The sequence below is a fragment of the Nesterenkonia sp. Act20 genome (assembly GCF_019173455.1).
In the GTDB taxonomy this organism is placed as follows: domain Bacteria; phylum Actinomycetota; class Actinomycetes; order Actinomycetales; family Micrococcaceae; genus Nesterenkonia.
Genome location: NZ_JADPQH010000001.1, coordinates 171,345 through 229,015, shown reverse-complemented (window position 1 = coordinate 229,015; position 57,671 = coordinate 171,345). Strand labels below are relative to the sequence as shown.

At 65.8% G+C, this 57,671-nt stretch carries 52 protein-coding genes (2 of these 52 cut by a window edge); 17 read left to right on the top strand and 35 right to left on the bottom strand.

All coding sequences use genetic code 11. The features are described from left to right. Together IY716_RS01040 and fabG are read right to left on the bottom strand one after the other, a co-directional pair. On the bottom strand, positions 1-323 hold the beginning of the coding sequence (locus tag IY716_RS01040) for an SDR family oxidoreductase (protein WP_218219814.1). Its footprint begins 439 nt before the window's first position; the window shows 323 of its 762 coding nt (coding positions 1-323); its start codon is at positions 321-323; its stop codon lies beyond the left edge, outside the window. A 67-nt stretch (positions 324-390) separates the two neighbouring features. Next, positions 391-1,098: a 3-oxoacyl-ACP reductase FabG gene (fabG, locus tag IY716_RS01035; protein ID WP_255316381.1), complete on the bottom strand. Its 708-nt coding sequence runs from the start codon at positions 1,096-1,098 to the stop codon at positions 391-393. A 154-nt stretch (positions 1,099-1,252) separates the two neighbouring features. Here fabG and IY716_RS01030 point away from each other — a divergent pair, with 154 nt between their 5' ends. From IY716_RS01030 to IY716_RS01020, 3 genes are read left to right on the top strand one after another with little or no spacing between them, the layout of a single operon-like run. Beyond that, the gene (locus IY716_RS01030) at positions 1,253-1,696 is read left to right on the top strand and encodes a DUF3099 domain-containing protein (protein ID WP_218219812.1); all 444 of its coding nucleotides are present in this window, start codon (positions 1,253-1,255) and stop codon (positions 1,694-1,696) included. Further along, positions 1,696-1,986: an acetone carboxylase gene (locus IY716_RS01025; protein WP_218219811.1), complete on the top strand. Its 291-nt coding sequence runs from the start codon at positions 1,696-1,698 to the stop codon at positions 1,984-1,986. The genes IY716_RS01030 and IY716_RS01025 overlap by 1 nt, the downstream gene beginning before the upstream one ends. After that, positions 1,983-2,915 (top strand): SURF1 family protein, encoded by a 933-nt coding sequence (locus IY716_RS01020; RefSeq protein WP_218219810.1) that lies wholly within the window; start codon positions 1,983-1,985, stop codon positions 2,913-2,915. Before IY716_RS01025 ends, IY716_RS01020 begins: the two co-directional genes overlap by 4 nt. 3 nt (positions 2,916-2,918) lie before the next feature. On the opposite strand, the gene IY716_RS01015 is transcribed toward IY716_RS01020, so the two are convergent. Next, entirely contained in the window at positions 2,919-4,058 is a 1,140-nt protein-coding gene (locus IY716_RS01015) for a hypothetical protein (RefSeq protein ID WP_218219809.1), read from the bottom strand. Between the two features lie 138 nt (positions 4,059-4,196). Next, positions 4,197-5,795 carry an ABC-F family ATP-binding cassette domain-containing protein gene (locus IY716_RS01010; protein ID WP_218219808.1) on the bottom strand — a complete coding sequence of 533 codons (1,599 nt, stop codon included), beginning with the start codon at positions 5,793-5,795 and terminating at the stop codon, positions 4,197-4,199. Between the two features lie 65 nt (positions 5,796-5,860). Between IY716_RS01010 and IY716_RS01005 the strand changes: the two genes are divergently transcribed. Next, positions 5,861-6,586: an ABC transporter ATP-binding protein gene (locus IY716_RS01005; protein ID WP_218219807.1), complete on the top strand. Its 726-nt coding sequence runs from the start codon at positions 5,861-5,863 to the stop codon at positions 6,584-6,586. Here the strand turns inward: IY716_RS01005 and IY716_RS01000 are convergent. The 14 genes from IY716_RS01000 to IY716_RS00935 form a co-directional block, all read right to left on the bottom strand. Next, a complete protein-coding gene (locus IY716_RS01000; RefSeq protein ID WP_218219806.1) occupies positions 6,580-8,043 on the bottom strand; it encodes a sugar transferase in 1,464 nt (487 codons plus the stop codon). The two genes, IY716_RS01005 and IY716_RS01000, sit on opposite strands and share 7 nt — an antisense overlap. Positions 8,044-8,097: 54 nt before the next feature. After that, positions 8,098-9,543: a hypothetical protein gene (locus tag IY716_RS00995; RefSeq protein WP_218219805.1), complete on the bottom strand. Its 1,446-nt coding sequence runs from the start codon at positions 9,541-9,543 to the stop codon at positions 8,098-8,100. 64 nt (positions 9,544-9,607) lie between these two features. Next, positions 9,608-10,570 carry a glycosyltransferase family 2 protein gene (locus tag IY716_RS00990; protein WP_218219804.1) on the bottom strand — a complete coding sequence of 321 codons (963 nt, stop codon included), beginning with the start codon at positions 10,568-10,570 and terminating at the stop codon, positions 9,608-9,610. Then, entirely contained in the window at positions 10,567-11,394 is an 828-nt protein-coding gene (locus IY716_RS00985; RefSeq protein ID WP_218219803.1) for a WecB/TagA/CpsF family glycosyltransferase, read from the bottom strand. Before IY716_RS00985 ends, IY716_RS00990 begins: the two co-directional genes overlap by 4 nt. Continuing rightward, entirely contained in the window at positions 11,391-12,647 is a 1,257-nt protein-coding gene (locus tag IY716_RS00980; RefSeq protein ID WP_218219802.1) for a hypothetical protein, read from the bottom strand. Before IY716_RS00980 ends, IY716_RS00985 begins: the two co-directional genes overlap by 4 nt. 9 nt (positions 12,648-12,656) lie before the next feature. After that, positions 12,657-14,186: a polysaccharide biosynthesis tyrosine autokinase gene (locus IY716_RS00975; RefSeq protein WP_218219801.1), complete on the bottom strand. Its 1,530-nt coding sequence runs from the start codon at positions 14,184-14,186 to the stop codon at positions 12,657-12,659. 212 nt (positions 14,187-14,398) lie between these two features. Next, the gene (locus IY716_RS00970; RefSeq protein WP_218219800.1) at positions 14,399-17,332 is read right to left on the bottom strand and encodes a LuxR family transcriptional regulator; all 2,934 of its coding nucleotides are present in this window, start codon (positions 17,330-17,332) and stop codon (positions 14,399-14,401) included. Between the two features lie 129 nt (positions 17,333-17,461). Next, a complete protein-coding gene (locus IY716_RS00965; protein WP_192590342.1) occupies positions 17,462-17,794 on the bottom strand; it encodes a metal-sulfur cluster assembly factor in 333 nt (110 codons plus the stop codon). 81 nt (positions 17,795-17,875) lie between these two features. Beyond that, positions 17,876-18,334, bottom strand: a complete 459-nt coding sequence (gene sufU / locus IY716_RS00960; protein WP_218219799.1) for a Fe-S cluster assembly sulfur transfer protein SufU — start codon at positions 18,332-18,334, stop codon at positions 17,876-17,878. Next, entirely contained in the window at positions 18,334-19,665 is a 1,332-nt protein-coding gene (locus tag IY716_RS00955) for a SufS family cysteine desulfurase (protein WP_369699541.1), read from the bottom strand. The genes sufU and IY716_RS00955 overlap by 1 nt, the downstream gene beginning before the upstream one ends. 5 nt (positions 19,666-19,670) lie before the next feature. Next, positions 19,671-20,432 (bottom strand): Fe-S cluster assembly ATPase SufC, encoded by a 762-nt coding sequence (sufC, locus tag IY716_RS00950; RefSeq protein ID WP_218219798.1) that lies wholly within the window; start codon positions 20,430-20,432, stop codon positions 19,671-19,673. 83 nt (positions 20,433-20,515) lie between these two features. Further along, entirely contained in the window at positions 20,516-21,805 is a 1,290-nt protein-coding gene (gene sufD, locus IY716_RS00945; RefSeq protein WP_218219797.1) for a Fe-S cluster assembly protein SufD, read from the bottom strand. 120 nt (positions 21,806-21,925) lie between these two features. Then, positions 21,926-23,383 carry a Fe-S cluster assembly protein SufB gene (gene sufB, locus IY716_RS00940; RefSeq protein ID WP_255316380.1) on the bottom strand — a complete coding sequence of 486 codons (1,458 nt, stop codon included), beginning with the start codon at positions 23,381-23,383 and terminating at the stop codon, positions 21,926-21,928. Next, positions 23,380-24,351, bottom strand: coding sequence for a metalloregulator ArsR/SmtB family transcription factor (locus IY716_RS00935; protein ID WP_218219796.1), 972 nt, complete (start codon positions 24,349-24,351; stop codon positions 23,380-23,382). Before IY716_RS00935 ends, sufB begins: the two co-directional genes overlap by 4 nt. Positions 24,352-24,489: 138 nt before the next feature. Here IY716_RS00935 and IY716_RS00930 point away from each other — a divergent pair, with 138 nt between their 5' ends. The 3 genes from IY716_RS00930 to IY716_RS00920 are packed head-to-tail and all read left to right on the top strand — an operon-like array spanning position 24,490 to position 27,337. Beyond that, positions 24,490-25,464, top strand: coding sequence for an ABC transporter ATP-binding protein (locus IY716_RS00930; protein ID WP_369699540.1), 975 nt, complete (start codon positions 24,490-24,492; stop codon positions 25,462-25,464). Further along, the gene (locus IY716_RS00925; RefSeq protein WP_218219795.1) at positions 25,461-26,222 is read left to right on the top strand and encodes an ABC transporter permease; all 762 of its coding nucleotides are present in this window, start codon (positions 25,461-25,463) and stop codon (positions 26,220-26,222) included. The genes IY716_RS00930 and IY716_RS00925 overlap by 4 nt, the downstream gene beginning before the upstream one ends. Next, entirely contained in the window at positions 26,219-27,337 is a 1,119-nt protein-coding gene (locus IY716_RS00920) for a heme A synthase (protein ID WP_218219794.1), read from the top strand. The genes IY716_RS00925 and IY716_RS00920 overlap by 4 nt, the downstream gene beginning before the upstream one ends. On the opposite strand, the gene IY716_RS00915 is transcribed toward IY716_RS00920, so the two are convergent. Continuing rightward, the gene (locus IY716_RS00915) at positions 27,290-27,784 is read right to left on the bottom strand and encodes a redoxin domain-containing protein (protein ID WP_218219793.1); all 495 of its coding nucleotides are present in this window, start codon (positions 27,782-27,784) and stop codon (positions 27,290-27,292) included. The two genes, IY716_RS00920 and IY716_RS00915, sit on opposite strands and share 48 nt — an antisense overlap. Positions 27,785-27,831: 47 nt before the next feature. After that, positions 27,832-28,308 carry a DUF3052 domain-containing protein gene (locus IY716_RS13620; RefSeq protein ID WP_369699539.1) on the bottom strand — a complete coding sequence of 159 codons (477 nt, stop codon included), beginning with the start codon at positions 28,306-28,308 and terminating at the stop codon, positions 27,832-27,834. A 244-nt stretch (positions 28,309-28,552) separates the two neighbouring features. Here IY716_RS13620 and aceE point away from each other — a divergent pair, with 244 nt between their 5' ends. The 6 genes from aceE to fabF all read left to right on the top strand — a co-directional run bounded on the left by aceE (position 28,553) and on the right by fabF (position 36,500). Further along, entirely contained in the window at positions 28,553-31,291 is a 2,739-nt protein-coding gene (aceE, locus tag IY716_RS00905) for a pyruvate dehydrogenase (acetyl-transferring), homodimeric type (RefSeq protein WP_218219791.1), read from the top strand. Positions 31,292-31,483: 192 nt separating this feature from the next. Further along, complete coding sequence (locus tag IY716_RS00900) at positions 31,484-32,656, top strand: CdaR family transcriptional regulator (RefSeq protein WP_218219790.1); 1,173 nt, start codon at positions 31,484-31,486, stop codon at positions 32,654-32,656. A 91-nt stretch (positions 32,657-32,747) separates the two neighbouring features. Next, entirely contained in the window at positions 32,748-33,671 is a 924-nt protein-coding gene (locus tag IY716_RS00895; RefSeq protein ID WP_218219789.1) for an ACP S-malonyltransferase, read from the top strand. Positions 33,672-33,790: 119 nt separating this feature from the next. Further along, complete coding sequence (locus IY716_RS00890; protein WP_218221322.1) at positions 33,791-34,795, top strand: beta-ketoacyl-ACP synthase III; 1,005 nt, start codon at positions 33,791-33,793, stop codon at positions 34,793-34,795. A gap of 88 nt (positions 34,796-34,883) precedes the next feature. Next, positions 34,884-35,129, top strand: a complete 246-nt coding sequence (locus IY716_RS00885; protein ID WP_192590328.1) for an acyl carrier protein — start codon at positions 34,884-34,886, stop codon at positions 35,127-35,129. Between the two features lie 111 nt (positions 35,130-35,240). Beyond that, positions 35,241-36,500, top strand: a complete 1,260-nt coding sequence (gene fabF, locus IY716_RS00880; protein WP_218219788.1) for a beta-ketoacyl-ACP synthase II — start codon at positions 35,241-35,243, stop codon at positions 36,498-36,500. A 252-nt stretch (positions 36,501-36,752) separates the two neighbouring features. Here the strand turns inward: fabF and IY716_RS00875 are convergent, their stop codons facing one another. From IY716_RS00875 to ffh, 14 genes are all read right to left on the bottom strand, one after another. Continuing rightward, positions 36,753-37,259: a DUF3145 domain-containing protein gene (locus IY716_RS00875; RefSeq protein ID WP_218219787.1), complete on the bottom strand. Its 507-nt coding sequence runs from the start codon at positions 37,257-37,259 to the stop codon at positions 36,753-36,755. Positions 37,260-37,405: 146 nt separating this feature from the next. Then, positions 37,406-38,401: a tyrosine recombinase XerC gene (locus IY716_RS00870; protein ID WP_218219786.1), complete on the bottom strand. Its 996-nt coding sequence runs from the start codon at positions 38,399-38,401 to the stop codon at positions 37,406-37,408. A 26-nt stretch (positions 38,402-38,427) separates the two neighbouring features. Further along, positions 38,428-39,201: a DNA-processing protein DprA gene (locus tag IY716_RS00865; RefSeq protein WP_369699538.1), complete on the bottom strand. Its 774-nt coding sequence runs from the start codon at positions 39,199-39,201 to the stop codon at positions 38,428-38,430. 632 nt (positions 39,202-39,833) lie between these two features. Then, on the bottom strand, positions 39,834-41,435 hold the full coding sequence (locus tag IY716_RS00860; RefSeq protein WP_218219785.1) for a YifB family Mg chelatase-like AAA ATPase: 1,602 nt from the start codon (positions 41,433-41,435) through the stop codon (positions 39,834-39,836). Further along, positions 41,435-41,815 (bottom strand): YraN family protein, encoded by a 381-nt coding sequence (locus IY716_RS00855; RefSeq protein ID WP_218219784.1) that lies wholly within the window; start codon positions 41,813-41,815, stop codon positions 41,435-41,437. Before IY716_RS00855 ends, IY716_RS00860 begins: the two co-directional genes overlap by 1 nt. A gap of 146 nt (positions 41,816-41,961) precedes the next feature. Next, positions 41,962-42,630, bottom strand: a complete 669-nt coding sequence (locus IY716_RS00850; RefSeq protein WP_218219783.1) for a ribonuclease HII — start codon at positions 42,628-42,630, stop codon at positions 41,962-41,964. A 3-nt stretch (positions 42,631-42,633) separates the two neighbouring features. After that, positions 42,634-43,413, bottom strand: a complete 780-nt coding sequence (lepB, locus tag IY716_RS00845; protein WP_218219782.1) for a signal peptidase I — start codon at positions 43,411-43,413, stop codon at positions 42,634-42,636. Beyond that, positions 43,352-44,059, bottom strand: coding sequence for a signal peptidase I (lepB, locus tag IY716_RS00840; RefSeq protein ID WP_218219781.1), 708 nt, complete (start codon positions 44,057-44,059; stop codon positions 43,352-43,354). Before lepB (IY716_RS00840) ends, lepB (IY716_RS00845) begins: the two co-directional genes overlap by 62 nt. 47 nt (positions 44,060-44,106) lie before the next feature. After that, on the bottom strand, positions 44,107-44,502 hold the full coding sequence (rplS, locus tag IY716_RS00835) for a 50S ribosomal protein L19 (RefSeq protein ID WP_218219780.1): 396 nt from the start codon (positions 44,500-44,502) through the stop codon (positions 44,107-44,109). 207 nt (positions 44,503-44,709) lie between these two features. Then, the gene (gene trmD, locus IY716_RS00830) at positions 44,710-45,462 is read right to left on the bottom strand and encodes a tRNA (guanosine(37)-N1)-methyltransferase TrmD (RefSeq protein ID WP_218219779.1); all 753 of its coding nucleotides are present in this window, start codon (positions 45,460-45,462) and stop codon (positions 44,710-44,712) included. Between the two features lie 12 nt (positions 45,463-45,474). Next, complete coding sequence (gene rimM / locus IY716_RS00825; RefSeq protein WP_218219778.1) at positions 45,475-46,059, bottom strand: ribosome maturation factor RimM; 585 nt, start codon at positions 46,057-46,059, stop codon at positions 45,475-45,477. Between the two features lie 19 nt (positions 46,060-46,078). Beyond that, the gene (locus IY716_RS00820; protein WP_036476533.1) at positions 46,079-46,321 is read right to left on the bottom strand and encodes an RNA-binding protein; all 243 of its coding nucleotides are present in this window, start codon (positions 46,319-46,321) and stop codon (positions 46,079-46,081) included. A gap of 14 nt (positions 46,322-46,335) precedes the next feature. After that, positions 46,336-46,758, bottom strand: a complete 423-nt coding sequence (rpsP, locus tag IY716_RS00815; protein WP_218219777.1) for a 30S ribosomal protein S16 — start codon at positions 46,756-46,758, stop codon at positions 46,336-46,338. A gap of 214 nt (positions 46,759-46,972) precedes the next feature. Then, entirely contained in the window at positions 46,973-48,577 is a 1,605-nt protein-coding gene (ffh, locus tag IY716_RS00810) for a signal recognition particle protein (protein WP_218219776.1), read from the bottom strand. Positions 48,578-48,674: 97 nt separating this feature from the next. Between ffh and IY716_RS13925 the strand changes: the two genes are divergently transcribed. Beyond that, positions 48,675-51,578 (top strand): glycosyltransferase, encoded by a 2,904-nt coding sequence (locus IY716_RS13925; RefSeq protein ID WP_218219775.1) that lies wholly within the window; start codon positions 48,675-48,677, stop codon positions 51,576-51,578. On the opposite strand, the gene IY716_RS00800 is transcribed toward IY716_RS13925, so the two are convergent. Next, positions 51,571-53,760 (bottom strand): acyltransferase family protein, encoded by a 2,190-nt coding sequence (locus IY716_RS00800; RefSeq protein ID WP_218219774.1) that lies wholly within the window; start codon positions 53,758-53,760, stop codon positions 51,571-51,573. The genes IY716_RS13925 and IY716_RS00800 overlap by 8 nt on opposite strands. A 247-nt stretch (positions 53,761-54,007) precedes the next feature. On the opposite strand from IY716_RS00800, the gene wecC reads away from it, so the two are divergent. The 3 genes from wecC to IY716_RS13920 form a co-directional block, all read left to right on the top strand. Next, positions 54,008-55,240 (top strand): UDP-N-acetyl-D-mannosamine dehydrogenase, encoded by a 1,233-nt coding sequence (gene wecC, locus IY716_RS00795; RefSeq protein WP_218221321.1) that lies wholly within the window; start codon positions 54,008-54,010, stop codon positions 55,238-55,240. A gap of 107 nt (positions 55,241-55,347) precedes the next feature. After that, the gene (locus IY716_RS00790; protein ID WP_218219773.1) at positions 55,348-55,761 is read left to right on the top strand and encodes a hypothetical protein; all 414 of its coding nucleotides are present in this window, start codon (positions 55,348-55,350) and stop codon (positions 55,759-55,761) included. Beyond that, positions 55,758-57,671 carry the 5' portion of a glycosyltransferase family 2 protein gene (locus IY716_RS13920; protein WP_218219772.1) on the top strand. 744 nt of this gene lie beyond the right edge of the window, so 1,914 of the gene's 2,658 nt are visible here — the first part of the coding sequence; it begins with the start codon at positions 55,758-55,760; its stop codon lies beyond the right edge, outside the window. Before IY716_RS00790 ends, IY716_RS13920 begins: the two co-directional genes overlap by 4 nt.

Below are 57,671 nucleotides of genomic sequence, written 5' to 3'. Positions count from 1 at the left end.
AGGGCGTAGTCCTCGCCGCGGCCGGACTCCATTCCGCCCGAGGCGTTGAGCACGAGCAGGTCCAGCGATCCGAAGTTCCCCACGGCGGCGTCCACCAGGGCCTGCGCGCCGGCCTCCTCGGTAAGGTCCGCGCCGACGGCGACCGCGCGACCGCCGGACTGCTCGATGCCGGCCACCACCTTCTTCGCCCGAGGCGCCTTCTGCCGATAGTTGATCACCACGCCCGCACCTCGGGCGCCGAGCAGCGCTGCGGTGGCGGCCCCGATGCCGCGGGAGGATCCGGTGATGATGGCGCCGGTTCCGGCCAGGTCCTGCTGTGTCATGAGTGCTTCCTCAGTTCTGCGTCGTGGTGTGCTGTCTCGCGTGCGGCGGTCGCCGCAGCCGGGAAGGTCAGTGGCCCATCCCGAGGCCACCATCTACCGGGATCACCGCTCCGGAGATGTAGGAGGCCTCGGCGGACGCGAGCCAGCGCACCACCGAGGCGACCTCTCCAGCCTCGGCGAACCGTCCGGCGGGGATGTTCTGCAGGTATTTGGCCTGCGTGGCCTCGTCCAGCGCATCGGTCATGTCCGAGCGGACGAAGCCGGGAGCCACCACGTTGGCGGTGATGCCGCGGCCGCCGAGCTCGCGGGTCAGTGAGCGGGCCATCCCGATGAGGCCCGATTTGGAAGAGGCGTAGTTGATCTGGCCAGGGGACCCGTAGAGACCCACCACCGAGGAGATCAGCACCACGCGGCCCTTCTTCATCCGAATCATGCCCTTGGAGGCCCGCTTGAGCACACGGAAGGCGCCGGTGAGATTGGTGTCGAGGACATCGGTGAAATCATCTTCGCTCATCCGCATCAGGAGGGTGTCTCGGGTGATCCCGGCGTTGGCCACAAGAATCTCGACCGGACCGTGGGCCTCTTCAACCTGAGTGAACGCGGCGTCCACGGAGGCGGAATCAGTGACGTCGGCCGCCACTCCCAAGGCGCCCTCAGGGGCCTCCCCATTGCGGGTGGTGACGGCGACCTTGTCACCGTTGGCGATGAAGGCCTCCGCGATGGCCCGTCCGATCCCGCGGTTCCCGCCGGTGATCAATACGCTGCGTGCGTTCATAAGTCTCCTCATTACGAGCCTCGTTCCCAGCGGCTCGGTGGGCTTGGCCACCATTGGCGCGGGAAATGTTCTCTGCCCAGCCTATGCCAGCGGCTATGTGACCGTCGCGTCACATCGCCGTCCCACCTCCAGGTTCGACGCCTAGACTGTCCGGGTGAGCGATCAGGTCCACTCGATCACTGATGCACCGCAGAAGCACAGTGACGAGCAGCACGGGAGAATGGTCCGCTATGCGGTGTCAATGGGCATCCGCATGGTGTGCTTCATCCTGGCGGTGATCCTGCAGAACTGGATGACGTGGGTTCTGCTCGCCCTCGCAGTGGTTCTGCCCTATGTCGCCGTGACCACGGCGAACGTCGGCGGTGATCGATATATGCGCCGCAGCGAGTCTGAGGATCTCCAGTCCCCCTCCCTGCTGGGCACCTCCCATGAAGAGGCCCCACCAGCGATGGACCGTCAGTGGTGGGAGGACGAGGAGGACGCGCAGGAGGACGCCGATGCCGAAGGCTATGCCGCGCAGCCCGAGGTCATCGCTGGAGAACTCGAGGACCCCGACGCCCCCGAAGACACCGACGAGGAACAGGACGAACGCCGCTGATGGATCTGCTCAACAGCCTCGGCAGCGACAGCGCGCAGCCAGGCCCGCAGACCCCGGAATGCTCCCGCAAGGGCTGCCGGAACACCGCAGACTGGCAGGTGCTGTGGAACAACCCCAAGATTCATGACTCTGCTCGTCGCAAGGTATGGCTCGCCTGCGAGGAACACCGCGCGTGGTTGGAGAACTTCCTCGCCCAGCGACTGTTCTGGCGCAGCACTGAGCCCCTGACCAGCGCAGACGAGGATTCCGGCACGGTCGCCCCAGACGACGAGCGTCGGATCGACCCATGACTCGCTATCGCTTTCTGCTCACACCCACCTGGCTCGGCTGGCTCGCCATCTGCACGCTCTTCGCCGTGGCCTGCGTGTTCCTGGGCCAGTGGCAGATCGACCGCCGCGAAGCTTCGCTGGAGGAGATCAACCGCATCGTCTCCAACTACGACGCCGACCCGGTGCCCTACTCCGAGGCCCGAGACCTCTTCGACGCGGCCCAGGCCGACGACGAATGGACCGTGGTCGCGCTGACCGGCGAGTACCTCGAGGACGACTCTCGGCTCGTCCGGAACCGGGCACACCGCGGGTCCGTGGGCTATGAATCACTGGTCCCCTTCGCCGTCGCCGGCACCGATGACGTGGTGATCATCGACCGCGGGTGGCTGCCCACCGACAGTTCCGATGGTTCCCGCCCGGAGTACTCACCAGCGCCGCCCGAGGGCGAGGTCGATCTTGTGGCTCGCATCCGACCCGCCGAGCCGGCGATCAATCGCGGGGCCCCCGAAGGTCAGCTCGCCTCGATCGATCTCCAGGAGTACCAGGATGAGCTCGACTACAGCCTCCTCACAGGCGGCTACGGGCTCATGGCCGAGGAGTCGCCCGACCCGGAGACGGCCCCGCGACAGCTGACCCGTCCCTCAATGGAGGAGGGACCCCATCTGTCCTATTCCATGCAGTGGCTCACCTTCGGCCTGCTGGGCTTCATCGGCTGGGGCTACGCCGCGCGAATCCACGCCCGGAATCGTGACTTCGATGAGGCCGAGGCCGCGGCGACTGGGGCGACTCCGCATGCAATCTCAGAGGATGGCGGGCCGGTGCATGCTGCCTCCTCCGTGCCCGCGCAGGATCGAGTGCGTGAGGCCAATCGACGTCGCCGGATCACGACCGGACGGCTCTCGGACGAGGACCTCGAGGACGCCTGGGTCGACCAGCGACTGGGCCGCTGAGCCTCACCCGGCGGGCGGCAGTTCATCTCCGGCGCACGAGGCGACCTCCCGCCAGTGCAGAGACTCCTCGTCGAGCTGCCAGTGCGTCACCTCGGGGCCGAGGCTGGTCTCCGCGGTGAACCACCAGGTCTCCCCCGGGTTCCATCCCGCGATCACACTGGCAGTGTCTGCCGCCACCGGGATCGCCCGGCCGGCACTTCTCAGATAGCCCGCGATGCTGAGGTGGACGCCGTCGTACACCTTTGACACAGCCTCCCAATCGGGAATCACCCACTTCCCGGCTCTGCCAGTGGTGCGGAACCAGTCGTGGCGCTTCTCGGCGGTGACCTCCAGCGGGAACCGCTCGCAGAGTACAGCCCAGTCCTGGGCGGTGCGGATCTCATAGACGCTGGGCACACCGGAGACCCAGAGCCGACGCGTGTGTGCGGTCTCCCAGCCGAAGCTGTCCTCGAAGAAGTACAGGACCGCCGGTGCGTGATCGGAGAATCGAGCGGTGCTGCGCCGCAGGTTCTCCGGCGGCCGGGACCACCAGAATCCGCCGTAGCTCGCCCTCGGATCTTCCGGACGGTCACGCCGTGCCCGGAGTTCCAGGGCCTGCTGTTCCGCACGCCAGTCCGAGAGCACCCGCGCGGGTTCGCTCGACTGGTCGTATCCCGGAATATCTGGCCACTGCACGCAGGCCTGATCCATCAGGCGCACGTCTTGGTTCCACCACGTGGTCTGCGGAGACTCAAGAAGGTGGTGGGCCACACGCAACGCAGCGCCGCGCAGCTCCGCGGAGGCGGCAAGATGGTCCTCACCCTCTGGTTCCTGCCAATAGCGCGCGAACGCCGCGACGTCGCCGAGGACGAACCGCAGCAGATCCTCCGTGGGCTCCGCAAGGTTCGTGGCGTCCAGAACCCGCGAGACCTCCTTGGGCCCGACAGCTGACGACAGTACGCGGACCGAGGAGCCGAAGACCGGCCACCGGGACACGAGCCGTCCACGGTGCTCACCCTCGGGCTCGAGCGCCGTCGCTGCCTGATGCACCGCTCCGGAGAGCACAGTTGAGCTCGGGTCCGCACGCCGCTCGGAGGCCATCGCGAACTCCAGCAGCCGGCGTCCCCGCGGGCCGTCAAGCAGAGCGTCGGGGGTCAGATCCATGGGCAGAGCCTAGCGACCACGGACCTGGACTCACCAGCGCCATTCGGAGCTGCGTCGGGCCGGCACTGTCGGGCGGGCGCCGCCGGGCGGTCACTGCCGGGCCGGCACCGCCGGGCCTGCACAGTCTGTCCCGCATGATCAGGCCAGGGTGATGAGGTCCTCGTAGTCCTTGGTGTAGATGTCTTCCTCGCCATCGGGCAGCAGCAGCACCCGGTCGGGGCTCAGCGCCTCCACCGCACCCGGGTCGTGGCTGACCAGGACCACGGCACCCTCGTAGGTGCGCAGCGCGGCGAGGATCTCCTCGCGACTTGCGGGGTCCAGGTTGTTCGTCGGCTCGTCCAGCAGCAGCACATTGGCGCTCGAGGCCACCAGCGAAGCCAGGGCCAGGCGAGTCTTCTCGCCGCCGGAGAGCACCGCCGCGGGCTTGCTCACGTCATCGCCGGAGAACAGGAAGGACCCGAGGATCTTCCGCTGGTCGGTGTCGTTGAGGAACGGTGCCGCGGTCTTCATGTTCTCCAGCACGGAGCTCTCGGTGTCCAGAGTGTCGTGCTCCTGGGCGAAGTAGCCGAGCTTGAGCCCGTGTCCGGGGATCACCCGGCCGGAGTCCGCCTCCGCGGCGCCGGCCAGCAGGCGCAACAACGTCGTCTTGCCTGCACCGTTATAGCCCAGGATGACCACACGAGAGCCTCGGTCGATCGCGAGGTCCAGTCCGGTGAAGATCTCCAGGGAGCCGTAGGACTTCGAGAGTCCCTCCGCCATGAGCGGGGTCTTGCCGCAGGAGGCCGGCGCGGGGAAGCGGATGTTCGCCACGCGTTCGGCCTGGCGCTCGCCCTCGAGCCCGGCCATCATGCGGTCGGCTCGCTTGAGCATGGATTGGGCAGCGACGGCCTTCGTGGCCTTCGCGCGCATCTTCTCCGCCTGGAAGCGCAGCTGGCTGGCCTTCTTCTCCGCGTTGGCGTACTCGCGCTTGCGCCGGGCGGCGTCCTGATCACGCTGGACCAGGTACTTCTTCCAGCCCATGTTGTAGACATCGAGCGTCATGCGGTTGCCATCGAGGTAGAACACCTTGTTGACGGTGGATTCGATGAGGTCCACGTCGTGGGAGATCATCAGGACTCCCCCGGCGTAGCTCTGCAGGTGATCTCGCAGCCAGACGATGGAATCCGCGTCCAGGTGGTTCGTGGGCTCATCGAGAAGCAGGGTGTCCGCGTCGGAGAACAGGATCCGGGCGAGCTCGACGCGGCGGCGCTGACCACCGGAGAGCGTCTTCAGCGGCTGGGTCAGGATGCGCTCGGGCAGATCCAGGTTGTTGCAGATCATCGCGGCCTCGGCCTCGGCGGAGTAGCCTCCGGCGGCGTCGAACCGGGTCTGCACCTTCGCGTACTGGGTCATCGCCTTGTCGCGGACCGCGTCGTCGGTGCTGGCCATGTCCTGCTCCGCCTGGCGGAGCTTGGCGGAGATGACATCGAGCTCGCGGGCCGCGAGGATCCGGTCGCGGGAGAGCTGCTCCATGTCATCGATCTTGGGGTCCTGCGGCAGATAACCGATGCTCCCCCGGCGCTCCACATGTCCGGCGGCAGGCTGGGTCAGCCCCGCAAGGACCTTGGTCAGCGTGGTCTTGCCGGCGCCGTTGCGCCCGACGAGGCCGACTTTGTCTCCCGAATCGATGCGGAACGCGACCTCGTCCATCAGCAGACGCGCTCCGGCGCGGAGTTCAAGATTGGATACGCTGATCAACGGTGCAGTTTCCCTTCGGGCCGCGCAGAGCGCGCTGGCCTGACAACTTTGAATAGGTGGGTTCGGTGGACAACCCTTCCAGTGTAACGACGACCCTCGATGCAGCCGCATTCGATGTCGACACCTCCGACGGCGGTCGGCGGCGCATCCTGCATCCGGTGACCCTGAATCTGCCCGAACACCGCATCGCAGTGATCGGCGCCAATGGGTCAGGAAAGTCCACGCTGCTCCGGCTCATCGCCGGACTCGTGGCGCCCAGCTCGGGATCGGTCCAGCTCAGCCCCACCGGCCTGCGGACCGGATTCATCTTCGCCAACCCACAGGCGCAGCTGATCATGCCGGTGGTCGGCGAGGACATCGCCTTCTCACTGCGCAGCAGCATCTCCTCGGCAGCGCAGCGACGTCAGCGCAGCCGTGAGATCTTGGACACCATGGGCCTCGGTGACCGAGAGGAGTCCAGCATCTACGACCTCTCCTCCGGAGAGCGGCAGAAGGTCGCACTTGCCGGTGTCCTCGCCGCGGAGCCGGAGCTGGTGCTCGCCGATGAGCCCACCACGCTGCTGGATCTGCGCAGCACGGTGGAGTTCACCGAGATGCTGATGAACCTGACACCACCGATGATCGTGGCCACCCACGACCTCGACCTGGCCGCACGGGCGCAGCGGGTGCTGGTCTTCGACGACGGCCACCTGGTCGCCGACGGCCCGCCGTCCGTGGCCATCCCGCATTATCGCGAGCTCGCCGGAGGCGGTGGCGGCGATCTGTCTACCCCGCAGAAGCCGGATCAGTAGGCGCCGGACCCCCCGACGACGGCCTGAACCGTGCGCAGCACGATCACGATGTCTCCCATCAAGGACCAGTTCTCCACGTAGTACAGATCCAGACGCACGCTCTCCTCCCAGCTGAGATCGGAGCGACCGGCGACCTGCCACAGCCCAGTGATCCCTGGCTTGACGAGCATCCGCCGGTGGGTGGTGTCATCGTAGGCCTCCACCTCCTGGGGCAGGGGCGGACGGGGTCCCACGACCGACATCTCACCGCGCAGCACGTTGTAGAACTGCGGCAGCTCATCGAAGCTGAGCCTGCGCAATACCGCACCGACCCGGGTGACGCGAGGATCTTTGCGCATCTTGAAGAGCACACCGTTTCCCTCCGAGAGGGTCTGCAGCATCGACAGGTGCTTCTCTGCGTCCACCACCATCGAGCGGAACTTAAGCATTGAGAAACGTGAGTGGTCGATCCCGACGCGTTCCTGGCGGAAGAGCACCGGACCCGTGCTGTCCAGCTTGACCCAGACGGCGATCACCAGCAGCAGCGGCGCGAGCATGAGCAGCGCCGTGGCGGAGACGACGATGTCGAAGGCACGTTTGGTGACCCGGCCCATGGTCGACATCCGCGGGTAGGCCACGTAGAGCATCGGGACGCCCCCGACGATATGCGCTTCGATCCGTGAACCGGCCACCTCAGAGAGCGAGGGAACCACGACCAGGTTCACGTCCAGGGCTTCCAGCGCCCAGCCCAGTTCACGGACCGACTCCGGAGGAAGGAGATCGGTCTCGGTGAGCATCACCAGATCTGCGGCGCTGCGCGTCACCACGTCGATGATTCTCGCGACGGTGCGTCCCGGGTCCGCGACTGCGCCGTCTGCATGAGCCGGGCCCTCGGTATAGGTCGCCGTGACGGTGGTCCCGGTGGAGGTCTTGGAGCTTTCCACTGCAGAGACCACATGGCGGACCTTTCGAGCATCACCCACGACGACGACACGATGAGTCCACTCACCGTGACGCCACCGGTCCAGGAGATATCGACGCCAGGCGTGCCTGCCGATCAGGAGGCCGGCGGCTCCCAGGGGAAGCGAGACGATGATGTGCTCTCGGGGCACGTCCAGGGCGAGGACGACCACGGCCACGAAGAAGACTCCGAAGGTCACGAAGGTCCCGACGAGGACGCGTCGATACTCAGTGAGTCCCGATCCGATCTGCTTCCAATCCCGGGACCTGCCGAGACTGAGCACGAGCACCCACAGCGCGCCCAGCCCCAGAGTCACACCCACCGGGTGCTGACCCTGCAGAAGGAGTCCCTGAACTGCCCCAAGGATTCCCGCGATGACGGCGAGATCAGTCGCGAGCAGTCGCATGCCATAGCTGGTGTGCCACTCCCGCGCGGAGGCGGGACCAGAGGGCGCAGTCATCCAGTCGGCTGCCGCGACGAGCCGGGTGGTGTTCGCCGAAGCGGTCTGGGCCGTCATGACGAGGCCTTCGGGCTGTGCGCGGGGACCAGCTGATAAGACGAGCAGACGGGGTCAGGAGCGCGGCCTGACAGGCTGGAGAACGGAGGGTTCACGGCGGTTGCCTTTCGTTTGAACGGGGTTGCGCTGAGCCGGTGCAGACTCAGCGTCGGAAGGGAGTGTGTCGTGAGGCGGCCTGTTGACTTTTCGGTGGGCCATGATCAGTCCCGGGATGACTTCGGCGACGATCACGCCGATGGCCATCGAGATGCCGGGGGCCGCCGCACCCAGTCCGAGTCGGACTCCGAGAACCGTCCCGGGGATGACCAGCGCCAGCAGCGTCAAGGACATGGCCGCCTGTCGCCAGAATCCACGCCGATCGGTGAGCAGGTTGGCCTGGGTCAGATACATGGATTGCGCGACCAGCGCCGTCGCCATGCCCAGGACGACGCCCCAGGACGGGACGAGATCGCCTCCGGTGACGAGATTCGACACAGGGCGGGTCAGCAGCGCGAAGCCGAGTGCAGCGGCCAGCCCGAGTCCGAGGAACATCACATTGGCCCGCCGCCACAGCGCAATGTCCGGGTCGACGGCGAACCGAGGCCAGAGCACCATGGCAGACATGAAGAGCACAGAGTAGACCGGCATGTACAGCTGCAGGGCCATGGCGTACTCACTGACGTCTGCGGCAGTCGCCACCCGTGCCAGCACGAGTCTTCCGTGCTGCTCCGACAGCGCCCGTCCGGCCATCGCCAGGAGCACCGGAAGGCCCCCGAGCAGAATCAGGCGCACCGCGACCAGGAACCTCTCCTCTGTCCCGGAACTGCCTGCCTGCTGGTCATCGGCTCTCTCGGCATAGAGACCCTTGAGTCCGATCCGTGGGTGCAGGAACGCCAGCGAAGCACAGATCGCCACATACGTCACGGTGCTCACCGGAAGCCCCACCGCGAGCCAGATCGGGGGCGCCTCGGCTCCGATGAGGAGCAGCACCAGCAGGAGGTTGCCGATGGGAGGGATCAGACCGAGCAGCACGAGCAGGTCTGTGCGGTCCCGGCCCATCAGCACTCGGGCCGCCAGCCCCATGGGGAGACCCAGGAAGAAGATGCAGAGCACGAGGCTCATCACGAGATCCACCTGCGGCCCCAGCCCGTCCGGCACCTGGAAGAATGAGGACCAGAGCCCGTACACGCCTGCCACTGTCGCCGCAGTCGTGCCGCCGAGCCCCACCGCCGCCAGCACCAGAGCGGTCCGCCGGACCAGGATCCGGACTTCGGCCACGGATTCACGGCCCTTGCTGGCCCGGGCCACGGCCCGTGCGACGGCCGCTCCCAGCCCAAGGTCGGCGAAGGGCAGTGCAATCTGCAGCTGGGCGATCATGATGATGAATCCAAAGGCGAGGACGCCTGCGTACTGAACGGTGAGCCCCGCCGAGGTCAGCGCACAGGCACCGCTGATGGGGAGCACGGCGGCGCGCATTCCGGCCGTGCGCAGGAGCATCGTGGTCCAGCTTCGCTGCTTCACAGACTCCCCCGGTTCGAGGGCTTCAGCCCGCCCTGTGTCGGGAGACGCGCTGGCGAGAGGTGTCTCAGCTTCCACGACTGACCGCCCGCACCACACCTGAAAGACCCACAAGGACGGCCGCCGGGTGAGGTTTCGCTCGGAGCCCCTGTGTGAGGTGACGAGCACCTGCGAGCCAGGCACGCGAGGCGAAGGCATCGCGGGCCACCACAGATGTCAGGAAGTCGGCCCGCGCGCGGTCGTCGATCTCCGCGCCGAACGAGTGGACCCATGCCGAGCTGGCCCGCCAGTCAGGGGTCCGCGAAATCGACCCGTGGGTCCCCTGATGAACTCGAACCAGAACCTCCGGGAGCATCTGCAACGGGTGGCCCGCGCGCTCCACTCGTCCTACCCAGTCCCAGTCCTGATGCCGGGTGAGTTGCTCGTCCCATGCCACCTGCAGCGCCATCTCGCGGCTGCACAACAGCGAGGAGGTCTGCATGAAGTGCCGTCGCAGGCGCAGGGTGGAGCGGTCAAACACGTAATCCACCACTGAGGGCCTCGAGCGGCCGGCAGGCTGGTAGAGCTGTTCCGGAACGACTCGGCTCGTGGCTCCGATCAGCAGCGAGCGTGAACTGACCAGTTTGTCGTCGCCTGCCACGGCGAGCTGCATGGCGGACTTTTCGGCGACCCACTCGTCGTCGTCATCGAGGAATGCAACGTGGGTGGTCTCAGCGGACTGGACCCCCAGATTTCGGGCTGCTGCCGCGCCCAGACCCCCTGGGGTGAGCACCAGCACATGTGGGAGACCAGCCAGGAGCCTCTTCACCTGTTCTTCTCTGTCAGGACGATCAAGGACGACCAGCGCCGTGGTCGGAAGAGTCTGTCGCAGTACCGAGCGCACCGCGCGCTTGAGGGATATCCTTCCCACGGTCGGAATGACGGCAGTCAGCGCGTCTCGACGCCGCGGAGAACTGCGGTGCAGCGCCCTGTAGTCCAGGGTCGGAGCGTCCGTGGCCGAACTCATCAGGGGAAGTGGTGCCGCGTTCATCGGGTCCTCCTCACCAGCAGCGCTGCCAGTTTGATCGGCTCCAGCAGATAGCGGCCGCTGAGTCGCCGAGGATCAGAGGCGAGGCGCCAGAGCCATTCGAAACCCCAGGCGCCGACCTGTCGAGGAGCAAGCGACTGGACGCCGCCCAGCTGGTCCAGCGCGCCACCCACGGTGGCGATCACAGGAACATCGAGCAGATGCGACAGCTCGTCTGCTATCCGTTCCTGAAGCGGCATGCCCATCCCGATCAGCAGGACCTGAGGGTCATGAGCACGAATCTGTTCGATCACAAGGGCCAGATCCTTGTCGCACCATGGGTCTGCGGGAATCGACTGCCATGAGACATCACCGTTGAGGGACTCGAAATACTTCTGCGCGGCAGCGGCCGCCTCGGTCGTCCCCCCCAGTGCGGTCACTCGCGTGATCCCGGCCAGTGTGGTCAGCCCATCCAGCCAGTCGGTCGAACCGAGGCGATGCTGGGCGCTCCACAGCGCCGGTGGGTCCAGCTTCGCGACTGCATGGGGCGGCGCCCCGTCCGCCATTTCAGGCTGCGCCGCTGCCCGCCGGTGACTCCTCGCGGGCCAGAACCGCAACAGCGCGAGCAGCGGCATGCCATCGATGATCACAGCACCGGCATGGGCGTAGAAGTCCCGAACCTCCGCGAGGTGGTGCCAGAGGTAGACCGAGTGGAGGTTATGGCCGGCTACGACCAGGCGGCGGCGCTCGAGGACGGCGCGATGGATGTGACGCAGCAGCTCCTGACGACGCAGCGGTGAGACGCGCACGCCCAGCAGCGGCACCTTCACGGTGGGAATCACGGTCATCGAAAGGCTCCTTCGAGCGGGACAAATGGTTGTTGCGGCGTTCTCGGCGGCGCTTCCGACCGGAGCGGACTCGTCTTCAGATTCGGCGCGGTGAGCACCGCCAGGAGGATCGGGAGTGCCACATACGGATTGTTCAGCCCACTGACCGAGAGGCTGTTGATGGTCGCGATGGACATCAGCACGATGATCAGCGTCCATGACACGCGCGACATGTGCATGACGACGACCGGGACGAGCAGCGCAAGCAGCAGGGCAAGGACACCGCCGTCGTAGTAGAGACGCATGGCGAAGGAGTGCAGGATCACCGAGTAGCACTGACCGTCCCCGGCGGAGGAGAACAGCCTCTCGTAGTAAGAGAGATCCTCACAGGCACCGGCCGAGAGCGGGGTGATCGGCGGGGTTCCGAAGAGCCGCTGCATCCACCCCCAGTTCGCGGTCTCCTTCTGCAGGACCTCGAAGAACTGGACCCGATCGATGACCCGAGACTCAGCGGCCCGAGCTTGGAAGACGAACCACGGCAGGGCAGCCGCGGCCAGCGGAATCAGGCTGGCGAGGTACTTCATGAACACATCGGAGCTGCGACTGCTCCACAGCGCATAGACCACCAGCACGAGATAGGTCAGCGCCCCGCTGCGGGAACCGGAGAGCACTGTCAGGACGCCGAGCAGGACGACCAGCCAGAATCGGTATGGAGCGTTCTGCCGGTGCACCACGGCTGCCAATGCGGTGAAGAGTGCGAGTTCGAAATTGTTCTCCAGAAACAGCCCCGGGCGCTCGTCGGGGCCGAGCAGCGCGGTGGTGAGGATCGACTTGATGGTCGCCAGCGCGATCAACCACCAGGCCAACCGGTGCAGAAGATCAGTGCGACTCCATCGGTGGCCGCGCGCCATGGCGAACACCACCAGGTAGACCAACCACCGATGCGCCTGGAGCAGATCCTCCAGCGGCGGCTGCTCGAGGAGCGCCCCGATGATGCGAGTGGCGACATACGCCGCCAGGACAACCAGCATCAGGTGCGCCCTGATCCGTCCTCGGACGAAGATCCAGGCGGCGAGGAGCAGCACCCAGGCGTCGAGGATCGCGGTCATCGGCAGCGGCGAGAACTCGCCGACATAGATGACGCTGACCAATGCGCTCCCGACGAGTGCCAGATACAGCAGCCGCTGGAGCCAGACCGGGATGTCGACCATCCGCGCGCGTGGGTCTCGGGCCACCGCTGGGCGCACCGGAGCGGTCTGCCACACCCTCGACATCACCGCGAATCACCCCCTCTCCCGAGGGAGCACCACGACTCGGTTCTTCCGGGACTCGGCGGTCGATGCACTCGACTCTGATTCGGAGAGCCGACGCGGGCCGGCGGGCACATTCTGCCCGACCGTGAGCCGGGGGCTGCCCGCGGGATCCAGCTCCCCGCGGGTGCGTCGTGACGGACGCTGACGACGTTCCTGCAGGCTGTCCGGGCCGCGCATGGGCACCCCGACGAGAACCAAGCCCACGACCCGAGCCCGAGCGCGGGCAAGCAGCTCGAAGCTGGTGGCAAGCTGAGCTCGAGTCGCGGTGCCATAGCGGGTCACCACGATCACCCCTGTGGTGATCTGCGCCAGCAGCGCGGCGTCAGAGACCGAAAGAAGGGCTGGTGTGTCGATGATGGTCACGTCATAGTTCTCGGCACAGGCCTCCAGAAGGGCCTGTACCTTCTCCACACTCGCAGGCTCCATGCTCTGGTCTTCGCGGGCGCCGGGCAGGATCACGTCAAGTCCATCCTCCACTCCGGGGATGATGACGTCCTCGAGGTAGACGGTGCCTCCCAACACGTCCCGCAGACCGCCGGTCTCCCCGTGCTCCATGTCCATGTCGAGCCACTCCGACAGATCTGGGTTCTCAAAGTCGGCCCCGATGAGCAGGGTCTTTCGACCGCCCTCGGCGAGGGAACGGGCCAGGTTGACCGCAACTGTCGTCCTGCCCTCGCGCTCCACCGAGCTGGTGATGACATAGGAGCTGGGTGAACTGAAGGACTCACCGAAGCGCAGTCGCATTCGCATCTCACGGAATGCCGCAGCGGTATCGGCCGTTCCTCGGCCTTTGCGCCGGCGGGCTTCTCGGCCGCCGCCTTCTCGCCGTGTCACACCCAGCAGGGGTGCCACGGTGAGCGGGGCGAAGTCTTCGGGACGCCGGACCGTGGTGTCCAGCGCCTCGCGCAGGAAGGCCAGTCCGATGCCCAGGATGAGCCCGATGGCCACTCCTGCTCCCAGAGTGAGATCGAGTCGCGGGCTTTCCGGGGTGGTCGGCACTTGTGCGGCCTGGACGACCGCAAGGTCCATGATTCCCGAGTCCCCCACAGGGCTGCCTTCGAGCGAGGTCTCGATCTCATCGACCACGTTCTGCAGACTCGTGACGACGGCATCGGCGATGTCCGCCGCCTGCTGCGCCGAGCCGGCTGTTGCGGTGATCTCCAGCAGCGTGGTGTCGGCGAGGGCCTGGGCTTCGACATCGTCTGCCAGTGCAGTGGCCGATGTCGACAATCCGAGCGACTGCACCACGGGGCCCAGGACGGCGGGCGTGCTGACGAGATCGGCGTAGGTGGCAGCGCGCTGTTCCGCGAATGAACTGCCCTGCTGCAGCTGCGCCAGATCCGCGCCGCTGGAGGCCGAGACGAAGACCTTGGTCGTGGAGGCGTAGGTGATCGCCTGAAACGGGTAGGTGGCCGCTGCGCCGATCACGGCGAGGGCCAATGTGAGGAGGATGGTGGCCCATCGCCGACGGCAGATGCGCAGGTAATCTTGCATATTCATGTGTGACAACTTTCCCGGTGCGTGGTCAGAAGTCACCGGGTAGGACGCCCCTGGAACGGTGGGGCATCCATCACGGTGCGAGCCTCACGCTAGGTGCTGATCCATGCTTCGCATCACGGGGGTGAACGAACCCCCGCAGGGACTACGGGGGAACCCCCGTGTTTCCCCGTGGTCGAGAATCAATGAATGTGACTCAGGCCACCCATAAGCAGTTATGCACTGCGCAGGTCGTCTTCTTCCTCGACCTGGAGCATCCGACGAAGCGCATGACGGGAATCCAGACCGAGCTTTCCCAAGGCATTGGCCACGTGATATTCGACGGTACGCACGGAGAGCACCAGTTCCTCGGCCACGTCCTTATTCGTCAGACTCTGGCCGACCATCAGCGCAATCTCCCGCTCTCTGGTCGTGAGTGCGGTGAGCGCAAACCGCGCTTTGGAGCTGAGCCCCTCGGGGAGGTCGACCAGGCGCGGTCGTTCCCGGGCACCCTGTCCCGTCGTCGACTTGCGCAAGGTGCGGAAGAGCTCATCGGCCTGATGGAAGAGCCCCTCTGCGCCGCAACCCTGGAACATCGACGCCGCCCACAGCACCCATTCCGCCGTCTCTTCCGCCTTGTCCTGCAGCGTGTCCAGCCCCTGGATCACACAGTGACCGAGGTCCAGGGCCAGAAGACCCCGGTAGATGCTCAGCGCTCCCCCATCCCCCGGAATATGTGCTGATTTGAGGCCGGGCACCGCTGTGATCGCTGACATTGCCGCGATCAGGTGCTCGTGGGCGGCAGCGTGCTTGCCGGCCCCTAAGGCGGCCAGACCGCGCAGGTGGCGCAGGACGTAGTCACGGTGCGCGGCGGAGGTATGTTCATCAGCGCGAACTTTGGTGATCAGTCCCGGCAGCGCCTGGGACCGCCCACTGTGCAGCAGGGCGCGGCCCAGCAACACCGCCGAGGTGGCCGCACGGGACCAGATGCTGAACTCGACCTGCATGCCCAGGATGCTGCTGATGACCTTCTCATGATCCTGGTCCGCAGTGGCGGCCCAGGCGTCCACGTATCCGCGTCCTGCGCGACCCAGGCTCGTATCGGACACTCGGCCCACATGGGCGCGCAAGTCGAAGGACCAGCTCTGCGTCTCGCGGTGCCCTCGTGCGGCGGGCACAAGGTGCACCGCATTGAAAGCCAGGGGTGCCAGGTTGTCCTCGCTGACGTCGAGAACCTCCGATGCGGCGGCCTCGGCGATGATCTGGGCCTCGGTCCAGAGCCCCGCCTCGAACAACAGATACGTCATATGCACCTCGGCCTGCGCCAATGAGCGCCGGTTTCGCCCGGGCCAGTTCTCGATGGCGGTGGTCAGGTCGGCATAGGCCTCCGATGGGTGGCCTGCGGTGCGCAGCACGGCCCCGCGGGCCACCAGCAGCGCCATCTGCGCGGACTCCGTTCCCGGAACCATCCGCACCTCGTCCAGGAGCTTCTGGACATCTCGGGAGAAGGACTGAGGCTGGACATCCTCGATGCCTTCCAGCGACTGCCAGAGCTGCAGACTCACGCGCAGGCCGCGGGTCTCCGCCAAGAGCTGTTCGGGTGTGGCAATTCGGGTGCGCACACTGGGGTCTTCGGCCTGGATCTGATCTTCCAGCTGCAGAAGGGCTTGCACTGTCCGGGCGGCGATATGGAGCAGATGCCAGTAGGAGCCGCGCAGACCCGAGGTGCGTGAGGCCTGCAGCACGGTGTCGGCGTAGCAGAGCAGAGCCTTGGGCGTCGCGGCCTCGATGTCCACGCCGCCGGCGAGAAAGCCCAGTGTGGCCTCGAGATCTCCGCGGATCAGGCTCTCGCGCCCCAAGAGGCCCCGGCGCAGCACGGGGTGCACCTCGTGACTCTGCGCCCAGCTGACGGTCGCGTCCACGTCGATCTTGGTCCCGGCTCGCATCGCCGCAAAGGTCAGGCATTCAAGCGTGCTGCCGGAGCGATCCACCTCGAAGGCGAGCCGACTCAGCTCAAGCGCCTGGGCAGTGTCACCGCTTCGGCTGGCGGTGCGGGCGGCATCGACAAGAGCCTCGACCGTGTCCGCCGGCATCTCCACGCCTGGGTCCATGAGCAGAGCCTCGGCTCGGTGACGCGCGGAGGCTGATCCAGCCTCGACCCGGGAGAGTCGCATCTGCAGATCAACGCGCAGGTCACGGCCGAGATCCGCGACCAGGCAGCGTTCAAAGACCTTGTACTTGAGCGAGAAGCGCCCTGAGATCATCTCTTCCTGGACCAGGTTGGAGTTCCTGAGCGCCTCGACGTCGAGTGACTCGACCCCGAGCAGAGTGCTCATCTCATGGACGGAGAGGGGATAGCGCGCCAACGCCAGGAGGGCGAGCATCTGCTGCACGCTCTCGGAGGCTTCTTCGAAGACCTGCCGGATCAGCAGGCGCTGCGCCTCCGCTGGTCCTTCTCCGCGCTCCAACTCGCGCAGCGCCGCCTGCAGGGCCTCTGCCGTGACCATATCGTCGAGCCTGGTGAGCCTGTCGATGACGTGGTCGAGGAAGGCGGGAAAGCCCCCTGTGACATCGTGGACGCGCGCCGCCACGTTGCTGCTGATCGGCAGCCCCGTATGCTCCTGGAGCAGCTCACGGACCTCGGACCGGGTGAACGGCTCCAGAACTATGCGCAGCGCCTCACCGGCGGTCTCGGTGAAGCGGATGAGCCGATGCATCTCGGGGTGCTGCGTGGCGCGCGCAGTCACCATCGAGAGCATCGGGATGTCCTCAATCTCGCGGATCGTCTGGTAGATCACATCCGAGGAGAGCGGATCCACCCACTGCATGTCCTCGATCACAAGGACCACGGGCTCGGTGATGGCATCGGCCTGCTCCTGGACAAGCGCAGCGAGCTCTTCCACATCGCAGGGCGCACGGTAGCGCTGGGGCTTCCGCAAGAGGTGGGTGGCCGCGTATCCGGGAATCTCGCGGTCCGAAGGATCGAGGTACACGTTCGAACGTGACCATCCGGGCAGACGGGAGACTGCCTCGTTGAGCAACGAGGTCTTCCCCACTCCCGGTGGGCCTTCGATGAGGACGAAGCGCGGGGCGACGGAGGTGTGAACGGCCTCCGCCGCCGCCGCGATCACTTCGAGCTCCGACCGCCGACCCAGAAAACGTGTTGACATTGACATGGCTGCTCCTGGCGCAGGCCACCTTTTGTCTGGTTCAGGGTCCAGACATGAAAGGCACCTGATCGCCATAGCCTATGTCAATGTTTTTTCCAGGAGAATAGCAATCGGAGAATTTGTTCAAATTTAAATATTGAACCCCAGCGCGCGCATCTGCTCGCGGCCGTCGTCGGTGATCTTCTCCGGACCCCACGGCGGCATCCAGACCCAGTTGAGCCGCCACTCGTCGACCATGGTGCCGACGTGCTGACCCACCTGCTCTTCGAGCACATCGGTCAGTGGGCAGGCCGCAGTGGTCAGCGTCATGTCGATCAGCAGGGCGCCATCCTCGGCATAGTTCAATCCGTAGAGCAGACCGAGGTCCACCACGTTGATGCCGAGCTCCGGGTCGATGACCTCCTTGAGCGCTTCCTCAACATCTTCAAGCGGCGTCTGGGCCGCTGCGACAGCGTCACTCATGGCGCTCTCCTTTCCCTATCGGGTAGCTGCTTCGGTGGTCTTTCGTCGATCTTGTCTGGTGCAACGTCATCGGTCGGGACACTATGCCCGGACCTGAGCCTGGGCAAGCGCATCCCGCAGGGCCATCCAGCCCAGCAGTGCGCATTTGATACGTGCAGGATACCGTGCCACTCCGGTGAAGGCCGAGGCATCCTCGAGCGCCTCAAGCCGTGCCGGATCCAGCTCCTGTCCTCGTGCCGCCATCAGCTCGCGAAAGTGCTCGCCGAGCTCGGCCGCACGGGTGACCGTTTCGCCGATCACGAGTTCATACATCACGGAGAGGGAGGCCTGGGAGATCGAGCAGCCCTGCCCGGTCCAGCCGAGCGCCTGGATCGTGTCGCCGGCTTCGTCGAGCTGCACGCGCAACGTGACCTGGTCACCGCAGGTGGGGTTGAGCTGGAAAGACTCTCCCCCGTACTCAGCGAGCTCACCCTCACCCTGTCGCGCGCGTGCGTGATCAAGGATGACCTGCTGGTAGAGCTGCTCCATGGCGTCTGCCATCACGCATCTCCTCGGGCGGCGGGTGCGGCGGACTCAGCAAGCCCGAAGAACCGGCGGACTTCGTGGAGCCCTGCGATGAAGGCTTCCACGTCGCCCGCGGTGGTGTAGACCCCGGCAGAGGCTCGAGCCGAGGCGTGGACTCCTAGTCGGCGATGGATGGGCTGCGCACAGTGGTGCCCGACGCGCACGGCCACGCCGAGACTGTCCAGCACCTGCCCGACGTCGTGCGGGTGGACCGACTCGACCTCGAAGGCGACGACGGCGAGACGGTCAGCAGAGTCCTGCGGCCCGAGCAGACGCACCCCCGGAACGCCCGCGATGCCGTCGATCATCAGCTGGGCCATCTCCGCTTCGTGTGCTGCGACCTGATCCATCCCGAGTGCACCGAGGTACTCGACCGCAGCCCGGAAGCCGATGACCTGGGCCACCATCTGGGTGCCCGCCTCGAAGCGCTGGGGCGGCGGCATGAAGCTGGTGGACTCCATCGTCACGACCTCGACCATGGAGCCGCCCGTCAGGAACGGCGGAAGGTCCTCCAGCAGCTCTCGTCTGCCGAAGAGTGCCCCGACGCCCGTGGGGCCTACCATCTTGTGCGCGGAGAAGGCTGCGAAGTCGACGCCCAGCGCGTGCAGATCCACCGGCATATGGGCCGCTGTCTGGCAGGCATCGAGCACCACATAGGCTCCCACGTCCCGCGCGCGGCGGACGAGCTGTGCGACATCCGTGATCGCCCCGGTCACGTTCGAGGCGTGCGTGATCGCGAGGATCCGGGTACGCGGCCCGATCACCGAGTAGGTCTCCGGATCCAGACGTCCCTCCTCGGTCAGCCCGATCCAGCGCAGCGTGGCGCCGGTCTTCGCCGCCAGCTGCTGCCACGGCACAAGATTTGCATGGTGCTCGGCCTCGCTGACGACGATCTCGTCGCCCGGGCGCAGCGCGTAGCGATCCCGCGCAGCGGCACTGACGGCATCCGCAGCGGGGCCGTCGGCGCCGGCACCTGCTGCGAGGCTCGCATTCAGGAAGCCGTGGGCGACCAGATTCAGCGCCTCGGTGGCGTTCTTGGTCCAGACGATCTCGTCCTCGGCGGCACCGACGAAGTCCGCGACCGCGGCCCGTGCGAGTTCATAGGCCTCGGTGGCCTCCTCGGCGAGCTGGTGCGCGCCGCGGTGCACCGCCGCGTTGGACTGGACGTAGAACGCCAGCTCCGCGTCGATGACCTGCTGCGGCTTCTGCGCGGTGGCTCCGGAGTCGAGGTACACCAGGGGCTTCCCGTCGCGGACCGTGCGGCCCAGCAGCGGGAAATCAGCCCTGATGGTGTCTGGATCGAACACGGTGCTCAGGCCTGGGCGGGGGCGAGGAAACGATCGTAGCCGTTGGCCTCGAGCTCGTCGGCCAGCTCCGGCCCACCCTGCTCTGCCACCCGTCCGTCCACGAACACGTGCACGTAGTCGGGCTTGATGTAGTTCAGGATGCGGGTGTAGTGGGTGATCAGCAGGGTGCCCATGTCGTTAGACTCCTGAGCACGGTTCACACCGTCGGAGACTACGCGCAGCGCGTCGATGTCGAGACCCGAGTCGGTCTCGTCCAGGACGGCGAACTTGGGCTTGAAGAGCTCGAGCTGGAGGATCTCCACGCGCTTCTTCTCACCGCCGGAGAAGCCTTCGTTGACATTGCGGTTCGCGAAGTCGGCGTCGATCTTGAGCTTCTCCATGGCTGAGCGGACATCCTTGGCCCAGGTGCGCAGCTTCGGGGCTTCGCCGTCGATGGCGGTCTTGGCGGTGCGCAGGAAGTTCGTCATGGTGACGCCGGGAACCTCCACGGGGTACTGCATGGCCAGGAACAGTCCCGCACGTGCGCGCTCATCGACTGCCATGTCCAGCACGTTCTCGCCGTCCATGGTGATGGTGCCGGAGGTCACGTTATACCGCGGGTGTCCGGCGATGGTGGAGGCCAGGGTGGACTTGCCGGAGCCGTTGGGGCCCATGATGGCGTGGATCTCACCGGAATTGATGGTCAGGGTGACGCCTTTGAGGATCTCTTTGACGCCCTGCTCGGTCTCGATGGAGACGTGCAGATCCTTGATCTCGAGAGTAGACATGTCTTGCGTGTCCTTTGCTTGGTTCGTGAAGAGTGCTGAAGGTGGGGAGAGCTGCCGTGTGCGGGCCGGGGCTGCGGGCAGCCTCAGAAGCCGGCGATCTCGAGTTCGTTCTCCAGGTCCTGGTGGATGGTGTCCTCGATGGAGTCGACGCCGATGGCCTGGACGATCTCGTTGAGGAAGCCGCGCACGACGAGCTGTCGGGCCTCCTTCTCGGGTATACCGCGGGCCATCAGGTAGAACAGGTGGTTCTCGTCGAAGCGGCCGGTGGAGGAGGCGTGTCCCGCGCCCTCGATGAGTCCGGTCTCGATCTCCAGGTTTGGGATCGAATCGGCGCGCGCGCCGTCGGTGAGGATCAGGTTCTGGTTCTTCTCGTAGGAGTCGGTGCCCTCGGCAGCCTTGCGGATGAGCACGTCACCGACCCACACGGTTCGGGCGTCCTGCCCCTGAAGCGCGCCCTTATAGAGCACATTCGAGCTGTTGCGCGGGGAGTTGTGGTCCACGAAGCTACGGTGCTCGAGGTGTTGCCCGGCGTCGGCGAAGTAGAGGCCGTACATGGAGGCCTCCCCTCCTTCGGCGGCGTATCGCACGTTGGAGTTCAGTCGGACGACCTCTCCGCCCAGGGTGATCGAGACGTGCTTGTACTTCGCGTCGCGACCGATCTCGGCATCCTGCTGACCCACGTGGATGGCGTCGCCGTCCCAGCGCTGCAGCGAGACCACGGTGACGTCGGCGCCGTCGCGCACGATGACCTCCACGTTGAGGTTCGCATCGGCGGATCCACGGTGCTCCAACACGAAGACCACCTTGGAGTGGGCCTCGGCCTCGAGCACGATGTGCGCGTTGGCGCGATGCCCGGCGGCCTCACCGGTGATGTCGATGAAGACCGGCTCGGTCAGCTCGGTGTCGGCAGCAACCTTGATGTAGTCGGCCTGTGCGGACTGGCTGTAGCCGACGACGGCGGCGCGGTCGGCCGCAGAGAAGACGGTGCCGCGCGGTGACTGAGCCAGGGCGAGCTCGCCGTGGGTGACGCCCTCGGCAGACTTGCGCAGCTCGATGGTGACCGGGGTCTGGGTGGCGGCGTCGGAGAGGACGCGGCCAAGCTTCTTCAGCGGCGAGAAGCGCCACTCCTCCTCACGCCCAGTGGGCACAGCAAAATCTGCCACGGAGAGGCTGGTGGTGCGATCGGCGCGGGATCCCCCGGACTGTGCCTTGGTCGTGGACTCCCCGAGACCGCCATGGGTGTGTTCGGTCTCCTCATGAGCGGTGGCGAGGTTCTCGCCCTCCTCGCTCATTCCGGGAATCGAGATGCGGGCTTCCCCGACCTCGACGCCTTCGACCTGTTCCGCCTGCTCGGCGGACGCGGATTTCGTCATGTGTTTCTCTTCCCTTGCTTCTTTGGGGTTCACTTCAGGCTCGGTGCATCCAGCAGCGTGCCCCGCCCGCCCGGCGCGTGTCGCACTGGGCGGGCGGGGTGCTGCATGAGTGTGGCTCGATCAGCCGACCGAACCTTCCATCTGCAGCTCGATGAGGCGGTTGAGCTCCAGCGCGTATTCCATCGGCAGTTCGCGAGCGATCGGTTCGATGAAGCCACGCACGATCATCGCCATGGCCTCGTCTTCTGCGAGTCCGCGGGCCATCAGGTAGAAGAGCTGATCCTCGGAGACCTTGGAGACGGTGGCCTCGTGACCCAGTGTCACGTCATCCTCGCGGATGTCGATGTACGGGTACGTATCCGAGCGCGAGATCGTGTCCACCAGCAGGGCGTCACAGACGACCGAGTTGGCGGAGTGTGATGCGCCCTCATTGACCTGGACCAGTCCGCGATACGCGGCACGGCCGCCGTTGCGGGCCACCGACTTCGACACGATGGTCGAGGAGGTGTGGGGTGCCATGTGAACCATCTTCGATCCGGTGTCCTGGTGCTGGCCCTCGCCGGCGAACGCGACGGAGAGAGTCTCGCCCTTGGCGTGCTCACCGGTGAGGTAGACGGCCGGGTACTTCATGGTGACCTTGGAGCCGATGTTGCCATCGATCCACTCCATGGTGCCGCCGGCGTCGACGACCGCGCGCTTGGTCACCAGGTTGTAGACGTTGGTGGACCAGTTCTGGATGGTCGTGTAACGCACACGGGCGTTCTTCTTCACCACGATCTCGACCACGGCGGAGTGCAGCGAGTCGGAGTCATAGATCGGCGCCGTGCAGCCCTCGATGTAGTGCACGTAGGAGTCCTCATCAGCGATGATCAGGGTGCGCTCGAACTGACCCATGTTCTCGGTGTTGATGCGGAAGTACGCCTGCAGCGGGATCTCCACGTGCACGCCCTTCGGGACGTAGACGAAGGATCCGCCGGACCAGACCGAGGTGTTCAGTGCAGCGAACTTGTTGTCGCCCACCGGGATGACCGAGCCGAAGTACTCCTCGAAGAACTCGGGGTGCTCCTTCAGCGCAGTGTCGGTGTCCATGAAGATGACGCCCTGCTCTTCGAGGTCCTCGCGGATCTGGTGGTAGACCACTTCGGACTCATACTGGGCAGCCACACCGGAGACCAGGCGCTCACGCTCGGCCTCTGGGATGCCGAGCCGCTCATAGGTGTTGCGGATGTCCTCGGGGAGGTCTTCCCAGGTCTTCGCCTGCTTCTCGGTGGAACGCACGAAGTACTTGATGTTGTCGAAGTCGATGCCCGAGAGGTCTGCTCCCCACATGGGCATGGGCTTGCGCTGGAAGTACTTCAAGCCCTTCTTGCGCAGCTTGAGCATCCATTCCGGCTCGCTCTTCTTGGCGGAGATGTCCTCCACGACCGCTTCGTCGATGCCACGCTTGGCGTTGGCACCGGCGCTGTCGGAGTCGGACCATCCGTACTCGTAGGACCCGATGCCCTGGAGCTCCGGGTTCCGCTCGAGAATATCGGAGGTGACCCCCGAGTCCTTTTCGCGCTGGATCTGCTCGGTCATGACAACCTCTCTTGTTGACGGGGGGAGATGACGATTCGTTTTCGTCCACCGTTGGCCGCACGCGACTCATTCGTCGCACCGGCTCCGGCGCTGATCTGTTGTTCTGCCTCTGCACTGGCTGCAGCGCGGGCCCGCTGCTCAGCGGCAAGCTTTTCGCGACCCACAGGAACGTGTGTGGTGCAGACATGTGCACCTGCCGCCTGTGTGGAAAGCCGCCTGACGTCGACGTCGAGCAGTCGGGAGATCATATCGGTCTCCTCCTCACAGAACACCGGATGAGCCGCAGCTATTTCCCTGATCGGACAATGACCCTGGCACAGCTGCGTGGACTGCATCGCCAGCAGCGGATTGTCCCGTCCGACGAGGCGGGTGAATCCCGCGAAGCCGTCTTCGGCAAAAAGCTGAGAAAGCCTGTCGGCCCGCGCGTCGAGGTCGCTGACGCCCTCGAGCTGTCGCTCCCACCGCTGTTCGAAGCCGGCGAAGTACTCCCGCGCCAGCCCGCGGGCGGTCTCCGGGGTGGGCCCGGTGACGTGTGAGTCCTCGGTCGTAGGTGCCGCTGCGGACTGGAGCATCGTGAGCGCCGTCTGCACCAGCCCCAGGTAGTCGTCGCCCAGGGAACGCTGGCCGCGTTCGGAGACCACATAACGGCGGGAGGGCCGACCAGCACCCCGACGACGCGTGGTGACGTTCTTGACTTCAAGGATTCCCTGCTCGGTCATCGCATCCAGGTGGCGGCGGACCGCCGCAGCGGTCAGCTTGAGCTCGCGACCCAGCGCTGCGGCACTGATGGGGCCTTCTTCGACCACCAGCTGCAGGACTCGCTGGCGAGTCGTGCTCTCAGCCTCGCGGAACGTCTCCGACTCTCCTTCAGTGGCGGGAGAAGGCCCGGCCCCCTCGGGAGCGGAGGGGCTCTCCGCTCCACGGCGCCGCTGGTCTGCGGCGACAGACTCGGAAGCAGTGGAATACATGACTCTATTCTGACCTATTCAGAACAAAGCCGCCAGCAAGGGGGACCTTAGTAGGCGGAGACCTTCGGCACAGCTGTCCCCGCGTGAGCGGCACACCCACCAGATCTTCTACGCCCCGTAGAAATGTAGACTGGTGGGGTGCCCCAGCCATCACCGTGCCTGACCATGCGCCACGTGCGCTATGCCGTCGGCTCAGCCCGCAGTTCTCGCGGACTCACGGAGATCCTCCGGGGCGTGGACCTGACGGCCCGCGCCGGCGAGGTGACCGTGCTGCTCGGCCCCAACGGCGCGGGCAAGACCACCACGCTCGGCTGCGCCCAGGGATTGCTGCACCCGACCCAGGGAACGGTGCAGCTGCTGGGACAGGATCCGTTCCGCGCGGGAGCAGACCTGCGCGCTCGGGTAGGGGTCATGCTGCAGGACGGGGGGCTCCCCCAGTCGGTGCAGCCCCGCGCGCTGCTCAAGCACGTCGCATCGCTGCACCAGAATCCATGGCCGCTGGAAGACCTTGCCCACCGGCTGGACATGGAGAGCTTCCTCGCCACCTCGATCCGGCGACTCTCAGGCGGGCAGAAGCAGCGGGTGGCTCTGGCGGCGAGCCTGTTGGGCCGACCCGAGGTGGTCTTCCTCGACGAACCCACCGCAGGTCTGGATCCGCAGTCACGCCAGACGGTCTTCGAACTCATCGGCGAGCTCCGCGAGATGGGGATGGGCATCATCCTGACCACCCACCTGCTCGAGGAGGCGCAGAAGCTCGCTGATTCGGTCTTCATCCTCAAGGATGGGGAGGTCGTACGCCATGGCACCGTGGCCGAGCTCACCAGCACCGGCGCTCGGGGCGCCGACGCCACAGCCGACCCCACCCGGCGCATGGTCTTCACCGCATCCAGGACACTGACCCGCGCGGAGATCGCCAGCTCTCCCCTGGCCATCGAGCTTGATGGCGGGGTGAGCAACGGTCCGGGGGCGGCCTGGATGACGCCCGGGCTCTCCGGGCCCGAACAGCTGCGTGCCCTCGCCGCCTGGTGGGAGCTGATCGACATGATGCCGGTCGAGGTCAGGATGGAAGCGCGCACCCTCGAAGATGTCTTCTGGGAGGTCTCCGTCTCATGAGTCCGACCTACGCACCGCTGTCACCGGCCCCGCGACCCGCGGTGCGCCGCATTCTCTCGCACGGGCTCTATGAGACCCGCAATGTGCTCCGCAATGGGGAGCAGCTCCTGGTCTCGCTGATCCTGCCGCTGCTGGTGCTCTTCGGAGCACACCGGCTGGAGCTGATCACCTCCTCGGCCACGCCGAGCATCGACATGATCACCCCGGGGGTGCTCGCGCTGGCAGTCATGGCTTCGGGGTTCACCGGCCAGGGCATCGCCACCGGCTTCGAGCGTCAGTACGGGGTGCTGGCCTACCTTGCCACCACTCCACTGGGTCCCACCGGACTCATTCTGGGAAAGGCCATCGCCGTGCTGGCTGTGGTCGCTGTACAGGTGCTGGTGATCGGGTCCGCCGGCCTGGCACTGGGATGGGATCCGCAGCCGCTGGGCCTTGTGTGGCTGGGCGTCGTCGTCGTCCTCGGGGCCACCGCCTTCACCGCACTGGGCCTGCTGCTGGCGGGCACCGTCCGCGCCGAGGCCACGCTCGCGCTGACCAATGTGATCTGGGTTCTGCTGGGCGCCGCGGGTGGGTCGGTCTTTCCGCTGAACCACGACGACGCCGGCGCGCTGCTGCTCCTGCTTCCCTCCGCCGCCCTGGGCGAGGGCCTCCGCACCGCTTCGCTTCAGGGGGCCTTCCCTGTGCTCGAAGCCCTCATACTCGCCGGATGGGCCGCCGTGGCCATGCTGGCTGCACGAAGGTGGTTCAACTGGCGATGAAGTTTCCTCTGAATCTGCTCGAGACCCTGAGGTCGAACCTGCCGACCAGGATCACCCGCGTCACCAAGGTGCTGGCCTGGGCGACGCTGGTCAGCAACATCGGCATCATCCTGACCGGCGGGGCCGTCCGGCTCACGGCCTCGGGCCTGGGCTGTCCCGAGTGGCCGCGCTGCACTCCGGAATCCTGGGTCGCCACTCAGGAGATGGGCCTGCATGGGGCGATCGAGTTCGGCAACCGACTGCTGACCTATGTCCTGGTGCTGATCTGCGCGCTGATGTTCTTCGCACTCCTGCGACTGCGCGGCAGCCATCGTCCTCTCTTCAGGATGAGCGTGCTGATCCTTGCCGGGATACCGCTGCAGGCGGTGATCGGCGGAATCACCGTGTGGACGAACCTGAACCCCTGGATCGTCGGACTCCACTTCCTGCTCTCGGCCGCACTGGTGATGATCTCGACGATGCTGCTGAACCGCATCAGACTTGAGCTGAGGGTCGCTCGGGAACGCGGGGATCTCGAGGCTTCCGCGGGCCTCGCCGGCGTGCCGCTGCGACATGGCGTCACCGGCGTGCCGCTGCGACATGGCGTCACCGGCGTGCCGCTGCGACATGGCGTCACCGGCGTGCCGCTGAGGGACAGTGACTCCGATGGCGTCGCGGCGGCGATGACGCCGATCATCCTGGGGGCCACCTGGGTTTCGGTCTTCCTGGGCACCGTGGTCACCGGCACCGGACCTCACGCCGGAGACCCCGCCTCGCCTCGACACCTGTTCGACCCCGATCTGGTCACCCGGATGCATGTGATGCCGGTCTATGTGCTGTGCTTCGCCGCGATCGCCCTGCTGGTGCGCCAGTCCCGCGCTGCGACCGCGCCGGCGCAGCGGCGCTGCGCCTGGTGGCTCCTCGCGGTGATCCTTGCCCAGGGAATCATCGGCTACACCCAGCACTTCACTGGACTGCCGGTGCTGCTGGTGGGCCTGCACATGCTCGGCTCGGCCCTGCTCGTGGTCTCGGCGACGGCCGTGTTCGAGAGCTACCGGGCGCGCTACGTCACGCGTGGCCTGGACGGGTCAGCTCCGCCCGCGAAGTCCAGCCAGCACACTGAGCGTCTCGTCTAGGTTCCTGGCCTGCGCATTCGGCACTGACTGGAGATGGGCGACTCGCAGCTGCGGGTCCAGCAGGACGCTGGTGCGTTGCGCAGTGCCGCGCTCGGAGTCGAAGACCCCAAAGCTGCCGGCCATCTGCCCATGTGGCCAGAAATCGCTGACCAGGCTGAAGGGAAGCTCCTCGCCTCCGATGCGCAGGGACTCCGCATAGGCGCGCAGGCTGTGCAGCGAGTCGCAGCTGATCGCCAGCACAGTGGCACCGATCTCACGGATCTCATCGCTGCGTAACGCCAGCGAGCGGAGCTCCGAGCCGCAGACGGCACTGAACGCGAAGGGGTAGAACATCAACAGGGCCGGCGCTCCGCCCAGATGCTCGAGCGTGATGGACTCGCCGTGGTGGGTCCGCGCCGAGAATGAGGGTGCGCGCTCCCCCAATTCCGGAGGGGACGTTGCTGTCATGACGCGTCCAACCTCACAGCAAGCTCAGCATTCTGGCGCCTTTACCGTCACTGCTTCTTGCGCCCCATGAGTCGGGTCGCGGCCCAGTGAGCGCTCACGCCCGCCGAGGAGGTCACATGCAGCCCGGCGTTGGGGGCGGCGTCCTGGATCTCCACCGGGGGGACGTAGCCTTCACGGCCCGAACGCGGAGTCAGCAGCCAGATCACGCCGCCTTCATCCAGCGTCGCCAAGGCGTCCACGAGCGCGTCGGTGAGGTCGTCATCTCCGTCCCTGAACCAGACCAGCACGGCGTCCACGACCTCCTGGACGTCTTCGTCGAGAAGCTCCTCGTCCAGCAGATCTTCCAGCCGATCTCGGAAGTCGTCGTCCACGTCCTCGTCCACGCCGATCTCCTGGACCAGCGCATCGGGCTTGAGCCCAAGCTCCTGGAGCAGGTCGCCGACCGAGACAACATTGGTTCCGGCGTCGTTCTTGTGGCCCGTCGAAGTGCTCGACGGATCCTCGGCTGCAGAAGCCTGACTCACCTGAGGTTCCCTTCCTCTTACATCTACGTCTGAAAAGCAGCACCACCTCAGCGGTGGGGCTGTCACCAGCAACGTTACGCGGATCCCTATCCGTTCGGGAAGTACGACACCACACGAACGGGTAGAGTTGAGCTGAAAATCAGCCGCCGCACCATCGGTGGCAGACGACCTCGTGGGTCCCGCCCATGGCACATCCCTGTCCATGGAACGTAAGACCCAGACACATACCTTTGAGAGGTGACCCGTGAGCGCTGGTGAAGAGAACTCCCATATCCGCAGTGGACTGACCAACCAACTCCCGGACGGCGACCCGGAAGAGACCCAGGAATGGCTGGAATCCTTCGACCAGCTCGTGGAGTTCCACGGCACCGAACGGGCGGAGTACATCATCCGTACGCTGCTCCAGCGCGCCGGTGCCAAGTCGATCGAAGTTCCCATGGTCACCACCACGGACTACGTGAACACCATCCCCGTCGACCAGGAGCCTGACTTTCCCGGCGAAGAGGAGATGGAGCGCCGCATCCGGCGCATCCTGCGCTGGAACGCGGCGATGCTGGTCCACCGCGCACAGCGCAGTGACATCTCCGTGGGCGGACACATCTCCTCCTACGCCGGTGTGGCGACCCTCTACGAAGTGGGCCTGAACCACTTCTTCCGCGGCGCGGACCACCCCGGCGGCGGGGACCAGATCTTCTTCCAGGGCCATTCCTCCCCCGGCAACTACTCCCGCGCCTACCTCGAGGGGCGCCTGACCGAGGAGCAGCTCGACGGCTTCCGCCAGGAGGTCTCCAAGGCTCCCAACGGCCTGAGCTCCTACCCCCACCCACGGCTGATGCCCGAGTTCTGGCAGTTCCCGACCGTGTCCATGGGCATCGGTCCGATGAACGCCATCTACCAGGCACAGTTCAACCGCTACCTCCACAACCGCGGCATCAAGGACACCTCCGAGCAGCAGGTCTGGGCGTTCCTCGGCGACGGCGAGATGGATGAGCCCGAATCCCGCGGACTGCTCCAGCTCGCGGCGAACGAGAAGCTCGACAACCTCAACTTCGTCATCAACTGCAACCTGCAGCGTCTCGACGGTCCGGTGCGCGGCAACGGCAAGATCGTCCAGGAGCTGGAGGCCTTCTTCCGCGGCGCCGGGTGGAACGTCATCAAGGTCCTCTGGGGCCGCGAATGGGACGAGCTTCTCGACAAGGACGACGACGGAGAACTCGTCCGGGTCATGAACGAGACCCTCGACGGTGATTACCAGACCTATAAGGCCGAGTCCGGGTCCTTCGTCCGCGAGCACTTCTTCGGCCGTTCGGCGAAGACCAAGGAGCTCGTCGCAGAGATGTCTGACGACGAGATCTGGAACCTCAAGCGCGGCGGACACGACTATAAGAAGGTCTACTCCGCGTACAAGGCGGCCTCCGAGGCCACCGGCAAGCCCACTGTGATCCTGGCGCAGACCGTCAAGGGCTACGGCCTGGGACCCAGCTTCGAGGGCCGCAACGCGACCCACCAGATGAAGAAGCTCACCGTCGATGACCTCAAGCGCTTCCGCGACACGCTGCGCATCCCGGTCACGGACGAGCAGATCGAAGAAGATCCCTACAACGTGCCCTACTACCACCCCGGCGAGGACTCCGAGGAGGTCAAGTACCTCCTCGAGCGGCGCAAGGGACTCGGCGGCTACCTGCCCAAGCGGCAGGTGTCCGGCGAGGGTCTCACCCTCCCCGAGGAGAAGACCTACGCGCAGGCGAAGAAAGGCTCCGGCAAGCAGAAGGCCGCCACGACGATGGCGCTGGTCCGACTGCTCAAGGACCTCATGCGCGACAAGAACATCGGCAACCGGATCGTGCCGATCGTGCCCGACGAGGCGCGCACCTTCGGGATGGACTCGTTCTTCCCCACCGCGAAGATCTACAACCCCAAGGGCCAGAACTACATCTCCGTGGACCGCGAGCTGATGCTCGCCTACAAGGAGTCGCCGCAGGGTCAGATGATCCACCCGGGGATCAACGAGGCAGGGGCCACCGCGGCGTTCACCGCGGCGGGCACCTCCTACGCCACCCATGGCGAGACGATGATCCCGTTCTACATCTTCTACTCGATGTTCGGGTTCCAGCGCACCGGTGACTCCTTCTGGGCGGCGGCAGACCAGCTGGCCCGAGGCTTCATCATCGGAGCCACCGCAGGGCGCACCACACTGGTCGGTGAGGGCCTGCAGCACCTGGATGGGCACTCACCGCTGCTGGCAGCGACCAACCCGGCGGTGAAGCACTTCGATCCCGCCTTCGGCTACGAGATCGCGCACATCATGGAGAACGGCCTCTTCGAGATGTATGGCGATCACGACGGCGATCACAACGTGATGTACTACATCACCGTCTACAACGAGCCGGTCCAGCACCTTCCCGAACCAGAAGACCTGGACATCGAGGGCGTCAAGCGCGGCATCTACAAGCTCTCGACCTCGGAGAAGGACGGCCCCAAGGTGCAGCTGCTCGGCTCCGGCGTGGCGGTCCCATGGGCCCAGGAGGCGGCAGAGATCCTCGCAGAGGAATGGGGCGTCTCCGCCGACGTCTGGTCGGTGACCTCCTGGAACCAGCTGCGCCGTCAGGCTCTGCATGTGGAGCAGTCGGCCATGTTGGACCCGGAGCGTGAACCGGAGGTTCCCTTCGTGACTCAGCAGATGGAGGGCGCCGAGGGGCCGATCATCGCGACCACTGACTTCGCCACTCAGGTCCCGGATCAGATCCGCCAGTTCCTGCCGAATCGCTTTGCGACCCTGGGCGCCGACAGCTTCGGCATCTCGGACACTCGCCCAGCGGCACGCCGGTACTTCAAGATCGATGCCCACTCTATGGTGGTGCGCGCGCTGCAGATGCTCGCCGACGACGGCGCGGTGGACGCCTCCGCCCCCGTCGACGCGATGAAGAAGTACGATCTCGGCAATGTCAACGCCGGCTCCTCAGGAGAGGTCGAAGACGGCTGATCGCCAAGGTCTTCGCCGATGCGCGTCACGCGTAGGTGAACCAGAAGGGGTCCGGAGCATTGCTTCGGGCCCCTTTTGCTGTGCGGCCAGCTCCGTCCTCGGCTCGTGGAGATCTCTATCGAACGGCGCCGCTTGGCTTTGTAGGGATCACACAACTGGCGGGGGAACCCCACACGCTCTAGGCTCCAGGACATGACTGCATCAGCTGCGACGGCGCCGGGCCCGGTTCCGGTCTCCTGGGAGGCCCTGGAGATCCTGCGCTCCGACGCGGGAAATCTGACCCATGAGGTCAATGGTCATCTCGAGGAGACCCTGACCTGGTATCGCCACCTCAGCACCGATGAGCGTGCCTCGCTGCGGCTCATCGCCCAGCGTGGCATCGGCGGACTCATCAGTTGGCTGGAGAACCCCACCTCGCGCTCCATGCCGCTGGTCAACGAACTCCTCGGCAGCGCACCCACAGACCTGATGCGCACCATCTCGCTGCAGCGCGCTCTGCAGCTGATCCGCAGCATCGTCGAGGCGGTGGAACAGCGCCTTCCCGGTCTGATGCCCGCACAGGACCAGCAGCTCATGCTGGAAGCGGTGCTGCGCTACTCCCGCGAGGTGGCGTTTACGATCGCCGATGTCTATGCGCGCGCCGCGGAGTCCCGGGGCGCCTGGGACTCTCGCCTCGAGGCCCTGCTCGTCGACGCGGTGCTGCGTGGAGAGCCGGCGGAGCAGATCGCCTCCCGAGCCGCCGCGGTCGGGTGGCGCAGCCACGAGGGAGTCGTCGTCGTCGGGGAGGCGCCGGAACAGGCAGATGCTGTGTTCATGTCCGAGCTCAGGCGCCAGTGCATCCGCTTCGCTGTGGACGCGGTGGTCGGCGTCCAGGGAGACCGGCTGCTGCTGCTGCTCGGACGGACCACCGACCTCGCCGAAGGCCTCGAACGGATCCTTCCTCGCTTCGGGTCCGGGCAGGTGGTCTACTCGAGCTTCACCGGGTCGATCAGCCAGGCGCACAAGAGCGCCCAGGCCGCGTTCACCGGGTTCAGCGCGTCCCGGGCGTGGACCTCGGCACCGCGACCCGTGGCGGCCGAGGATCTGCTCCCCGAGCGCGTCCTCTGCGGAGACGAGACCGCGAAGACGGTGCTCAAGACCACCATCTTCGACCTCTTGGAATCCTCGGGAAACGGTCTGCTCGAGACGGTGACCGCCTATCTGGACGCCGGACACTCCCTGGAAGCCACGGCACGCGAACTCTTCGTCCACACGAACACGGTGCGGTACCGGCTTCGCCGAGTCACCGACATCACCGGCTGGGACCCCGTGGTGCCCAGGGACGCCTACGTGCTGCAGACCGCGCTGGCCGTCGGCCGTCTGTAGGCATCCGTTGTAGGGTATCCACAAAGCTCGACGCGGGGCTTGGTGCGCCGATGCCCCCGCAGAACACGTTCGGATATGGGAAGTTGGACTAGTGCTTGCGATCGTATGCCCCGGACAGGGCTCCCAGACCCAAGGCTTCCTCTCGGAGTGGCTCGGTGACGACGCCTCCCGTGCGGCGCTGACGACCTACTCCGAGGCCAGCGAGACCGACCTGCTCGCCCACGGCACCGAGTCCGCCGAAGACACGATCCGCGACACCGCCGTGGCCCAGCCGCTGATCGTTGCGGCCTCGCTGCTCAGCGCGCACACCTTGGACCTGCCAGCGCTGGACAGGGACCGGGTTCTCTACGCAGGACACTCCGTGGGTGAGGTTCCCGCCGCGGTGCTGGCCGGAGTGCTCACCGATGCGCAGGCGATGCAGCTGATCAAGGTGCGCGCCCAGGGCATGGCCGCTGCAGCGGCCGCCGAGCCGACGTCGATGGCCGCCGTCATCGGCGGGGTCGAAGAGGAGGTTCGCCAGGCCATCGCCGACGCCGGCCTCACCGCGGCGAACGCCAACGGGCCCGGTCAGATCGTTGCTGCCGGGGAGATCGAGAAGATCGCGGCGCTGGAGTCGAATCCCCCGTCCCGTGCCCGGGTCATCCCGCTGAAGGTCGCCGGAGCGTTCCACACCGAGTTCATGGCACCCGCTCAGCAGACGCTGCGTGCGGCGGTCGCAGGCTTCGAGGTCAGTGATCCCCAAGCACCGCTGCTCTCCAACCGCGACGGCGCGTACCTGGACAGCGGAGCAGAGACTCTTGAACGCCTGATCGATCAGGTCACCCGTCCGGTCCGCTGGGACCTATGCATGGAGACCATGGCCGCGGCCGGCGTGACCGGGGTCCTGGAGCTGCTGCCCGGCGGCACGCTGACAGGCCTGGCCAAGCGCGGTCTCAAGGGCGTGAAGTCCCTGGCAGTCAAGACGCCTGCGGATCTCCCTGCCGCGAAGGAATTCATCACCGAGCACGCCGGTTGAGCCGATGAGCTCGATACCGCGTGATCAGGCCTCCACAGACACCCCATTGATCATCAAAGGACACCCCTGACGTGACAGTCACACTGAACCAGCCCGCAGCCATAGCAGGCACCCGCGTCATGGGGCTGGGGGCCTACCGCCCCGAGCTCGTGATCGACAACGAGCAGATCTGCCAGTGGATCGATTCCTCCGACGAGTGGATCCAGCAGCGCACCGGCATCAAGACGCGCCACCGCGCCCCGGAGCACGTCTCCGTGGTGGACATGGCGGAGGGCGCTGCCCGTGAGGCGCTGGAGCACGCCGGCATCTCCGGCGAGGAGCTGGGTGGAGTCATCGTCGCCACGGTCACTCATCCCTTCGCGACGCCTTCGGCCGCAGCAGATCTCGCGCACCGCCTCGGCGCGACACCCGCCGCGGCCTTCGACATCTCCGCGGCCTGCGCGGGGTATTGCTACGGGATCGGCCAGGCCGATGCCATGGTGCGCTCGGGGCTCTCCCGCTATGTCCTGGTGGTCGGGGTGGAGAAGCTCTCGGACTTCATCGACAATCACGAGCGCACGATCTCCTTCCTGCTGGGCGACGGTGCCGGCGCGGCCATCATCGGCCCCTCTGAGACCCCCGGCATCTCCCCCTCCATCCTCGGTTCCAATGGGGAGAAATGGGAGGCCGTGGCCATGGACAGCTCGCTGCTGAACTTCCGTGACGCGCTGGCCCGAGCCCGCGAGACCCAGGATGCCACCGAACTGCTCAACGCAGAGAACCGCTACTGGCCCACGCTGCGTCAGGACGGACCCACGGTCTTCCGCTGGGCCGTCTGGGAGATGGCGAAGGTCGCCCAACAGGCCCTGGACGCCGCGGGCATCACGGCGGATGACCTCGTCGCGTTCGTGCCGCACCAGGCCAACATCCGGATCATCGACGAGATGGTCAAGCAGCTGAAGCTCCCCGAGCATGTGATGGTGGGACGCGACATCGTGGACGCGGGGAACACCTCTGCGGCCTCGATTCCGCTGGCGATGCATCGCCTGCTCAAGGAGAACCCAGAACTCTCCGGCGGTCTTGCTCTGCAGATCGGTTTCGGAGCCGGACTGGTCTACGGCACCCAGGTCATCAGACTGCCGTAGCCACCCGGACCACAGACCTGAGATCCATCCGCGATCTCAGAAACATCTGACGTACTCACAAATCACCCAATGAAAAGGAGCCGCTGATATGGCTGACAAGAACGAGATCCTCGCAGGCCTCGCAGAGATCGTGAACGAAGAGACGGGCCTCGAGGTCGAGGAGGTCCAGTCGGACAAGTCCTTCACCGAGGACCTGGACATCGATTCGATCTCCATGATGACCATCGTGGTCAACGCCGAAGAGAAGTTCGACGTGAAGATCCCCGATGAAGAGGTCAAGAACCTCACCACTGTGGGCGACGCCGTCGACTTCATCGCCAACGCGCAGGGCTGATCAGCTCCTGACTGGGACGGGAGGGTTAGAGCAATGGCTTGAGCCCTCCCGTCCAGACACCCCCCCCCGATATTGACTTTCCTGTTCTCACACTTTCATTGAGGTAGATCCATGACACGTCGTCTCGTCATCACCGGTCTCGGCGCCACCACTCCCATCGGCGGCGACGTGGACACCCTCTGGGCGAACGCCCTCGCCGGGACCCCCGGCGCCAAGACTCTCGAGCACGACTGGGTCGAGAAGTACGAGCTTCCGGTGACCTTCGCTGGGGAGGTCAGCGTCGAGCCGGCCGAGGTGCTGGCGAAGCCGGAGACTCGCCGCATGGACCGCTCCACCCAGCTGGGCATGGTCGCTGCGCGACAGGCCTGGGCAGACGCCGGTCTCCCCCGCCCCAAGGACGAAGGATATGACCTGGATCCGGAGCGCGTCGCGGTCTCCTTCGCGACCGGTATCGGTGGAGTCTGGACCCTGCTGGACAGCTGGGACACCCTTCGAGAGCGCGGACCGCGCCGCGTCATGCCGATGACGGTGCCGATGCTGATGCCCAATGGCGCCGCCGGGGCGATCAGCCTCGACCTCGGCGCACAGGGAGGGGCACGCACTGCGGTCTCCGCCTGCGCCTCAGGAGTCGAAGCCCTCGATATGGCCCTGGAGATGCTGCGCAAGGGCGACGTCGACGTCGTCCTGGCCGGCGGCACCGAGGCCGCCATCCATCCGTTGCCGATGGCTGCCTTCGCCTCACTGCAGGCGCTCTCCAAACGCAATGATGATCCTGGCGCGGCGTCGCGTCCCTATGACCGAGACCGCGACGGCTTCGTCATGGGAGAAGGCGCCGGGGCGCTTGTGGTCGAGACCGAAGAGCACGCCAAGGCCCGCGGCGCCACGATCTATGCCGAGCTCGCCGGCGCCGCCGTCACGTCAGACGCCCACCACATCACCGCGCCGGACCCTGAGGCCCTCGGGGCGTCGCGGGCGCTGCGCCGGGCACTGGAGTCCGCCGGAGCTGAGCTGAGCGACGTCACGCATGTCAACGCCCACGCCACGTCGACACCTGTCGGAGACAAGCCGGAGTACTACGCGCTGAAGTCGGTCTTCGGTGACCACCTCGAAAACATCTGCGTCTCCGCCACGAAGTCCCAGACCGGACATCTCCTGGGCGCTGCCGGCGCCGTGGAATCGGTGCTCACCGTCAAAGCGCTGCGCGAACGGCGTGCTCCGGTGACCATCAACCTCGACCACCCGGACCCCGAGATGCCGCTGGACGTCGTCACCGGCACACCGCGCGAGCTCGGAGACAAGCAGCAGGTCGCGCTGTGCAACTCCTTCGGCTTCGGGGGACACAACGCCGTGGCTGCTTTCCGCACGTACTGATCTGAGGCCGGGTCTGTCGCGGCTGCGACGCTGACAACCTGATCCGGGGCAGACACGAGAAGACCCCCGTGGAAGATCCGTAGGGATCCCCCGCGGGGGTCTTCTCTGCTTCACGAGGAAGCTGCCGCGGCTGGGAAGCGATGGCCCCTCGAAGGGGCTCTGAGCGGCAGGTATTGGAGTCGCACGAGAGTCATCGAGCTCGGGTGACGCGGACAGGCGGTGGAGGTCGCCGCAGGTCACCGGTTCACTGGGTCAGCCGACCACCTGGTGCAGCCAGCGCACGGGTGCGCCCTCTGCTGCGTGTCGGAAAATCTCGAGCTCCTCGTCCCAGGCTTCGCCCAGGGCAAGGGAAAGCTCCTGGTAGACCACCGAAGGATCTCCTGCACCCATTTCGTAGGCGTAGCGGATCCGGTCTTCGGAGACCACGATGTTGCCATGCACGTCGGTGGTGGCATGGAAGATTCCGAGCTCAGGGGTGTGCGACCAGCGCCCGCCGTCGCAGCCCGGCGAGGGGTCCTCGGTGACCTCGAAGCGCAGGTGGTTCACGGCGCGCAGCGCCGAGGCGAGAGTGGCGCCCAGACCCGCAGGGCCTTCCCAGGAAAGTTCCGAGCGAAAGTCGCCGGGCGCGGCTGGCTGAGGCTGCCACGTGAACTCCACTCGGGAATCGACTGCCGAGGACACTGCCCATTCGACGTGAGGGCAGAGCGCAGCAGGCGCCGAATGGATGTGCAGGACACCTCGGGCCGTATTTCCAGACATATCCATCCTCCACAGTGCTGTTGGTACGTCTTCCCCTACGACCGACAGCAGCCTGGTGGCTGATGGTGACTGTTTCCCTCAAAGGTTAACAGCAATGTGCTCAGTACAACAATAATCAGGTTAACAGATGCTGCTCCGGGATTTGCTCAGGCGCGGGGGTGGGCCTGTCCGTAGGCGTCGCGGAGCGAGTCGATCGTGACATGGGTGTAGAGCTGCGTGGTGCTCAGGGACGCGTGCCCCAGAAGCTCTTGGACGGTGCGCAGGTCCGCTCCCCCCTCCAGCAGGTGGGTGGCAGCGGTGTGTCGCAGGGCATGCGGTCCCCTGGCCGCGGTAGTGCCCAGCCGGGCCAGCTGCTGATCGACGACGCGTCGCACGGTCCGAACGTCGATGCGTGCCCCGCGCCGACCGAGGAAGCTGGCGGCCCCGGAGCTCGCAGTCGCCAGGACCGGCCGTCCGGTCTCCCACCACTGCCTCAGAGCGGTCTCTGCAGGCACTCCATAGGGCACGATGCGCTCCTTGTTTCCCTTGCCCAGCAGCCGCACCATACGTCGACCGGTCTCGAAGGAGGCCAGGTCCAGACCCGACAGCTCAGCGACGCGCATGCCGGTGGCGTAGAGCAGCTCCACCATCGCGGCGTTCCGCAGATGCATCGCGTGATCGACGGGGTCCAGCGGCTGGGCGGAGGCGCTCGTCGCCGCCTGGCTGGCGAGATCGGCCGTGAGCTGGTTCATGTGCTGGTGCTGGAGCACATCGGGCAGATGGGTGCTTCGTCTGGCAGTCCGCAGTCTGACGGAGGGGTCCTCGCTGAGGTGTCCCCTGCGGTGGGCCCAGGCTGTGAAGGCTCGCACCGAGGCGGTCTTGCGGTTAAGCGTGCTGCGCGAGAGTCCAGCCTGGTGCATATCGCCCAACCAGTGACGTATATCGCTCAGCCCTATCCGCTCCAGCGGACCGCGCTGTTCATCGAGCTGTCGAAGGTCGCTGCGGTAGGCCCGAATGGTCTGCAGCGACAGGCCGCGCTCGTGCTGCAGATGTTTGAGGAACTCGGTGATCAGCGGTGACTGAGCACCCTCTCCGGGGCGCTCGGTGGGCGCGGTGTACGCGGCTTGCGCGGTCTTCGCGGTCTTCGCCGGGACGGTGGCCATACCCGAAGTCTAAGTGCCGCCCCCGCTCAGGCCTGGCCCCATTGACCGTTGGCGCTGCGAGCGTGTCCCGAACGTTGAAGTCGGCTGAGTTCGGCCAGCACCTTCGGCAACGGGAGCCCGGCGACCCCGGAGAGCTTGCCCGGACTGCTCAGCCCTCGTGCTGGCAGGGCATCGTAGAGGAGCCGCTGGGCCTCGGTGAGTCCATCCTGCGGTCGGGTGGTGACGGTCACCGGCAAGGTGGGCTGATGAACGCCTGGAACGCCGACCACGGTCGGCGCACCAGCAGCCAGCGTGAGGATATCGGCGGCGTCGGTGATCAGCTCCGCCGGGGTCTCCCGGAGCAGACGGTGGCAGCCTGCGGACGACGCTGAGAAGACGCTGCCCGGAACCACCCCCACCGGGCGAGCGAGACTGAACGCATGGTGGGCAGTGGACTGTGCGCCGCTGCGCCATCGCGCTTCGGTGATCACCGTGACCATGCTCAGGGCCGCAATCAGGCGGTTGCGCTGGAGGAACCGATGCCGGGTCGGCGCCGAGCCCGGAGCCATCTCGCTGATCAGCAGCCCTGTCGACGCGACCTCCTGGAGCAATCGTTCATTGCCGGCGGGATAGAGCCGGTCCAGTCCCCCAGCAAGGACGGCGATCGTGGGAGCAGCGGGTGCACCTTCTCCTCCGGCGGAGTGGGCGGCTGTGCGATCGGGCTGCATTGAAGCGGTGCGCAGGGCCGCGCGGTGAACCGCAGCATCGACACCGTAGGCCCCTCCTGAGATGAGACAGAGGCCCGCACGCACCAGGTCCATGATAGCTCCGCAGTGACCCGGGTGCCGTAGTCGGTGATCTCGCGGGAACCGACCATCGCAACGGCACGGGTGAACTCGGGCAGCCGTCCCAGCAGCGCATCCGCGGCACCCGTGGTCTGGCCGCGAAACCACAGGCCCACAGGTGAGGCCGGGCCGAGGTCCTTGAGCTGCGGCGGCCACGCGGCGTCCTCTGGGATGAGCAGCCCACCACAGAACCGTGCCATGGTCGCCAGATCCCGTTCTCCGCGCAGCTGATCCGTTCGGGTGCGCCAGCGTGCCAGCCCTGCATCCAGGTCCCGCTGCCGAGGTCCGAGACCCGCTGATTCTGCGGCCTCCGCCAGTTGCTGTCCCTGGTGGGCGGAGAGGCCCCGGTCGGTGGTGATCAGGCTGTACAGGGTCTCCGGGCCCAGCAGCTCCATCGCCACGCCAGCCAGCAGATCGCCGGGTTCGATGAGTCGGCAGAGCTCCGCCCGGACACGACGGAGCTCTGCGCTCGGGGCCGCTGTCGTGGCGGGGGTCTGGGTGGGGGTCTGGGTGGGGGCTTGTGCGGGGGTCGTGGGAATTGAATCTGCCTGGGTCATGGAAGCTCCTGGGATGCGATGGGTTGAGTTCCTGCTGCGCGTGGGATCGGTTCACCGCCGGTCCTCGCTCTGCCTCAGCTGCAGGGCTGCGTCCACCTCGTCCGCCCCCGGACTGGTCGTGGTGAGAAGATCCGAGATGGTCCAGGCCAGTCGCAGCACCCTGACGTATCCCCGCAGTGAGATCGAGGCGCGATCCAGAGCGGCGTCGATATGAGTGGTCGCCGCGGCGGGCAGGCGCAGGCCTCCGGTGAGAAGCTGCATGGAGGCCTCGGAGTTGGTCGCGATCCCCCAGGGGGCCAGGCGTCGTCGTTGCAGATCCCGCGCCGCCAGCACGCGAGTCCGAACCTCCGCTGAGGACTCACCAGGAGGACCCAGCGCGTCGGCCGCGGAACGCGGACGATCCACCTGGATCTGCAGATCGATCCGATCCAGCAGCGGACCCGAGAGCCTGCCCATATAGTTGCGCCTCTGTGCCACCGAGCATCGGCACCGGGAGCCTGACCCGACATTGAGACCACACGGGCAGGGATTCGCCGCCAGCACCAGCTGGAAACGCGCCGGGTAGGTCACACTGCCCGCCGCGCGGTGGAGCGAGATCTGCCCGGTCTCCAAGGGCTGCCGGAGCGCGTCCAGAGCGTGTCGTGGGAATTCTGGGGCCTCATCGAGGAACAGCACTCCCCGGTGAGCCCGGGTCACCGCACCCGGGCGTGCGATGCGGGCACCGCCGCCCACGATCGCGGCCATCGAGGCGCTGTGATGCGGCGCCTGGAACGGCGGCACCCGACGCAGCTGCGTGACTGCATGAGGCTCCGCCGCGATGGACTCGATCGCCGTGGCCTCCATAGCCGCGTGATCATCCAGCGGAGGGAGGATGCCGGCGATGCGTTCGGCGAGCATGGTCTTGCCGGCACCAGGAGCTCCGATGAGCAGGAGATGGTGCCCGCCGGCGGCCGCAAGTTCCAGCGCGAAGCGCGCCTCCTGCTGTCCATGGACGTCCGCAAGGTCGGGCGCGCTGACCGCAGAGGCGTGTGAGCCGTGGGCCGAAAAGGTGCTGGCTCCCACCTGTGTCGACACCGATTCCGCAGGCACCCGATCCGTGGACCAACGATCCAACCTGGGAACGTCTCGAAGCTGACTCCTCAGTGACCCGGTGGCGAACGCAGCCGCCACCTGACCGACATGGGACCCGGACAGGACCGTCATGTCCGGCACCAGCGCCGCCTCCTGGGCATTCTGTTCGGCCACGACCACAGTCCCGGCTCCGGCAGCCTGTGCAGCTGCCACCGCGGGCAACACGCCCCGTACAGGCCTGAGCCGACCGTCCAAACCCAGTTCAGCCAGGAAGACGGTCCTTTCGGTTCCTGTCACCTTGCCATCGGCCGCCCAGGCGCTCATCAAGATGGCCAGGTCCAGCACTGAACCTGACTTGGGGAGCGAGGCCGGAAGCAGATTCACAGTGAGCCGCCGAGCAGGAAGTTCGATGCCGCTGTTCTTCGCAGCCGAGCGGATCCGGTCCTGACTCTCACGCAGCGAGGCATCCGGCAGTCCCAGCAGGATGAAGGCCGGAAGAGACTGGCCGATATCGGCTTCCACCTCGATGAGCCGCCCATCCATGCCCACGAGGACCACTCCCCGAGCGCGGCCCATGCCCATCAGTGCACATCCTTGAGGTGCTCGAGTCCACGCAGCAGGTGTTCGCCCGCGTGGGGAGTCGATGCGCTGCTCAGCAGCACGGCGACGACGTCCACGCGTCGCGGCGTGCCCAGACAGTGCATCTCGGCGCAGTAGTCCAGCAGCAGTCGGTGCACGCGCGCGAGTTTGAGGGGATTCACCGCTTCGAGGGGGTGTCCGTAGCCGGTGCCGCGGCGGGTCTTGACCTCCACGGCTACAAGCTGCTCGCCGTCGCGGGTGATCAGGTCCAGCTCCCCGCGAGCATTCCGCCACCGACGTTCGAGTATCTGATGCCCGTGGGTGCACAGGTACTCCGCCGCGATGTCCTCACCCACCTGTCCGGTGATGTCCTTGCTCCGCATCGGCGCTCCTCTCCTGGAGCTCCAGCATGGACACGCAAGACGGTGAGGAGATGGATCTCAGTGCATCTGTGGAAGATGGCCGAGGATCCTCGGAGGGTGCTCGGATCTGGGGAAAACTCGAGCGCCGCGTCGAGGACAGATGCGACTCACACGCCGAGGTTCCAGCTCAGCCGGTGCTGCGGCGTGACCCCGAGCTCGGTGAGCGCGGTCCGATGACCCTGGGAGCCATATCCCCGATTTGAGTCCCAGCCGTACCCAGGGTGCTCGGCTGCCAGGCGCTCCATCAGTCGGTCACGCTCCACCTTGGCCAGAACTGAGGCGCAGGCGACCGAGAGCGCCTTTATGTCGGCTTTGATCATGGTCTGCACGCGTGGAGAGGCGCCGTGAGTCAGCCAGTCGTGAGCGCCGTCGAGGATGACGGCGTCCAATGCGACGCCGAGCTGCACCTCGACCGCATTGAGCCCCGCGAGACCGGCGGCGCGCAGCGCTCCGTTGATCCCCAGTGTGTCGATCTCTCGGGGATGGCGATGCTGCACGCTGTAGGCTGCCACGTGGTCACAGATGGTGGGGTGCCAGCGTTTTCGCGCCGCAGCGGTGAGCAGCTTGGAGTCTCGAACTCCGTCCAGCTGGGCGCAGACGCCGGTGCTTCGCGGAGTGTCTGCGAAGGTCGGGTGCGTCAGATCCAGGACGACCACGCCGATGCTCACGGGCCCGGCAAGTGCCCCGCGCCCGACCTCGTCGATCCCCGCGATGTAGCGCACGCCGCGCTGAGCCGCGATGGCAAGCTCCGGGAGCAGGGTGGCGTTCTCAGGCATCGATCACGGTGCAGGCACGGAGTCGAAGGGCTCTCGTTGCGATCCTCCGTCGCCGAAGTTGTCGAAGGGCCAGATCACAGCGGTAGAGCGGCCGACCACGTTCTCCAGCTCGACGGCGCCCCTGTTGGGGTCGTCCATATGGGAGCGAGAGTCGGCGGAGTTTCCGCGGTGGTCGCCCAGCACCCAGATGCTGTCCTCGGGCACCGTGACGGAGAACTCGACCTCGCTGGGAGCATCGCCGGCGAAGATATAGGGCTCATCGATGGGTTCACCATTGACCATGACGCGGCCCTGGTCGTCACAGCACTCGACCTCATCGCCACCGACGCCGATCACTCGTTTGACCACGAAGTGCGACGAGGTGTCTGGGAGCAGGCCGACGAAGGTCATAGCATCCTGAAAGGCGTTGGTCTCGACGTCTGCGGAGGCGCCCCAGGACTTCTCGGTGTCCTCGAAGACGACCACGTCTCCGCGTTCCACGTCCAGGATCTCCGGTGCGAGCAGGTTGACGATGATCCGGTCATCGACCTCGAGGGTGGACTCCATCGATTCCGAGGGGATGTAGAAGGCACGGAAGAGGAAGGTCTTGACCACGAAGGAGATCACCAGCGCGAAGACGAGGATCGTGGCGACCTCGATCAGGAAGGCCGCGGCCGGGTGGCGGGGCGGGCGCCGTCGTCGTCGGTCTCGTCGACTTGCGGGCAGCGGGGCGGAGGAATCCTCATTGCTGCTGATAGCTGACCTCCTGGAGTTCTCGTCGTTCGTCCCAGGGCCAGAAGACACCGGAGACGCGGCCCAGGATGCGGTCCTCGCTGATCATACCTCCGCCGGGGGCACCCAACAGCGCTCGCGAATCGATGGACTCTGCGCGGTTGTCCCCCATCACCCAGACCCGACCCGGGGGCACCACGGCCTCGAAGCTCAGCTCAGAGGCGGGATTCGCCGCGTCGACCTCACGGCCCAGGTAGGGCTCAGTGAGCGGCTCCGCATTCAGCGTGAGTCTGCCGGAGTCATCACAGCAGGAGATCGCGTCCCCGCCCACGCCCAGGACCCGTTTGACGTAGGTGGCCGGCGGGGCGGACAGACCGAACCAGTGGCCGATGCGCGAACCGAGCTGACTCAGCGTCGAACTGCTGCCCTCGTAGGGGGTGAATGAGCCTTCGCCGTCGAAGACGATCACGTCTCCACGCTGGACCCCTTGCTCGCCGGGGTAGTCCTTCTCCACCAGGATTCGCTGGGAGTCCTCCAGCGTCGGCGCCATGGAGACCTGCGAGACCGTGTAGATGTCCACCACCGCGATCCGCAGCCCGGTCGCGATCATCACTGCGAGCACCACCGTGGCCACCACCGTCACCCAGGGTCGCAGACGTCGAGAACCCCGTGCCGACGAGTCAGACTCGTCCTGCGCGGGGTTCTCGTCGATATTCATCTTCAGATGCGAGCCGTCAGTGAAGAAGGCCGAAGCTGATCAGCGGATCAGGCCTCGGTGACTTCCTCGACCTTTTCACCCTGCTGGCGGGCGATGGTGGACTCACGCTTCTCGGGGATGCGTGCAGCCTTACCATGACGATCACGCATGTAGTACAGCTTGGCGCGGCGCACGTCACCGCGGGCGGAGACCTCGATCTTCTCGGTCACCGGGGAGTGCACCGGGAAGGTACGCTCCACGCCGACGCCGAAAGAGACCTTGCGGACCGTGAAGGTCTCGCCGATGCCGTAGCCCTGGCGGCCGAGCACGTAGCCCTTGAAGACCTGAACACGAGTGTTCTTGCCCTCGATGATGTTCACGTGCACGCTGACGGTGTCGCCGGGGCCGAACTCCGGGATGTCAGTGCGCAGGTTTGCTGAATCGACGATGTCGAGCTTATGCATATGTTTCTCCTTGGACGACTGCCACAGGTCACTCGCCCTGGTTGCGACCTCTTGAGCGGTCAGCGCGCAAGGCGCCGAGCACGCCGGGTTCCGGCGCAGGTCAAAGCGTGAGCTACCGGAGAGAGACGATTTCCCCTCCGGCGGCCTGTCTGTTGACGGACATCCCCTATGGCAGATGCAGCCGCCCAGCAGGCACGGTGGTCAATTCTATGTCAGATTCCGCTCCTGTGCGACCACATGCTTGGCCCACAGGTCGGGGCGGATCTTGCGCGTGCGCAGATCCTGCTGCGCCGAGCGCCAGTCACGGATCTTGGCGTGGTCTCCGGAGAGCAGAATCTCAGGCACATCGATCCCGCGCCAGCGCGCGGGCTTGGTGTAGACCGGATACTCGAGGAGACCGTCAGCATGGGACTCCTCCGCCAGCGACTCGGGGTTTCCGATGACACCCGGGATGAGCCGCGTGATCGCCTCCACCATCACGACGACGGCGGACTCGCCGCCGTTGAGCACGTAGTCACCGATGGACATCGGTCGCAGCTCGAAGTGTTCCTGCGCCCAGTCCAGCAGGCGGTGATCGATTCCCTCGAAGCGGGCCGGCGCGAAGACGAGATGCTCCGCGTCGGCGAGCTGCTCGGCGGTGCGCTGGGTGAACAGCTCCCCCGCCGGCGTGGGCACGATCAGAAGAGGCCGCGGTGGCGCTGTTCGATCTCCGGCCGCGGGGGCCATGGGGCGCTCCGACAGCACGTGCTCCAGGGCCAGCGCCCACGGTTCAGGCTTCATGACCATCCCGGCACCACCGCCGGTGGGGGTGTCGTCCACGCTGCGGTGCTTGTCGAAGCTGAAATCACGGAGCTGGTGTCGATGAATCTGCACGAGATCCTCACGCTGGGCCTTGCCGATCAGCGAGAGATCCAGGACATCGAAGAACTCAGGAAATATCGAGATGAGGTCGATCCGCATGATTCGAGACTCTCAGAAGAGGCCGGGCGGCGGGTTCAGCACGATGCGCTGGTTCTCCACGTCCACCTCGGGAACGATCTCCTCGACGAAGGGCACCATGACCTCTTCGCCGGAGACTGCAGTGACGACCAGCAGGTCCTGGGCGGCGCCGGTGATGAGCTCCTTGAGCGTTCCGAGTGCTTCGCCCTCGGTGCTCCGGCAGCTGAATCCAGCCAGCTCGTGGCTGTACCAGCCGTCTTCCTCGGGCTCGTCCTCCATCGGGACCTCGACGTAGAGGGTCGATCCGCGCAGCGCCTCGGCGCCATTGCGGTCGGTGACCTCTCGGAAGTCCAGAAGACACACGCTCTTGTTCCAGCGCTGTCGAGTGACGGTGAGCAGTGTGGTGAAGCGGTCGGTGGTCTCGTCTCCGGCGATCCGGATGAGCACCGAGCCTGGGGCGAGCCGGCGTTCCGGCTCGTCGGTGAAGAGCTGGACGGTGACCTCGCCGCGGATGCCGTGGGGCTTGCCGATGCGAGCGACCCGCAGGCGCTCTGCCGAATCTGGCAGTGCCTGCGGGTCGGTCTCGAATGCCTTCTGGCCTTCAGCGCCAGCAGTCATGGGGTGATCCTCGTATCCGTCAGCGGCTGCGGTCGGTATCGACCACGTCCACACGGACGTCGCCCCCACCGGGGAGGGCTGAGACCACGGTGCGCAGTGCCTTTGCGGTCCGGCCGGCCCGGCCGATGACTCGGCCGAGGTCGTCCGGGTGAACCCGAACCTGCAGGACGTCGTAACGACGCCCGCCTTTGCGGCGGACATCGACGTCGTCCGGTGCATCCACGATGCCGCGGACCAGGTGTTCGAGCGCGTCACTCAGCACTGCATCTCCCATGATTACTCTGCGTTCTCCTGGGAAGCGGACTCGGCCGGAGCTTCAGTCGCCTCTTCTGCGGGAGCCTCGGCCGGAGCCTTGGACTTCTCCTGGATGACTGAACCCTTGGACGGAGCGACAAACTCCTCCTTGGCGGCCTTGGTGCGCAGAGTTCCCTCGGCGCCGTCAAGGCCCTTGTGCTTCTGCCAGTCACCCGTGATCTTCAGCAGCGCCTGGACCTGCTCGGTGGGCTGCGCGCCCACGGAGAGCCAGTACTGGGCCCGCTCAGAATCGATCTCGATGAGCGAAGGCTCCTCGAGGGGGTTGTACTTGCCGATCTGCTCGATTGCGGCGCCATCTCGCTTGGTGCGGGAATCGGCGACGACAACGCGGTAGAACGGTGCACGGATCTTGCCCATGCGCTTCAGACGAATTTTAACTGCCACTTGAGTGGTCCACTCCTGTTTCTTGTTTCAGGGGCGCGGTCAGGCATCAGGCTGCGTGGGGACGTGCTGCACAGTCGATGCGACCACTTCAGAACATTGTCCCTACGGCGGGTGTAGAGGGTGCCCACCGTCGAACAAAGTACCTGCTCATTGTGCCAGAGATCCACCGAAGTAGCGATCTCGTCGACTCACCCGGTCGCATGGCATCTGAAGATCAGCGCAGGTACTTCTCGAACCCCTTGGGCAGGCTCAGGTCCTCTGGGTTGAGGTCCTTCGATCCGGCTCCGAAGCTGGAGCCGTCCATGCGCTTGGCGGCACCCTGCTGTCGCTTGAGCTCGGCCTCGCGGGCCTCCTGCGCGGCCTTGGCAGGATTCCCGGACTTCTTCTTCGGCTTCGCCTGCTGCTTGCGCTTCTTGGAGGCTCCTCCACCAGCACCCATCCCGGGCATGCCTCCCATTCCCGGCATACCTCCACCGCCGGGCATCGAGGGCATTCCGCCGCCGCCAGCCATCTTCTTCATCATCTTCTGGGCCTGCGTGAAGCGTTCCAGCAACTGGTTGACCTCGGAGACATGGACTCCGGAGCCCTTCGCGATGCGGGCCCGGCGCGATCCGTTGATCACCTTGGGGACATTGCGCTCGTAGGGAGTCATCGAATAGATGATCGCTTCCACGCGGCCGATCGAGGACTCGTCGAACTGGTCGAGCTGCTGGCGCATCGCCTGGGCGCCGGGCATCATGCCCAGCAGCTTCTTCATCGAGCCCATCTTCTTGAGCTGCTGCATCTGCCCGAGGAAGTCGTCGAGCGTGAAATCTTCCTGGTCGGCGAACTTCTTGGCCATCTTCTCGGCCTCGCCGCGGTCCCAGTTCGCCTCGGCCTGCTCGACCAGCGAGAGGATGTCGCCCATGTCGAGGATGCGGCGCGCCATCCGGTCCGGGTGGAAGACCTCGAAGTCCTTGAGGCCCTCGCCGGTCGAGGCATACATCACCGGCTTGCCGGTGACGGAGGCGACCGAGAGTGCCGCACCGCCGCGGGCATCACCGTCGAGCTTGGTGAGCACCACACCGGTGAAGTCGACGCCCTCGTTGAAGGCCTGCGCGGTCGTGACGGCATCCTGACCGATCATGGAGTCGATCACGAAGAGCGTTTCGTGCGCCCCGACAGCGGACTTGATGTCCGCTGCCTGGCGCATGAGCTCTTCGTCGACACCGAGTCGGCCCGCGGTGTCGATGATCAGCACATCATGCAGCTTGTTCCGAGCCTCAGTCAGGCCGTCGGTGGCAACCTTGACTGGATCACCGGTGGCGGACTCGGTCTCGGAGGACACTCCAGGGTGGGGGGCGAACACCGGAACACCGGCTCGCTGACCGCCGATCTGCAGCTGCTTGACCGCATTGGGCCGCTGGAGGTCACAGGCCACCAGCATCGGGGTGTGCCCCTGGCCCTTCAGATGGTGGGCAAGCTTGCCCGCCAGAGTGGTCTTGCCCGCACCCTGGAGGCCCGCGAGCATGATGACCGTGGGCGGCTGCTTGGCCAGGGCCAGCTCACGTGTCTGACCTCCGAGGATCCCGACGAGCTCCTCGTTGACGATCTTGACCACCTGCTGGCCCGGGTTCAGCGCCTGGGCGACCTCGGCGCCGAGTGCACGCGCCTTGACCTTGGCGATGAACTCGCGCACCACGGGCACTGCGACATCGGCGTCGAGCAGCGCCCGCCGTATCTCCCGGGCGGTGCCGTCGATATCGGCCTCGGACAGCCGCCCTTTGCCGCGAAGATTCTTGAAAGTGGCGCTCAGGCGATCGGAGAGGGAGTTGAACACGTCAGGTAGGTCCCTTGGGTCGTTGGTGGTGTCTGCTCGGTCAGGCGCGAAGTGCGCCCACTGCGCAGTGGATGTACCGAGGCTCTAGAGTATCAATGTGCGATGGATAGACCTTCACCCCAGTGCCAGCTCGTCCGATGTCGACGAATCCAGCGCGGCATCGGGCGATGAGGGGTCAGACATTCTCAGCGCGGCCTTCGCCACGCATCGGGCGGCCCTGAACGCCACCGAAGAAGCTCACCGTGCGGCGGCTCGCGTTTGGCAGGCCACAGACACGACTTCTCTGGCCACCGTCCTGCGAAATCAGGCCGCCGCGGTCCATCTGACGCGCGCCGACTCCTACATGGGGAAGTCCCGACTGCTCCAGGTTGCTCCAGGGACGAGTTCGCGCCGCGATGTTCCTCCGACAGTCCAGGCTCTGGAGCAGGTCGCCCCCGAGGGTGGAAGTGCCCCGGGGTTCATGGGCTCTCCACGGCGGGTCCTGGAACAGGCGCTCCAGGCAACGGCCAGACTGACCGCTGGGGAGGCTGGTGTTTCACGTCCCCCTCTCCCGGTGCGTGTCGGCCTGATCGTCGGCGCAACGCTTGAAGCCGGTTTCCACGGTGCAGCGGAAGTCGTGTCCATCACCGCGGCGAACTGGGCCGAGAACCTGGAGGAGCTCGATCTCCTGATCATCGGTTCAGAGACGACAGTGCCCCTTGAGACCCTGGCAGATGTCATCGTTCCCGCATTCCGCGAGCGTTCCGTCCCGACTGTTTTCTTCTCCACTGCCGCGGCAGTGGATCTGGAAGCGCACTTCGACGTTGCTGAAGCCTGCGACCGCATCCTCGCCGTGGACCAGCGAACGGCGGAAGCCTATAAAGAGATGCTCCGAGACCCCTCCGCGGTCGACGCCGTGCGAGTGCCCGTGAGTTCTTTGTTGCACTCCCCCGTGGGAACACGCCCAGCACGCACCGATACGGTCGTCTTCTTCGGTCTCGATGAGTCCACCAACACCCGTCCGCTCTCCGCGGCGGAGACGGTCACGCCCTTGTTCGACGGGGCGCTGGCCTCCGGCCGACCAGTGGCGTTCCTCCAGCCCGGCTCCGCCGAAGAACTCCCGGCCGGCACGTGGTCCGTGCCCAGCGACTATGCGCCCTGGACAGTCTTTCCGCGTGAGGTGGAGCAGCTCGCGACGCGCGACGACCTCTGCCGGCTGCAGCGGGGCGCAGATGTGGGCATCGCCGTCAATCAGGTCGTCGGATCACAGACGCTTCTCGACTCTCAGGTGCTGCAGCTTCAGGCCTCGGGGACCATAGTCCTCTCCAGCTACAACCAAGGCGTGAACTCGTACTACCCGAACGTCCACATCGCGAACTCTGCGGAAGACGTCGCCAAAACCCTGCAGTACCTGGACACGGAGGAGCTGCGCCGGATCCAGGGCGACGGCATCCGCACGGTCTTTGCCCGGCACCACGGCACCGACGTGCTGTCGTCGATATGCGACACCGTAGGAATCGACGTCCCTGATGTGCCAGAGCGGGTCCTCGTGGTCGCTGAAGAGCTCACCGAGGATCTCGCCGCCGACATGCGAGACCAGACCCTCGCGCCGATAGGTATGACGACCTGGTCCGATCTGCACAGGTGGCAGCCCGCCACCGCGACGACCCCCGGGGACTACGACATCCTCCTTCCCGTGGGACCTTCTCGGCGCTATTCGCCCTTCTATGCAGAGGACCATGTCGCCGCCTTCCGCTATCAGGGGACCCCGGTCACCAGCAAGCTGGAAGGTCCAGTCGAGGAGACCGACGAACTCGCTCACCAGGTGGGCCCACGGGGTGAGAATCTCGAGCTGACCGCATGGTGGCGCCCCCGCGCTGAGATCCTCGGAACGCCCGAGGTGCTCACCAGCGTCCTGCGCGAGCGGTCGGTCTATGCGATCGACCACCTGGGTCATCGTCAGAAGGACGCTCGACGGACACTAGACCCAGAGGTCGGCTCGAACTTCGAGGAGTCGAAGCGGGAGTTCCGACGCACGGCCGAGTCTCTGGAACTTGAGCTCGCCGTCGTCGTGCCCATCTACAACAACGGAGATCACCTCAGACACAAGGCCTTTGCCTCCCTGCGCCGCTCCGAGATGTTTGACCGGATGCATATCCTGCTCATCAACGACGGCTCCACCGACCCCTCGACGCTGGACACCATCGAAGAGCTGGCCCACCGGCATCCCAACGTCTCGGCCTTCCACCACGCGGCGGGCGGTTCCGGCTCCGCCTCGCGGCCGCGCAACACCGGCCTGGCGCTGAGCTTCACGGAGTTCGTCACCTACCTCGATCCTGATGACGAGGAGCTCGACGACGGGTACATGGAGCTGCTTGAAGCGCTTCGCGACCAGCCGCGGGCGGACTTTTCGCTGGGCACGATGGCGGTCTGGACACATCGCTACACGGTCTTCGACTACCACGCATGGTTCCAGCCAGGAGTGGACCATCACGAGGGACTGAACCGGCCTCGCCCAGACACCTTGCGAACACTGAACTTCCGCCCCGCCTCCATCGAAGCGCTCGTGGCGCGGACGGAATGGCTCAAGAGACTCGGGCTCGTCCAGCCTGTCGGCGCCGTCGGGCAGGACACGTACTTCTTCCAGCAGCTGATGTACTACGCCACGGCCTACGTGCCGGTGTACCGCCCCGTCTACACCTATTACGGAGCCGTAGACACCTCGATCGTGAACGTGGTCTCACCGAAGTACTTCCGCAAGTACCTGATCCTCGAGACGGCTCGCGCCGACTGGCTTCGCGAGGTCGGACTGCTCGAGGCGTATAAGGAGCAGCGCTTCGAGGCATTCTTCGTCTCGTGGTACCTGGAGAAGTTCGAGAAGGTCCAGGCGGAGCAGCGCGAGGAAGCGGTGGAGATTCTGCACGAGATCGCGAATGCCTACGGCTCCCACGAGTGGACAAGCCCGCGAGCCCGAGCGTTTTTCAACGAGCACCCGGAAGGGCCCCGACCCCAGCTCAGTTGAGGATGGCCTCCTCCATACGGTCCGCCAGCTCCGGCGTCACCGAGCGCACGAAGTTGTCTGAGACATGGCTGTTGTCGCGGTAGGTGATAGCACCCCCGAGCACGGCGTAGCAGGTGTCCCCTTCGCAGAGCAGGTCCTCGGTGGGAACGAAGTGGTAGTCCTGGGACTCGTCGAACACCTTCTCCGACTGGGTCAGCCACCGAGGGCCCACTCGAGTGTCTTCGAGGTCGTCGTTGCACGCCGACAGATCATCTTCGTTGAGAGCGACGCACTCTGGGAGAGTCTCTTCCTCATTGCGTTCCTGGTTCATGCGAGGCGTCTCTCCGAACACGACCACCTCCTTATCCGCCTCCAGCCAGAACTCGATGGGGGTCATCATGCTGCGCCCCTCATCGTTGAGGTCCAGCTCAGTCTCTGGCAGCTCGACGTCGATGTCCGGCCCGTCGAAGCCACCGGTGACCTGACTGGCCGCAATCACGACGGTTTCGACATCTTCATCACCCGCGACACGCTCGAGGATCTCCAGGTTCGCCTCGCCGCACGGATCGTCCGATTCGTCGTAGGTGCTGGCTCGCGGGGTGCAGCTCGACCGAGTGAGCACGAGAAGACGCTTGCCGTTGTCCTGGGCGATCTCATCGAGTGCGGGAAGCCACATCGTGGCATGTGAGTCTCCGAAGACTGCCACGGTCCCGTCGGACTCAGCCTCTTCGGCCCCGAGCCAACACTCCGGGACGCCTTCGTCCTCTGCCTCCGCCTGACACCCCGGATAGGGCGACTCTTGGGACTGCATCGCGACATCGGCCGCGGAAGGAACGAGGCCCTGCGTCCCCTCAAATGGGTCGCCGCACTGATCCGGGTTCGCCAAGGCGCGGTAACCGTAGCAGGGATGGTCCTCGGTCATGTCCGACGCCACGAACTCCTGCTCCACATGCTCCACCGAGTAGTACGCGATGCCGACCACAAGCGCCATCCCCGCGACGGCGGCGGTCATAGTCCGCCAGGGCGGCTTCAGGAACGCAGCTCGCCTGAGCGGGGCCTCGAAGAATCTCGTGGTGAGCGCGGAGAGAAGGACGACGCCGAGGATCAACATCACCTTGATGTACCAGTCCCGAGCGGCCTCACTGATGTAGGGCGAGAAGATCACGACCGGCCAGTGCCAGAGATAGATGGCGTAGGACCAGTTACCGATCGCCGTGGCGGGGCGCAGCGACAGCCACCAGTGGATTCCCGCGCCCGGCCCCTTACCGCCGCACGCCATCAGCAGCGTAGCCCCCACTGTGGGGAGCAGCGCCGCCCACCCGGGAAAGGGGGTCAGCGCGCTGTAGAAGTACGCGGCGGAGAGGATCATCGTGAAGCCGATCCAGCCGAGAAGGTTCGCCCATCGGCCAGTGAACTGGCTGGGACCGAGGACCAACGCCAGGACGGCCCCCAACGCGAACTCCCAGATTCTGGTGGGTGTGATGAAGTATGCCTGGGCGGCCGCATCGGCGGTGTAGTAGATCGAGAATCCCAGTGAGACGATGCCGAGCACCCCGATCACCCACAAGAACAGCGTGCGCACCTGGACTCTGGGCTGTGCGTTCGCGTTGCGGGCGAGCCGGCGGCGGTGAGCGAACATCGCGGTCGCAAGCACAATGGCTAGCAGCACCGGCCACAACACGTAGAACTGCTCCTCCACGGACAGGGACCAGAAGTGTTGCACGGCAGTGGCCTGTTCGTCCGCCTTGGAATAATCGATGGCGTCTTCGGCGAGGATCCAGTTCTGCACGTACAGCGCCGAAGCCATGATCTGTCTCCGCGTTCCCTGCCACTCGGTGCTGGGAAGCACTATGACGGAAGCCACTGCAGTGAGTCCTAGCACCAGGAGACTCAGCGGCAGGAGCCGTCGGATCCTCCGCGCCCAAAACTGCGCGAGCCTGATCTTTCCGGTCCGGTTCGCCTCCTTGAACAGGTGGGCAGTGATCAAGTAGCCGGAGATCACGAAGAAGACGTCTACGCCGACGTACCCACCGGTAAGGACATCAGGCCAGAAGTGATAGACCACCACGAGGAGAACAGCCAACGCACGCAGACCCTGGATCTCGGGCTGATACCTCCCACTGCGGGAGGTACGGACGCCGGCCTCAGGCATGGATGCCGCTGAGGCAGACGAGCCCTGCGGTGTTTCGGTGCGTGTGGACATAGGCAGTTCATTTTTCCTTGGACGCCGGAATACAACCGCTCCAAGATAACGGCGATTCCTGGGAATCACCGCATACATACGAAGCACAGAGGGGCCGGCACAGAGAGGTGACAACTGGTTCCAAGGTATCGTCTGCTGGACCGTCACTCGCTGCGCAATGGTCCGACGTGGTGCTCCGACACAGGCCCTGGGCTAGACTCGCCTGCTGTCAGACCCTTTGCGCCGTCGAAGAAAGCGAACAGCCTTGATCAGCAAATCCTCAACAGTCGGTGTCATCGGTCTCGGCTACATCGGCCTGCCCACCGCAGCCATCCTCGCAGATCACGGCGTGAAGACCATCGGCATGGACGTCTCCGAACGCAACGTCGCGGCCGTGAACAAGGGCGAGGTCCCCTTCGTGGAACCCGGTCTGCGCGAAGTCCTTGAACGCGCTGTGAACAGCGGCACCCTCACCGCCACCACGCAGACCCCGGTTGCGGACGCCTATATCGTCGCGGTGCCGACCCCGTTCACCGACACCCATTCGGCAGACCTGTCCTACATCGAGGCTGCCGCCGATGGGATCGCCGCGAAGCTCACCGGCGGAGAACTGATCATCCTGGAATCCACCTCACCTCCAGGTGCCACCGAGCACATGGCCGCCCGGATCCTCGCAGCCCGCCCCGACCTCACGGCCGAGGACATCCTGGTCGCGCACTGCCCCGAACGGGTGCTCCCGGGCAAGATCATGGACGAGATGATCACCAACGACCGGATCATCGGCGGACTGACCCGCGAAGCCGCCGAGGCCGCCCGTGACCTCTACTCAGCGTTCTGCACAGGCGAGTTCCTGCTCACCGACGCTCGGACCGCGGAGATGGCGAAACTCACCGAGAACAGCTTCCGCGATGTCAACATCGCCTTCGCCAACGAGCTCTCCGTGATCAGCCACAAGCTGGGCATCGACGTGTGGGAGCTCATCGAGCTGGCGAATCACCATCCCCGGGTGAACATCTTGCAGCCGGGCCCCGGGGTGGGCGGACACTGCATCGCGGTAGACCCGTGGTTCATCGTCGACGCCGCCCCGGATCAGGCCAATCTGATCCGCACCGCACGTCAGACCAACGACGCCAAGCCCGAATGGGTGTTGGGCCGTATCGAACAGGCACTCGAAGCCGCCGGTGAATCACCCACGGTGGCTCTGCTGGGGCTCGCGTTCAAGGCCAACATCGATGACCTCCGCGAATCTCCTTCGCTGCGGATCGCGGAGAAGCTCGCCCAGCGCGCCCCGGACGCGAAGATCCTGGCGGTAGAGCCCCATGTCGAAGAGCTCCCACGCGCCCTGCAGGGCTTCAGCAATGTCACCCTGACCGGACTGGACCAGGCCCTTGGGCAGGCGGATGTGGTCGTGCTGCTGGTGGACCACGACGCGTTCAAAGCCGTTCCCTCCTCCCAGTTGGGCAGTGCAACCGTCATCGACACTCGTGGGATCTGGCGCTGAACTCGCAACAGTGACCTGGTCCGCCGCGGATCACGCCGGATACACTCCACTCAAGCGCGGACGCGGGGCCTGCGCGTGAACTCACATCTACGTCATCGAGGAGTTTGATGAACACCGACTCAGAGACTGGACGGCCGGGCGCTGGCCCCGAGCGCAGCAGCAGTCCGATCGAGGAAGCGCCCCTGTCTCCTGAACAGGTGGTCGTGGCCCTGTTGCGTCAACAGGAAAGTCTGCTCTCGGAGTTGAGCTGGGCCTACGAGCAGCTGGAGCGCTCGCAAGAGCAGGAACTCGTCGAGATCAAGTCGAGGGTGAACCAGCTTGAGCGTCAGGTGTCCAAGACTGGGGGCGGCCGTTTCCTGCCCGCCACCCTAGCCGGTGAGGCGCCCTCGGGATTGATCGCGGTGACGCGCAGGCGCCTCGAGTTCAGCATTCGCAATCCTCGCAAAGCACTGAAGCTCGCAGAACGGCGACTACGACGTCAGTCAGACGCTCCCGCACTCGAGGCCGGCCGCGCTACGTGAATCAACGATGGCGAGCGGCGCGGTTCGACAGACGGTCCCAGATATCTGCGGGGCGAGAGGCGCTGGAGGAGCTTCTCTCCGCGGACGATCCGCTGACGCTCCTTCAGGACCAGCTTCCCCTCGACGCCTTGGGCATGCCATGCACGTCTCCGTTTCGCGGCGGACATCTGGGTCCGGCGAAGCTGGAGCAGGAGCTGGCGGGGGCGCTCAATAGTCTGCCTCCGCTTGAGAATGGCATCTCACAGGAGGCGCTGCCCGTCAGCGTCGGCGTCTTCGGCGACGACTCGCTGGTACAGGCCTTCCAGGGTGCCGCCGCCATGTCCGCTATCGATCCGCTTGATTGGGAAGCCGGGGTCGCGGAGTCACAGGTCATCATGCTCGGGACAGAGAGCCCGGATTTCCCCCAGAGCCAGCGCGATGTCCTCAGTGCCGCACGCGAACGCAGCATTCCCCTGGTCTTTGTGGACCTTGGGGCCACCACCCCAAGATCTGACCAGGTGAGCCTGGCCGGACGATGTGACCACATCTTCGCCATCTCGGAAGAGAACGCTGAGCGGTACCGGGACGCTACCCGACGGGGTGTCTCGGTCGACGTCATTCCCATTCCGGTCAACCCGTTGGTTCGGTCGCCGCTCGGATCCCAGGGATCGACTCGTCCCCTCGTCACGTACTTCGAAGCGGACCACGCGGAGTTCCCGGTGGATGTCGCAGAGAGCATCGAGTGGATCCTCGACGGGGTCGCCGCATCCGGTTCGGACCTGATCCTCAGTCGAGGGCGCGGCACGGTGCGACCCTTCCCCGTGCGGCATTGGCCGTATGTGCAGGAATGGGCTTCTTCTCGCCGCGCGGAACTGGATCGGTTGAGTGATGTCGGTGTCGTCGCCCACGTGGTCGGTGGCTCCCAGTCCGCATTCTCCACTCGGGCCCTCGAGCTCCAGGCATCGGGGTCCATGGTGCTGTCCACCTACAACCAGGGAATCAACTCCTACTATCCGCATGTCCACATCGCGAACTCACGGGAAGACGTGGCCTCGATGCTGGAGCGACTGGAGATCAAGGACCTTCGGCGGAACCAAAGCGATGGAGTCCGCGAGGCCTTCATCAGCCACCACGCCTGTGAGGTCCTGCGCGGCATGCTTCGACAGGTCGGAGCCGCTGCGAGTCGCCCTACCGAACGGTTCTTAGCAGTCGCGGAGGAACCCGACGCGACGCTTCTCGAGGAGATGTCAGCCCAAAGTGCGGGGGCCGTAGAGACGGTGACATGGAAGGAGGCCGTCGCACGGCAGGGACAGTACGACGTGCTGCTTCCCGTCTCGGTGAGGCACCACTACTCCCCGACCTACCTCGCGGACCATCTCGCGGCTTTGAGCTACCAGTCCGCACCGGTGGTCGCCAAGCCTTCCAGCCCTCTGCGCGAGGGGCACGCCCACACGCACGCATACGCCGGCGAGCTGGCCCTGACGGCTTGGTGGCGACCGGACCCGTCCGCCGCCTACGACGCTCAGGCGATGCAGGCGAGACTCTCTTCAGCCCGCGTGTACGTCGCCGATGGTTTCGGACACCGGGCCCGCCATGAGGGGCGTCCTCGTCCCACACTGACCACACTCGCAGCAGGTGATGATTTCGCGGAGGTCTCGCGGGAGGTTGCCCGCACCGCTCAGCAGTGCGATCTCCAGTTGAGCGTGGTGGTCCCGATCTACAACAACGGACCACATCTGCGGCACAAGGCTTTCGCTTCTCTTCTCAGATCAAGCGCCTTCGAGAAGATGCATGTGCTGCTGGTCAGCGACGGATCCACTGATCCCCTCACCCTCTCCATCATCGAGGACCTCGTCGATGACTACCCCAATGTCTCGGCCTTCCACCACGCACAAGGCGGTTCGGGCTCCGCATCTCGACCCCGGAACACG

What these genes read in the sequence shown, in the direction of transcription:
- sufB (WP_255316380.1), bottom strand. Translation starts at nt 23,383, where the DNA reads ATGACCGAGCAGATCCAGCGCGAAAAGGACTCGGGGGTCACCTCCGAT.
- IY716_RS00970 (WP_218219800.1), bottom strand. Translation starts at nt 17,332, where the DNA reads ATGTCAACACGTTTTCTGGGTCGGCGGTCGGAGCTCGAAGTGATCGCG.
- fabF (WP_218219788.1), top strand. Translation starts at nt 35,241, where the DNA reads ATGACACGTCGTCTCGTCATCACCGGTCTCGGCGCCACCACTCCCATC.
- IY716_RS00865 (WP_369699538.1), bottom strand. Translation starts at nt 39,201, where the DNA reads ATGGACCTGGTGCGTGCGGGCCTCTGTCTCATCTCAGGAGGGGCCTAC.
- IY716_RS00850 (WP_218219783.1), bottom strand. Translation starts at nt 42,630, where the DNA reads ATGCCTGAGAACGCCACCCTGCTCCCGGAGCTTGCCATCGCGGCTCAG.
- IY716_RS01000 (WP_218219806.1), bottom strand. Translation starts at nt 8,043, where the DNA reads ATGACGGCCCAGACCGCTTCGGCGAACACCACCCGGCTCGTCGCGGCA.
- rimM (WP_218219778.1), bottom strand. Translation starts at nt 46,059, where the DNA reads ATGACTGCTGGCGCTGAAGGCCAGAAGGCATTCGAGACCGACCCGCAG.
- lepB (WP_218219781.1), bottom strand. Translation starts at nt 44,059, where the DNA reads ATGAATATCGACGAGAACCCCGCGCAGGACGAGTCTGACTCGTCGGCA.
- IY716_RS00985 (WP_218219803.1), bottom strand. Translation starts at nt 11,394, where the DNA reads ATGACCGTGATTCCCACCGTGAAGGTGCCGCTGCTGGGCGTGCGCGTC.
- sufC (WP_218219798.1), bottom strand. Translation starts at nt 20,432, where the DNA reads ATGTCTACTCTCGAGATCAAGGATCTGCACGTCTCCATCGAGACCGAG.
- sufD (WP_218219797.1), bottom strand. Translation starts at nt 21,805, where the DNA reads ATGACGAAATCCGCGTCCGCCGAGCAGGCGGAACAGGTCGAAGGCGTC.
- trmD (WP_218219779.1), bottom strand. Translation starts at nt 45,462, where the DNA reads ATGCGGATCGACCTCATCTCGATATTTCCTGAGTTCTTCGATGTCCTG.
- fabG (WP_255316381.1), bottom strand. Translation starts at nt 1,098, where the DNA reads ATGAACGCACGCAGCGTATTGATCACCGGCGGGAACCGCGGGATCGGA.
- rplS (WP_218219780.1), bottom strand. Translation starts at nt 44,502, where the DNA reads ATGCATAAGCTCGACATCGTCGATTCAGCAAACCTGCGCACTGACATC.
- IY716_RS00935 (WP_218219796.1), bottom strand. Translation starts at nt 24,351, where the DNA reads ATGTATTCCACTGCTTCCGAGTCTGTCGCCGCAGACCAGCGGCGCCGT.
- IY716_RS00920 (WP_218219794.1), top strand. Translation starts at nt 26,219, where the DNA reads ATGAAGTTTCCTCTGAATCTGCTCGAGACCCTGAGGTCGAACCTGCCG.
- IY716_RS00800 (WP_218219774.1), bottom strand. Translation starts at nt 53,760, where the DNA reads ATGTCCACACGCACCGAAACACCGCAGGGCTCGTCTGCCTCAGCGGCA.
- IY716_RS00925 (WP_218219795.1), top strand. Translation starts at nt 25,461, where the DNA reads ATGAGTCCGACCTACGCACCGCTGTCACCGGCCCCGCGACCCGCGGTG.
- IY716_RS00855 (WP_218219784.1), bottom strand. Translation starts at nt 41,815, where the DNA reads ATGCGGAGCAAGGACATCACCGGACAGGTGGGTGAGGACATCGCGGCG.
- IY716_RS01020 (WP_218219810.1), top strand. Translation starts at nt 1,983, where the DNA reads ATGACTCGCTATCGCTTTCTGCTCACACCCACCTGGCTCGGCTGGCTC.
- IY716_RS01015 (WP_218219809.1), bottom strand. Translation starts at nt 4,058, where the DNA reads ATGGATCTGACCCCCGACGCTCTGCTTGACGGCCCGCGGGGACGCCGG.
- IY716_RS00790 (WP_218219773.1), top strand. Translation starts at nt 55,348, where the DNA reads ATGAACACCGACTCAGAGACTGGACGGCCGGGCGCTGGCCCCGAGCGC.
- IY716_RS00900 (WP_218219790.1), top strand. Translation starts at nt 31,484, where the DNA reads ATGACTGCATCAGCTGCGACGGCGCCGGGCCCGGTTCCGGTCTCCTGG.
- sufU (WP_218219799.1), bottom strand. Translation starts at nt 18,334, where the DNA reads ATGGCAGACGCCATGGAGCAGCTCTACCAGCAGGTCATCCTTGATCAC.
- IY716_RS01025 (WP_218219811.1), top strand. Translation starts at nt 1,696, where the DNA reads ATGGATCTGCTCAACAGCCTCGGCAGCGACAGCGCGCAGCCAGGCCCG.
- IY716_RS00975 (WP_218219801.1), bottom strand. Translation starts at nt 14,186, where the DNA reads ATGAATATGCAAGATTACCTGCGCATCTGCCGTCGGCGATGGGCCACC.
- IY716_RS00860 (WP_218219785.1), bottom strand. Translation starts at nt 41,435, where the DNA reads ATGGGCATGGGCCGCGCTCGGGGAGTGGTCCTCGTGGGCATGGATGGG.
- IY716_RS00965 (WP_192590342.1), bottom strand. Translation starts at nt 17,794, where the DNA reads ATGAGTGACGCTGTCGCAGCGGCCCAGACGCCGCTTGAAGATGTTGAG.
- IY716_RS00980 (WP_218219802.1), bottom strand. Translation starts at nt 12,647, where the DNA reads ATGTCGAGGGTGTGGCAGACCGCTCCGGTGCGCCCAGCGGTGGCCCGA.
- IY716_RS00915 (WP_218219793.1), bottom strand. Translation starts at nt 27,784, where the DNA reads ATGACAGCAACGTCCCCTCCGGAATTGGGGGAGCGCGCACCCTCATTC.
- IY716_RS00885 (WP_192590328.1), top strand. Translation starts at nt 34,884, where the DNA reads ATGGCTGACAAGAACGAGATCCTCGCAGGCCTCGCAGAGATCGTGAAC.
- IY716_RS00870 (WP_218219786.1), bottom strand. Translation starts at nt 38,401, where the DNA reads ATGGCCACCGTCCCGGCGAAGACCGCGAAGACCGCGCAAGCCGCGTAC.
- IY716_RS00875 (WP_218219787.1), bottom strand. Translation starts at nt 37,259, where the DNA reads ATGTCTGGAAATACGGCCCGAGGTGTCCTGCACATCCATTCGGCGCCT.
- IY716_RS00990 (WP_218219804.1), bottom strand. Translation starts at nt 10,570, where the DNA reads ATGAACGCGGCACCACTTCCCCTGATGAGTTCGGCCACGGACGCTCCG.
- IY716_RS00890 (WP_218221322.1), top strand. Translation starts at nt 33,791, where the DNA reads ATGGGGCTGGGGGCCTACCGCCCCGAGCTCGTGATCGACAACGAGCAG.